This is a genomic window from Solidesulfovibrio aerotolerans, assembly GCF_009856865.1.
Classification (GTDB): domain Bacteria; phylum Desulfobacterota; class Desulfovibrionia; order Desulfovibrionales; family Desulfovibrionaceae; genus Solidesulfovibrio; species Solidesulfovibrio aerotolerans.
This window is the reverse complement of record NZ_WVUD01000034.1, coordinates 1-42520: the sequence shown is the minus strand read 5'-3', so window position 1 is coordinate 42520 and position 42520 is coordinate 1. Positions and strand designations below refer to the sequence as shown.

The window sequence follows — 42520 nt, the reverse complement described above, 5'->3', positions numbered from 1 at the left end:
CTGGAGGCTCAAGCACAGAAGCCAATGAGGCGCCCCCCCCCCCCGATTAGATGGAGGGCGGACATCAACATCGAGGGGGTCAATTTTGGACGCTGATTGGGGGTCACTTTTCGGTGCTGTTTGACAGTATACCGAGCAACAGGGATATGAAGACTCCAGCATATCAGGAACTTACGAAGTTCTTTGTTTCCGAATTTGCACTGATCAGATAGCCGTCATGTTTCTCGATGTTACAACTCGCAAACTGGGAGAGATCGAACTTGAAAACGCAAAAAAAAGAGCGGAGTCTGCTAATAAGTCAAAATCTGAATTTCTAGCAAACATGAGTCATGAAATCCGGACACCACTAAACGGTATCATGGGTATGCTTCAATTGCTCGAATCAACGAAGACGGACCATGAACAAAGAGAATATATTGACATTGCTTTGAGTTCCGGCAGAAATTTAACAAAATTGATTTCTGATATTTTAGATTTATCTAGAATAGAACAAGGTGATATTACCTTAGAAAACCATGGATTTAACATTAGCCACCTTATCGAAGACGTTATTAACACTTTCATCACCGAGTTAACTTCAAAAAAAATAGAATTACATACGCACGTTGAAAATAATATCCCAGAGATTGTCTATGGCGACTCAGGTCGGCTCAGGCAAATTATTTTCAATATCTTCGGAAATTCGATCAAGTTTACGCCACAGGGGCGCGTATCTATCTCGATTGATTCACTCACGGCAGGAAAAATAATACACGTCTTCATAGAAATATCTGATACAGGCATTGGAATTCCTGAAGATAAGCTCGATGAAATTTTTGTTCCTTTCACACAGGTCGATGGTTCATTGACCCGTAAATATGGAGGAGTCGGACTTGGACTCTCCATCGTTAAAAAACTACTGCTGATCATGGGAGGCAGCATTACGGTCGACAACATTGATGGAGGAGGAACTACCACTTGCATTGCAATACCGTTAACAACGGCAGAACCCTCTATGGTAGAAGACATGACTCAATTCCTCAACACTGAACCCCAAATAATCACAAGCCTAAAGTTACTTATTGCTGAAGACGACAAAGTCAACCAATTAACGATATCTAGTTTCGTCAAAAAAATTGGTCACAATTCAAAATTCGTAAATGATGGAACTGAAGCTATAAAGCAGCTTAAAGCTGAAAATTTCGATTTAATTCTGATGGATATACAAATGCCCAACTTGGATGGTGTAGAAACAACTCTCGCTATAAGGAATTCGAACGAAAAATTCTCAAAAATACCTATCATAGCTCTGACAGCTCACGCCATGGCTGGAGACAAAGAAAACTTTCTGGCTCATGGCATGAATGGCTACCTATCCAAGCCAATCGTTCTTGAAGACTTAAAGAATGAAATAGAACAAATATTTCAACAGAAAAAAAGTTTTTAATATTTCACAATAACCACAAGCAATCTAAACAAGCCCACGTCCACCACTTAAAAGGGCAAACGTGGGCTTTCAATTTTCTCTACCGAAGCAAACTACTTCTGTTCCAGCACAATCTTCCTGTCTTCAAGACTCGATACTTTGAATTCGTCTCCAAACTCAAATCCGTAATTTCCCATAAGGGTTGGAGACAACCGCAATCCATTCTTTGAGAACTTTACATTTCCTGAAGCTGCTCTATCTTCCATCCCTTCGATTCGATAGAACTTTTCATCCATCTGCATTAACTTCAGGAGATGAGCTTTCAGGTTTGTTTTTTTTATCCCGAAAGCATCCATGATTTGCTGCGCGGTCTTCCCTTCGGTGATCATGGTACGAAGTTTCACTGCTTCGAATTTCGATTCTTTTCCAGGCATGGGGTACAACTCCTTAAATAGCCAATTTGATTTCCAGAAAGTAGCTTAAAACGTCAAGATGTCAACTCTGTCAAGGATTAACGGCGCAATGAGTCCTTCCGAGATAAATACTTTCTTCGGGTATAATCATGACTTGCGGTTTGGGCATCACCTGCGTCGTCAGGAACGGGTCATTTAATCCCACCTGGACAATCCAGGTGGGGTTAAATACCTCCGGCACGGTTTCTCCCAGGGTGGTCAAATACTTCCGGCCCCGACCAAAGGTCGGCTTTACTATTAAAACTTCAAATTTCGTCCAGTCAAAAACGAAGGAAATTTCGTATTTGAAAAAAGTGTGCCATTACTGGGCATTAATGCCACGACTCACCCGACCTAATGCTCAAGGACCAAGAAAAGGCCATTTTCAGTGTCGTTGGTCGTTACCAGGGCCTGAAAATGGCAGAATTATGCCATCGGAAACCATCGCTTTTGGTTCGAAATGACAAACAGACCCAATTAGAGAACTTTCTACCCATCAGCTGAAAATCTAAAGTTCCAGTAAACTGGACTTTTCAAAAGTCGGCGATGTCACAGTTTTTCTCTGAGCAAACAGCTGAAGCCCTTCCCCGGGGATAAATTTGGGCTTGCGTTTCCCTTGGACACCCATCTCCTGCTCTCTACCGGCCCATTCCTGGGCCTTTTCCAATGGCCGGGGACTTGGGGGTTCCCTCCGGGCCAAAATCCCAGGAAATCGCATCCTACACGCAACTTCCGATTTCCATAGGGCTTTGTCCAACGCCACGCCAGTTCGTTCTAATCGAAATCTAGATTAGCCAACTATAATTACATTTTCGATCAGAGTAAAATTTATCCAAGTAAACCTTGGCACAACGGGCTCAGTCGTGTAAAGAGAAAAGCCAATCCCAAGGAGGTCCCTTTGATGAAAGACCATTTCGACCCCCTGAAACATCTCCGAGAACAATGTAACTGCCAAGTATACCTAGATAACTTTCAAAATGTTTGTCTTCGGTTTGGACCAGGGAACGGTTTGGAAAGCATCATGACAGCGCAATCAGTAGCCAAGCAATACAATACGCAACTACAACTGAGGCTTAAAAATCAATGCATCATAAGCTATGCAAATTTTTCAAACCCAAACTCGCAACACCATGCAACCCATCTCGCCAACAAGACAAAGAGAAACTTTGCAGCCTAACAGACGATCTTCACTGGAATACAGCAAACACACAGTTCTACTTTCGAAAATTGAATGCACAGCAAAGATTTTACGAAATATTTTCAGCTGGTTCGAATACAGCAACATCATTTTTCCCAGCCACTTTAACTTTATACATAGCCCTGTCAGCAACATCAACCAGATCATCAGAAGTCATTCCCTGAATATATTCACCAACACCAATGGAGACCGTAAACTTAACGCCACTCCCCTGAACTTTCCCATCTTTTCTCGGATAAAAATCATAATTTTGCACAGCGATTCTAATTGCATCTGCATGGAGTAGAACCTCATCTGCTGACGATTTACAAACGATGACAAGCTCATCTCCCCCGTAACGAGCCGCATACCATCCATACATTGAAGCATGACTATGAACTATCTTTGCCAAAGCCCTAAGGATATCGTCGCCGACCTGATGACCATATCCGTCATTAATTTCTTTAAAATCATCAATGTCCATCATCAATACAGATAGTTTACAGCCAGTTGACTGACAATTTGAAATTTCAGTGCGTAAATGATTTTCAAGGGCTCCTCGATTATGTAACGGAGCAAGTAACGAATCTACGTTGACCATCTGCTCTAAACTTTTTGCTTTCTGTTGCCACTCTTCAGCTTCGTGCCTGTACGCAGTCAGCATTTCTGTAACCACGACTTTCATTTTCTTTACAATCAATGCTGGGTCTTCATCTTTGTTTAGCACTTCAAGTGACTCGTTGCCATATTTTGCAACTAGATTACTCCGAAAAGACTCTGAAAAAAACAACTCCCGCAAAAAATCATCAATAGCACCTGTCATGGCACCCATGATTTCATTCTGACGAACATATTGGTTCTTTAAATCCTTTGACTTCTTGTTGTCTCCAAAAAACTGTTCCAGTCGCTGTATCACTACACCCAAATGTTCCTCTGAGTTATCTTTCTTTTTTAATTCATAAAATACCCAGCTTTTCAAAAGAGTCTTCTGGGATTCCGTAAAACAGGAAAATTTTGCCAATAGATTTCTTACGATTAAGACAATCGCCAGCCAGGAAGGATCATCCCCATATCCAATTTTATGGATTTCGGAACAGACATTCTGTATTTTGCACTTAACAACAGGGCAAGATTCTGCCATCAGAACCATCCTTTTCAATTTTAATCCTACTTTTTCACTACACTGACTCAATCTTCGTGACTCCGCCAAAATCTTTAATCATTTTCATAATGACTTGTTTTATGGCTGGTTTTGTCAGATAAAACGTTGCGTCACCAGACTGGTAAGCTTCGACTACACTCTTTGGATCATCGAGAACTGTAAGCATTACAACGGCAGTCTCTTTCAGCTTGTCGATATTGTTTTCTTTTTCTATGCTGCGAATATTTTTAAGCGCTTCTTGTCCATCCATTCCAGGCATTATGATATCCAAAAAAATCAGATCATAGGGTCTTTTGTCCTTTAACGATTGAATGAAGAACTGAACTGCTTCTGAACCACCAGACGCTACATCTACGTGGCAATAACTATTCAAAATGCTCTTCATAATAATTTGGCTTGCGACATCATCATCGACCACCAACACCTTCACTTGCGCCTCCTCCTGGGCCAAGAAAACAGTGGACCGCAGTATCATTACAATATCCCATTTTCATAGGACGTTGTCCAGATTCACTGGAACTGCGACTGCTAAAAACGAAAGAAATTTCGTTTTTATAAAAATGTGCCATTACTGATGCTTAACAGTACTTTTAGCCCTACCCAACGCTCCTGGACCAAGGACAGGGCCGTTTCAATGATTGTAGCACCATCACGGGACTTAAAATTCGCAGGATCCTGCGATCCGACACCAGCGTTTTTGGTCCAAATTCTCATCCACCGACGTTGTCGCCGATCCAGCTCGAAATAGACCGATTTCACTGCCCAATCAGCTGAAAATCTAAAAAGCAGCTTCCTGCACTGATCAACCACCTAAAATAGCGAAACTTTCTTCAGGGAACTAGTCGAAGCGTCCCTTTGGGAAAATTTGGGGGTTGGTCTTTTCCCCGTACACCCCTCCCCTGCCCTCTACCGGCCCCGTTCCTTGGCCTTTTCCAATGGCCGGGGCCTTGGGGTTCCCCCCGGGCCAAAATCCCAGGAAATCGCATCCTACAACCAACGTCCGATTTCCATAGGGCTTTCTCCAGTCCAATTGCCAACCTATCCCAAACTCCCGTGACCGCCCCACTGGTCCAGGCTATCCTTCTGCTTAAAAAGCAAAGGAGCCCATATGGTCCAGAAAGATCATGATCTTCTTCAAACTAAGGACGAAATATTCAATGCGTTTCGTCCGATTGAACAGCTTTTCAAAATAATGGATACCAGTTCTGTTGAAATATACGGTCAACTAACGCGCTCATACGCCGATGTTGGAATTACACTGTGTCAAAGTTTCCGTCAAAAACTCGATGCTATTTTAACTGCCGAAACTGGAGATACCGAAAATGACCACCGATAAAGACTGGAACGTCATCTACAGCTACACTAGGGCACAAGCTATCGAAGATGGCGTCCTCATTGACATCTCCACCGATGCCCAAGCCCACGGGTTCAAAGTCCACACCGTCGTTACCGATAACCTCTACCACCAATATGTTGAAGTTCCTACCGGATTGGACGGGAGTTATGGGCAATCCCGGGCTGGCCGACTCCATGATCTGCTGACACTGGCGATGTTCGCCGCCCGGTCCAGCAAAGGGACAGATAGGGTGTACTTCAAAGTCTCGTTCCTGATGGGGCCAGGACGATCTGAAACCGTTGATATCATCGCCCACATCGGCCCTGGTGACAACGCTGAGCCAGTGCTGACGATTATGCTGCCCGAGGATGACTGAACAAAGTTACCAAACTTACCATTTCGTCTTATCGAAGACACCACGCTTTGAAAGTTCTCGCTCTTTGTATTGGTCAAAGCTGGATAAATCAAGGACAGAGCGTTTCTTATGGTCTTTCTTTTTGCCAAGAAACAGCCCGAGTACGACGATTATGCCCATGACCGGAGCTGATCCTATGAACCATTCCATGCCGTCGTTTTACCAGAACGGGGCATCACCTGCCATGTGAAAAAATCTACTGTAAAAACATGATGTTAGACAATAGTTATTCGATTTGAATCGCACGAATTCCATACGGTTTCCAGATGAAATAGCTGCGTGTCATTTAAAACCAAAGTGGCGATGGAATGGCACATAAGAGCTAGGAATTGACCGATGGTGGTAAATGAAAAAGTCTCAACCCACGTTTGGGAGCACTGGATACTCAAAAAAGGGGCTTGAGTGGGAAACCTCGGCCGCCGCATGAAAAAGCGTCACCCGACCCCGGACATCGACGGCGATCACCGCGTCGCCAATGCTGCCCAGGGTGACGGCCTGCAATTCCGGCTGTCGCGCAGCGTTGCTTCCGCCTTGTAGAGGGCCTGGCAATGGTACTGCGTCCGTACTGACGCAGCAGAAGGGCAACCACCACGCCTTAGCTGGCCAGCACAAGGAGCAACAGGAGCAGCAGTCCGGCTGTAGTTATTTAGTTGGAAAACAATTCGCGCCGCAGCGATAGATCAGCTGGGTTTTCCATTTTTTTTCCGATGGGGCGGATGGCTCGCAGCTCTTTTCCCGGCAATACAACTCCGGTCCGCAACAGTCGCGTCCTTGGTCTTCCCTGCATCAGCATCAAAAAATCTTTTTAAGCAATCGAAGTTTGTCAGGCAATACAAGCGAATAATACAGCTATGTGGGAATTAGACTGCAATATAAATGCTGTCCCGTTTCGCCTCCCGGGCTCGCCCATAACGCTTGCCGCCATCCCATTTATGATTTTGTTATCATTGCTTCTTTATGAGCAAAGATCAAGCCTGCCGCTTGTGGGCCATGCCCTGCGCAGCGCGGTTGTGGCGTTCCTCTGCCGAACCTGTTTTCCGATACAATCGAGCTGCCCGGCTGCCAGCTTTTTCTCCTATAACAGTCAAACCTGCCGTTTAAGGGCCATGACGCGCGCTACGACGTTATTGAGTTCTGCGGCGTCAACTGGTTTTGCAATATAATCATCCAGGCCGGCGGCCAGAAATTTTTCCCTGTCGCCGGCCATGGCATACGAGGTCATGGCGATAATCGGGATACCGGCCTTGTCGTCGAACGTCCCGGACCCCCGGATCGCCCTGACAGCGGCCACGCCGTCCAGGACCGGCATCTGGATGTCCATAAGAATCAGATCAAAATCCTGTTTTTCAAGGATGTTGAGTGCATCCTGCCCGTCAACGGCCGTGGTCACGGCGTGGCCGCGCTTTTCAAGCATACGCCGGCCGGCGACACGACTTGTATCGTCATCCTCGGCGATCAGGATGCGCAACGGCATAGTGTCCCGGGGCGGACCCGATGACGCCGCATCGGCCGAAAGGTCCGCCGCGGCACGCGGCAGCCCGAAGGGCAGGACCAAATAGATCGTCGTTCCTTCCCCCGGGGTGTTGTCGACGGCAAGTGCGCCGTGCATGAGCCGCACCAGCTTGCGCACAATGGAAAGGCCAAGGCCGGCTCCCTGGAAAGGACGGGTATAGGAGTCTTCGGCCTGGACGAACGGATCGAAGATGCTGGAAAGCTCCGCGTCGGAGATGCCGATGCCGGTATCGCGCACCCTGAAAAGAATCCGCGCATCGGCGCGGCCTGTGCCGGACAGGGGCGTCGCCGTGACCGTGACGCTCCCCTGATCCGTGAACTTGAGCGCATTGCCCACCAAATTAAATAAAATCTGGCGCACCCTGGCCTCGTCGCCAAGCAGACGTGGCGCAATACCCGGATCAATGGTGAAATCCAAGGCCAGACCCTTTTCCCGGGCCGCAGGCCAAAACAGTTCCAGGATGGATTCCCTGAGGCTGTCCATGGTCCACGGCACCTGGTCGATCCGCATCTTCCCGGCCTCGATACGCGAAAGGTCGAGGATATCGGCCAGCAGGCGGGTCAGGCGTTTGGCCGATTTGACGGCACCGAGCAGGTATTCCTGCTGCTCCGCCGTGGGCTCGGTTAACTGCAGCAGTTGGAGCATCCCCAGCACGCCGTTGAGGGGTGTGCGGATCTCGTGGCTCATGTTGGCCAGGAACTCGGATTTCGACTTGCTGGCTGCTTCGGCACGCTCCTTCATCGCCAGGAGCTTTGTCTCGGCCAATTTTCGCTCGGAAATGTTTCGAACGATGCCCATGACCAGCGGGCCGGCCTTCGTATCCAACCGCACGCCCTTGATTTCGACGGGAAAGACGTCTCCCCCCTTTTGGCGATGCTGCGCCTCAAAGGCCCAGGAGTTGTGCGTGGCCAACTCCCGGGTAAAGGTGGCAAAACTCTGCGCCGTCTCATTGGCGTCGACGTCGTACACTGCCATGCGCGTCAATTCCTCGCGGGAAAAGCCCGTCTGGCGGGACGCCTCCTCGTTGACGTCGACCAGCCGGCCGTCGGCATCGGAGAGATAGATGGCGTCCCCGGCATTGGCAAACAGCAGCCGGTAACGTTCTTCGCTTTGGGCCAGGGCCGCCTCGGCCCATTTGCGTCTGGTGATGTCGCGGTTGCACCCCCGGCGTCCCCGGTATGTCCCGTCGGCGTCAAAAATGGGTTTGCAGGTATGGCTGATCCAGACGACCTCGCCGGCGGCCGTTACGATGCGCAGATCAAGCTCCCGGTGTTCCGGGTGCCGGCTGTCCACCTCCAGCAGATGACGCTCCCAGATGGGTTTATCTTCGGGGTGAACCATGTGGAGGATTTTTTGGGCAGATTCGCCGGTGAATTGCTGCGCCGTATACCCGGTCATGGTCTGGCAGGAGGGCGACACCCAGAGGTAGCCTCCGTCCGGCGCCCGCCAGTATTCCCAATCATAGATGCTGTCGGCAATGATGCGCAGCTCGGCTTCGACCCGTTTGCGCTCTTCGATTTCCTGGCGCAGACTCAATGTCTTGCGCCGCACCTCCCGCCGCAAATACCACAGGCCGGCCAGGGACAGAAGCAAAAGGCACGGGACCAGCGTGAAGGCGAGGGCGCGCGCCAGGGCCGTGGGATCGACAGCCCGGGCAGGCAGAATCGGCCCGAACCACTTGGCGTACAAGGCGTCGTAGGTCCCGTTGGCAATGACCGTGGCCAACCCTTCATTGAGCAGGGCCAGCAGTTCGGAGTCCCCCTTCCTGACGGCAATGCAGAATTTTTGCTCGAAATCCGCCAGCGGCTTGCCGAACGGCCTGAGGCTTTGGTCATGGAGGACGCTGACATCGACCAGATTGGACAGGCCAAGCTGCCTGACAAGCTGCCAGCCGACGATCTGCTGCGCAATGACGGCGTCATGCCTACCGCTGGCAAGCAGACGGAACGCCTCGGCAAAATCCTTTGTCAGCACCAAATGGTTCGACAAATTTCGACGCAAAGCATACTCGTGGGAGACATCGCCTTGCATGACGACAACTTCTTTGTCCTTTAAATCATTCTCGCCACGGATGCGTTTGTCCCCTTTGCGGACAAAAATTGTGCCATGCATCTTAACATACGGTATGGTGAAATCGAAATACTGCGCCCGCTCTTTCGTGTCAGAAACAAACGGCAGAACATCGATTTTTCCGTCAATCAGTTCCTGCTTGATGCGCTGCCAGGGTCCGGTGTGAAAATTAACGTCCATGTCAACGGACTGTACCACGGCCTTGAGCAACTCAACGGAAAACCCTTCAGCCTCGCCGGTCGGCGTAACCAGGGCAAACGGGGGATAGTCCAACTCGCTGCCAGATTGCAGCAGTCGGTGCGCAAAAGCGTCCACACCTGCAACAAGCAGAAAGAAAAGCAGCAGAAGAAAACCCGGCAGGCATGGCACCAATCGCTTCATGGTGAACTTCATAACTACCACTTATATCACAAAAACCACCAAGAAGAAATACCCGCACGAGCCTGGCAGTTCCAAACCTGCGGCGACGCCATCACCGGGCTGGTTCACTGCCAAGCGGTGCGTCCGGTCGGGGCCGACCCAAGAAGGAATGCGCGCCACACCCGGCGAGTGTAGCGCTGCCGCAACGCATCCTGACGGAAAAGGAACTGCACGAACGGGACAACAGCCACCATGCAGACGGCGCTGCGTCAGACGAACGGGAGGCTCTCCGGCCAACGCGACGCGGCCGGGCGGCTTGGCCGCATTTGCCCAACGCGGCTCTTACGGCTAAAAAAACTGGCCTCGATCTGCCCCGCTTCCAGCCCAGGGAGCAGCAATTATTCCGCGAAAAGCCTGCTTTACGAGCTGTCGGCAGACCAGAGCGCCGGCACGAATTGCTCAGAGCAAACCAAGCAGGCGCACCACCAGCGGCGCAAAGCCGGCCGTAAAAATGCCGGCCAAAATCATGGCCAGCCCGGCCATGGCCCCTTGCTGTTCGCCTTCCATGAGTGCTGTGGCCGTGCCCTGGGCATGGGACACCGTCCCCAGGGCCAACCCCCGGGCCACGGGGTGGCCGATGCCGACGCGGCTCAATAACCAACCGCCCAAAAGCGACCCCAACGTGCCGGTTGCCACCACAAAGGCGGCGCTCAGCGCCGGTATCCCCTCATAAATCCGCGAGATTTCCACGGCAAAGGGAATGGAGACGCCCTTGGGCAGGATGGAGACCACCACCTCCCGGGGCAGTCCCCCCAGGCTGGCGATCAACCCGGCCGACAGCATGGCCAGAAAGGCCCCGAGCCCCACGCTGGCCAGGATGGCCAGCCCGTGGCTGCGCAGGAGCGCACGGTGGCGATAGAGCGGCACGGCCAGGCCAACCGTCGCCGGACCGAGCAGCGTGGTCATGACATCGCGGGCCGGGGCGTAAACGGTGTAGGGCAGATCGCAGGCGGCCAACACCGCAATGATGATGCCGGCGCTTAAGGCCACGACATTGAGCAAGGGGTGGTTGACCGTCAGATAAAGCCGCCGGCAGGCCAGATACGTGGCCACGGTCAGGGCAATAAAGCTTGCCAGCAGGAGCGGGTTGTCCATCTCAGGCTCCCCTGCGGTGCAAAAACAAGGTCAAAAATCCCACCGCAAAAAACGGCAGCACCGAACTGACCACCACGGCAGCCAGCAATACCAGCCCATACTGGTAAAAGACCCCGCCCCAGTCCATGAGGCCCACGGCAATGGGAATGAAGAAAAAAACCAGATGGCGCAGCAGGAAATCCGCTGTTTCGGCCACAGAGGCAAGCTTGACCAGGCCCAGACACAGCAGGGTGAACAGCAACACCACGCCGACGACATTGGCCGGCACAGGCAGGGCCAGAGCCTCGGTGAGCCACCGGCCGGCAAGATACACGCCCCACAGGATGCCCAGCTGGCCCAGATACTTCAGAATACGCATGGTTCCCGCCTTGCTTCGCCGCCCGGGGTGCAAAGGCGCCCGGCGCACGGCTCCATACGCCGGCCGCCTCTTGGAGACAAGTCCTGTGCGGGCTGGCGGCACAATGTCAGCGCTGCGGCCCAAGGCCGCAGCATTGCCGGCCGCCGGTTGCTGGAGCAAACAGCGCCGCCGGCCGGGGAACAGCTCGCCAGCAGCAGAGGGCTGGGCGCTGCCGGGGCCACGCCGCTCTCGAAAAAAGAGTCTCTTGGGCAATCATTCCCCTTCCAACGCTTCCTCGATGTAGGGGGCGATGGGCACGCCGGCTTTTTTGAGATTGTCCCGGGCAAAGCGCACCCGGCTAAAGGCGATGCCGCGCTCGCGCCAGTAGGCGGCCGGATCGTCCACAAAGGCGGCCATGACGGCGTAGCCCTCCTCATAGGTGCGCACCTCGTGGCAGCAGTTGACCACCCAGCGCGGCCCAAGCGGCCCAAGGACATGCCCGCCGCCGGCCAGATCGCTGCTCAGGGTCGCAAACTGCTCCAGGGTCTGGCGCCAGAACGGCTCGCCATTGGGACCAAAGCCCACCGGATCGATGAAAATGTAGGGCGCGGGCAGGCACTGGCCGATCTTTAAAAAGGTGAGCGCCATGTTCACCTCGTAGCTGGTGCCGAAACCACCGAGATTAAAGATTTTAAAGAGCGAGCGGCGGTCCAGGATGTCTTGGCGGGTGTTCATGGCCAGATTGGTGAACTGGGCCACGGCCTCGGGCTCGAAATTGGGGATCTGGCCGATCTCCTCGGCGTCAATGCCGACCCCCAGACGGAAGATGCCGAGCGCCGCTGCCGCGTCGTCCACGATGCGCATGACCCCCGGCCCCGAGCCGTGGGCCACGGCAAACCCCTCGCCCAGACGCGGATGGTCGCGCATTTTTTGCAAAAAGGCCGCGATGGGTTCCTCGAGCACCGGTCCCAGCACGTCGCAGGCCGAGCCGAACATGGCCATGGTGGTATGGATGCGCGGCAAATGCTCCTTGCCCTCGCGCGTCACCCACAGCCCCCGGAAAAACTCCCGCACCTGGGCATGGCCGTTGTATTCGAGCAGCAGATAAAACCGCATGCCCTCGCCTTCCAGTCGCACCAACTCTTCGTAAAGGGTCTGGTCCATGCGGAAAAACGGCGGCCGGCAGGCCTTGCCCGGATGACAGCCCATGCCCCGGGCCGCGACAACGCCGATGCCGTTGCGCTTGAGCACGCGAAGCGTGTCGGCCGGCGGCAAGGCGTCGGCCACAAAGACCTTGGACAGTTTCTGCTCGCCGCCGACGTACTTCAGATCGTCAAGAAACGGCCGCATCCGTTTGGGAATCTCCTCGCCCTCCAGCACCCCTTCGGGCACGTTGCCCCGGGCGTATTCATAGATAAGCCGCCACTGGAATTCCTGCAGCCACACACCCTCTTCCTGTTCCCAGGGAATGGTGATCATCTTGCCGGGCATGAGCACCCGGCCGTAGATGCCGCCATCGGACGGGTCGGCGGCGACTTCGTCGAAAAGCGCCCGGCTGCCGGTTGGGGAAAAAATGTCGGTCAGATCGGCGAAATCGACCCCGGCCGCCAGCACCTCCCGGCTGCGTCCCGGGAGGAGCACCCGTTCGGCCAGCCGGGCCACCTGCCCATCCGGCGGATAGAGCTTTAAGCGCACGGCCAAGCCGTCGGTGGGGGCCGGGGCGTCACCGCTGTTGTACAGCTCCACCTGGCGCGGCGTGCTGATACCGGAGGTGCGGATGCCGTCGAGCAGGCGCGAGGCCAGATGAAAGACCCCGTCGCGGTTGGTCGGCCGGTTGAGAAAGGCGGTAAACGGCCCAAGGGCGATGTGCACCGCCCCGACCATGAAATCCTTGGCCGGCAGCCGGGCCGGCAGGCCTGTGGGGGCCAGACTCTGGAAGATGCCCAGGCCGTGCTTGCCCTTGACCACCATCTCGGCGAAATTGCGCCCAACGCCCAGAAGCCGCGCGGAAAGTACATAGCGCAGATTCTCCAGCACGATCTCAACCACCCCGTCCTCGGCCACGCTGTGGCGGCTGGGCAGCAAAAGCCACCCTCGCTCTATGGCCTCGGCGATTTCGGCCCGCCCCACAGCCGGCCCGCGCGGGATAAAAAGTCGCCCGAAATCCACGCCGCCGTCGCCGCACAGACTGCGCAGATCGGCTAAGGACTCGGCCAAAACGGCGTTTAAGGCCGTAACCGCCACCGGCAGTTCCACGGTGCGGGTCGCGTCCGAGACCATAGGCGCCTCGCCGGTCAGATGGATGTCCAGGCCGATGCGCGAATGGCCGCTGCGTCCGCTAATGTCCATGAAATCGGTCAGCGGCCGGGCTTCCCGGGCGGCGCGGTCGCGTAGATCGCGCACCAGCCCCCGCAGCGCATCGCTGGTATGGGCAAAGCGCATGACGCCGTAGGTCTGGGGCGCGGCCAGCTCGTCGTTGTAATGGACGTCGCCGATATCGACGAGTTGTCCATCGCCGGTAATCAGGGGTGATGCGCTCATAATGCCTCCGCGCGGCCAGCGGTTTCGTCCCCGCCGTGAACCGGACGGCCTTTATACGGCAAGCGCCCGCGGGGGGGAACCCCTGGCGTGGCAGGGCGCGACACAGGGCGCGGCTGGGGCCTTGCCGGACCGGCACGGCGCTGCTAAATTCCGAAACCAAGCTGGCTTACCCGGGATCGGCCCGAAACCCATCTTCCGCCGCCGGAGGCCAACCCGGCAAAGTGACGGCCTATGCCAACGATCCCCTTTTCCCAGATCCGGGCGGGCATGGTGCTCGCCGCCGAAATAGAAAGCCCCGACGGCCGCTATCGGTTGCCGGCCGGCACAGTGCTGGCCGAGAGCCACCTGAAATGGCTGCGCGGCTGGCACATCCGCGAAATCGAGGCCACCCCGGAATCCACCGCCCAGCCCCAGGATGTGGCCGCGTCCGAGCCGGCGGCCACCCCCGAGGAAACCATACGGCAACGCTTTGCCCCCCTGGCACCCGAAGAACCCATCGTAATCACCCTGACCGAACTGGCCCTGGCCCGCGCCGAGACCCTTGCCGCCGTGCGCCCGGCCCGCCCCCCGGCCGCCGGCCGGCAGAAACTGGCCGACGTGCCGACCCCGGAAGCCATCCTGGCCAGCGATCCGGTCCTGGTGTCGCTGCCCGAAGTCTTCATGCGCATCCGCGAGGTTTTAAGCGACCCCAATTCCACCGTGGAAGAAGCCTCGGCCGTCATCGGCAAAGACCCAAGCCTCACGGCCAAGCTGCTAAAACTCGTCAACAGCGCGTTTTACGCCCGCACCCTGCGCGTTTCCGGCGGCCTGCCTCCCGGCCCGGTGGACACGCTGTCCCGGGCGGTCATGCTGCTTGGCCTCAATCAGCTCTCCACCCTGGCCATGGGCGTGTCCGTGCTGCCGCTTTTCAAGGACATCCCGGCCGGATGCATCGATCTGCGCCAGTTCTGGCGGCATTCGATAGGGGTTGGCCTCATCGCCAAACTCATGGCCGTGCGCATGCACGACCCAAGCCCGGAGCGGTTTTTCGTGGCCGGGCTTTTGCACGACATCGGCCGGCTGGTGCTCTACAAACAGGTTCCGGCCGCCGCCGGGGCCTCCATGGCCGAAGCAGCCGCCACAGGGCGGCATCTGGTCGAGGTGGAGCAAGAGTTGTTCGGCTTTAACCACGCCGAACTCGGCGGCATGCTGCTGCACAAGTGGCGGTTCCCCGAAAGCCTGGAGCAGGCCGTGTGGCGGCACCATGCCCCAACCACCGGGGAAGTGCCGCTTGAACCGGCAATCATCTGCGTGGCCGACATGATCGCCGGAGCGGTGCTGCCCGGTTCCAGCGGCGAGCGGCTGGTCCCCCGCCACGACCCAGCAGCCTGGAACGCCGTGGGAATGGCCCCGGCCGATCTGCCGGAACTGGTGGAAACGGCCGAAGCCCATTTCGAGGTCATCTGCGCCATGTTTGCCTAGAGGAAGGCAGAAGAGTGCCTCCGGCGGCCGGGGGGGATAATCCCCCCCGAACCCCCTTGATGGGAAAAGGTTTAAAGGGGAGCCTGTGTTGTAGCGCCAGGCGTTGTTCCCCATAAACCCCTTGCCTTCCAGGTGGGATTCCAAAGGACTCAGCCCTTTGGCCGCCGGAGGCATTCTGAGCTAACTAGCGCTGGTGATGACGTCAGCGGTTTTTTGCAGTAGGCCGCTCACCCCCAGGCCGAACTGGGTGACGGCGGCGGCTATGACGCAGGCGATAAGGCCGGCCATGATGGCGTATTCAACGGAGGTGGCCCCGTCGTCGCGGCGCAGGAATTGTAAAAGCAGCTCAAGCATGGCGCACCTCGCTTAGTGGATTGCGCGCGGGGCCTGTTGGCGCATTTCGCCAACACCAAAGGCCGGGCGACAGGTCGTCGCTCGGCGAAGGGGTATTGGGAAGGTAGTCCGGTTCCCGCGTGCTGTAAAGGCCCGGGGCCGGGTTGCTCTCAATTAATTGTCGCGACCCTGGCTACGCCGATAGGCGGCGGCCTTCTCCAGGCTCGCCTGACGGCGATGCTCTTCGGCCACAGCCAGCCGGCGGCAGACCTCGGCGGCCGCGTCGGCAGCGTCCGCGCCCTCTGACGGAGCGCAGGCGGCCAGATCCTCGGCCATCTGCTTTTCCATGCGGGCCGATTCCAGAAACATGACATAGGCCAGAGCCAGGGCGGCCTCGTTTTCGGCGCTGCCGTCGCACAGTTCCGCAATCTGGATATGGGGCACGGTTTCCAGCAGCCGGGCAACGAACAGCCCCACCCACTTCTCGGTGAGTTGCGGGAGCAAGCGCGGGGCTGTCTCGGCCACAATGGCGGCGGCGTCCGGGCCAAGGTCCGGCCGCGACAGGCCCACGAAGGCGGTTAAGGCCTCGGCCCGGCCGGCGTCGTCGGTGCGGGCGATGCGGGCCAAAAGGATGGTGCGGGCTTTGTGGCCCAAATCGGCTACCGGATCGGTCATGACGCGTCCTTGTCGGCGTCGGACTCCCCGGGCGGCAGGACATCAATGATGCGCCCGGGCAGCACATTGCCGTGTTCGCCGATGGTGCGGCCATCGGCGGCGATATGCTTGTGATTGTCTACGATGACGATACCCGTGCGCTCCAGGACTTCGCGGCGAAAGGCGAATTCCTCATGCATGCGCCGGGTCTTGTACAAAAACCACATGCGCACGAGGTAGCTTAAGCACCAGGCCGCCACCAGCCCGGCCATGACCCAGGGCGCGATGACTTCCACATGATCGCCGATGCGAAGGATCGCCTGGATGACGGCGTCGATGTAGTACAGCGCCCCCCCGACCAGCACCATGCCGCCCAGCAAAATGATCGACGGCAGGCCCCGGGACAGGGCGATGAGCCGCCGCAGGCGCTCGGGCATATAGCGCATCTGCTCTTCGTCCATGGCCGGCTCGCCTTTGAAAAAGCGGCCAAAGCCCATGCCGATGATGTTGACCACCAGCATGATGGCCACCGGGGCCAGGATCAGGGCCACGGAGTAGGGAATCCAGGGGAACTGGAACTCGATGGTGCCGTCGGGGAGCTTTTGGGATTTGATGATGCCGTAACACACGGCAGCAACCGTGACGGCAAATTCCACCAGGATGATCCCGATGGAAAGAAACGTCATGAGATTCTTTTTTTCCCTGTCGGAAAGCGACAGGCCCAGACTGCCAAGGGAGCCGCTCCCTTTTTTGGCGTCGGTGGTCGTATTGTCCTGCGGGTTATCCATAAAAGGTCTGTGCCGCCTTGTGTCGCGTCGTCCGAAGCGCCGAACGTCCTGCGCCCAGACCGGCGTCTGGATCGCGGACGAAGAAAGGCACGACGGAGACGGGGTTGCGGGGGATGACGGGGTGGGCAAGTTGTGGACCCAAACAAGGGAACGCCCCGGGGCGCAGTGCCAGCCGGGACGTAAGAAGTGACGTCGTCCTGCGACGCCTGTGCCTGGCGCATTTTCCCATTCGTTTTTTCGACAACCCGACCACGTCATCAGGTAAGGCCAAATCGGCCAGAAGGCAAGCCCCAACCCAGAACAGCCTGCCCCCTCAGGTCATTGCCGGGCCGCCGCCGTCAGCAGGCCGGCCCCGATCATCACGCTCCCCCCTGCCCCTTTTAATTTGCGCATGAAGCGCGGATCTTGAATGCGGCTGCCGGCCGTGCCGGAGAGGAAGCTGAAGGTGGCGGCGTTTAAGGCGGAGAGGATGACGAAGGTGACGCCGAGCAGCAGCAGTTGCGGTGCGGCCGGGGCGTCGTGGCTGATGAACTGGGGCAGGAAGGCGACGAAAAAGAGGATGCACTTGGGATTGACGGCGGTGACGGCAAAGGCGTGGGCGAATTTCTTGCGCGGGCTTGCGGCGCTCAGTTTGGGCGCGGCGGCAGCACCGGAGCGGATCATACCGATGCCGAGATAAACGAGGTAGACGGCCCCGATATATTTAAGGATCGTAAAGGCCGAGGCCGAGGCGGCCAGGACCGCGCCAAGGCCGGCCACGGAGCAGATCAGCGCCACGGCGTCGCCCAGGGCCACGCCGATGACCAGCGGCCAATTGTTCCTGCGGCCTTCGGCCAGCCCGTAGCCCACCACCATAAGCACGGTGGGGCCGGGAATGAGCAGGAGAAAGACAGCGGCGGCGATAAAGGCGAGATAAAGCGGCAAGGTCATGGCGGACTCCTTTGCCGGGTGTTCTACGCCCCTTGGCTGGCCTCGTAAATACCACAACGTTTGCACATGGCGCAGCCGGCCGGCGGGCATTTGGCTGTGCCGATCCCGGTCTGGTAACGCTCCCATTCCTGCCAGAGATAGTCGCGAGCAATGCCGTTATCGATTATGTCCCAGGGCAGATGTTCGTCTTTGGGGCGCTGCCGGTCGAGGTAGTCAGCCGGGTCGCCGTCCCAGGTTTTAAGGGCCCGGCGGAAACTGCCGGCCGTGACGGCAGCGCCAATCAGCGGAAACAGGCGTTCGTCGCCCCGGGCGAGCAGGCCTTGCAGGCGGGCCATGGAGGCGGTTTCGGTTTCGACGCGAAAGCCTTTGAGTCCCTTGGCGGCCTGCTTGATGCGGGCGTAGCCGGCTTCGATGGCGGCCTCGGAGGCCATGGGTGCCCACTGCATGGGGGTAAAGGGCTTGGGCACCAGCGGGTTGACGGACAGGGTGGCGTGGGCCACGCCGCGCTTGCCAACGCCGATGGACGCGGCTGTGGCGATCTGTTCCAGCAAGGGGCGCAACTCGTCGTAGTCTTCGGGCGTCTCGCCGGGCCAGCCGATGATCAAATAGAATTTCAGATGGTTGACCCCATGTTCGCCGGCCAGGGTGACCGCGCGCAGGAGCGCTTCCACGGACAGGTGCTTGTTGGCGGCGGTGCGCAGGCGATGGCTGGGTGCTTCCAGGGCCAGGGTCAGGGTGCGAAGGCCAGCGGTGCGCAGGATTGTCAGCAGCTCCGGGGTGATGCCGTCGGCGCGCACCGAGGACAGGGAAAATTTGGTGCCGCGCTCACGCAGCCAGTGCAGAAACGGGAGCAGATCGGGCCAATCGGTCAGCGCCGTGCCGACGAGTCCGATTTTGCGCGGCGAGAAGCGTTCAATCAGCGCCTGCACATCAGCCAGCCGCGACTGGCGCGGCGGCCGGTAGACATAGCCGGCGGCGCAGAAACGGCAGCCATACGGGCAGCCCCGGTTGATCTCGACCAGAAACATATCGCGAAATTCGGCGTGCCCCGAAACAAAGCAGGAATGGGCCGGCACGGCCAGCAGCGTGGAGGAACCGTCGGCCAGGGCCGTGGCCCGGACCACGGGGCCGGTGGTGCGGCCGGGCAGAAGGACACCGGGCAGATGCGTCACAGCGTCAAGGCAGGCGGCCTTGTCGCCGCCGGCCAGGGCCACGCGGCCGATGGCGGCCACGACTGCGGCCAGCCCGGCTTCGGCCTCGCCGACAAAGAGCAGATCCAGCGCCGGCAGGAAGGGGGCGGGATTTAAAAAGGCCAGCGGCCCCCCGGCCATGACGATGGGAAAATCCGGCCGGTCGGCGCGAGCCAGGGGAATACCGGCGGCCAGCAGTGCGGCCGCGGCGTCGCGGTATTCTTCCTCGTAGCACAGCGAGAAGGCAATAAGCGGAAATGCGGCCAGCAGATGGCCGGAATCCTCGGCCGCAGGCGGGTTGGCGCTGCGGGTGTAGACCCGCTCCACGGCCAGGGCGGGATCATCGGCCAAAAGCCGCCACACGGCCTGCCAGCCCAGGGCGGAAAGGGCCATGGCGGCGTCGCCGGGCACGGTCAACGCAACGGGCAAACGGCCGCCCCATTCGGGTGCAGCCGGTCTGTCCAGGCCAAAATAGACCGTGGTCCCAGGAGTCTGACTCAAATCATATCCCTGCCCCCGTTTGGGGGACCGGGGGGAGTTTTGCGCTCCCCCCGGCGGGGAGATCGGGGAAACAACAGCGGGTGCGGCGCAGCTAGTCCGCCTGCATGCGGATGAAGGAGGGAATTTCGAATTCCTCCTCATCGAAGATGAATTCTTCCTCGCCAACCGGCTGGGACTTTATTATCGGCTGGGAAAGCGCCGCTTCAGGTCCGCCTTTTTTGGTGCCTTTGCGCAGATAGGCCGGGATGTTGTAGTCGTTGCCCTGGCCGTTTAAGACGCGCACGCTGCGCGGGCTTTGCACGCCGCCGGTGCCGCCGCCCTGCTGGTGGTGGTGCTGCTGGGGCTGGTGCTGATGCTGCATCGGGGCAGACTGCATGGGCGCTTTCTGGCGCGGCAGCATGGAGGTGAGCACCTCGATGGGCTTTTGCTCTTCGCGCTTTTGCTGCACGGGCATACCGCGCTGCATGGCCGACTCAATGCCGGTGGCGATGACGGTGATGCGCATTTCGTCGGTGGCGTCGGGGTCGAAGACCGTGCCGAAAAAGACCTTGGCATCTTCGTGGACGGCCTCGGTGACGGTGGAGGCGGCCTCATCGACTTCCTCGATGGTCAGATCCGGGCCGCAGGTGATGTTCATGAGAACGCCCTTGGCTCCATCGATGGTGACGTCTTCCAGCAGCGGGCTGGTGATGGCCTTCAGGGCCGCTTCGCGGGCGCGGGATTCGCCGCGCGCCGTTCCAAAGCCCATCATGGCCAGTCCCATCTCGCTCATGACGGCCTTGACGTCGGCAAAGTCGAGGTTGATCAGGCCCGGGACCATGATGAGGTCGGAAATGCCTTTGACGGCGTAATACAGGACTTCATCGGCCTTTTTGAGCATCTCGATGAAGGTGGCCTTTTTCGAAGCCAGCGACAGGAGCCGGTCGTTGGGGATGGTGATGATGGAGTCCACCACGTCCCGCAAGGCCTGCACGCCCTTTTCCGCCGAAAGCAGGCGTTTTTTGCCCTCAAAATAGAAGGGCTTGGTCACCACGGCCACGGTGAGCGCGCCGGCTTCCTTGGCCACCTGGGCGATGACCGGGGCAGCACCGGTGCCGGTGCCGCCGCCCATGCCGGCGGTGACAAAGACCATGTCGCAATCGCCGATGGCGGCACGGATGGTGTCGATGCTCTCCAGGGCGGCGTCGCGGCCGACATCGGGATTGGCACCGGCACCCAGGCCCTTGGTCAGCTTGTCGCCAAGCTGGATGCGATATTCGGCCTGGGAACGCTGCAAGGCCTGAATATCGGTGTTGGCAGTAATAAAAGTGACGCCGGACATAGCCGATGTGATCATGTTCTCAACGGCGTTGCCGCCGCCGCCGCCGCAGCCGACGACTTTGATACGGGCGTTGGAGCCCTGATCCAGTTCCAAATAGTCCATCTGATCTCCCCCTAGCATAGACTCCCTGTTATCCCCCAAAAAAGCCTCTCGCGGACTATTTCACGTCCACGAACCATTTCCGCATCCTCCCCAGAATGCGGTTGAACACGTTCTCATCCCGGATGCGGAAGCGCTGTTCCACGCCTTCTTTTTCCGCACCGTACATGAGAAGCCCCACCGCTGTTGCGTACATGGGGCTGTTGACCACGTCTTTAAGCCCCCCGACCTTGTCGGGATAGCCGATGCGCGTGGGCAGGTTGAAAATCTGTTCGCCAAGTTCCTGAATGCCCTCAATAAGGGCGGTGCCTCCGGTGAGTACCACGCCTGCGCCGATCTGGTTTTTCATGCCGGAGCGGATGAGCTCCTGATCGACCAGGGCCAGCATCTCCTCCACGCGCGGTTCGCAGATTTCGGCCAGCACCTGGCGCGAAAGCCGGCGGGGCTCGCGTCCGCCCACGCTCATGACCTCAATGACGTCGTCTTTGGGCACCATCTCGGCCAGGGCGCAGCCATACTTGATCTTGATCTTTTCGGCCGAGGCCATGGGCGTGCGCAAGCCAAAGGCGATGTCGTTGGTCAGGTTGGTGCCGCCAAGGGCCAGCACTGCGGTGTGCTTGATGGAGTCGTTGGCGAAAATGGCGAGATCGGTGGTCCCTCCCCCGAGGTCCACCAGGGCCACGCCGATTTCGCGTTCCTCTCCGGTCAGCACGGCCTTGGACGAGGCCAGCGATTCCAGCACGATGTCGGAGACGTCCAGCCCGGCCCGGTGGCAGGAGCGGATGATGTTCTGGGCGCTGGTGACGGCTCCGGTGACGATGTGCACGCGCACTTCCAGGCGCACCCCGGCCATGCCGAGGGGATCGGCGATGCCGCGTTGGTCATCGACGATAAATTCCTGGGGCAGGATGTGGATGACCTCCCGGTCCAGCGGGATGGCCACGGCCTTGGCCGCGTCGATCACCCGCTCGATGTCCCGGGGGCCGACCTCGCCGCCTTTGACGGCGATGACCCCGTGGCTGTTAAAGCCTTTGATGTGGCTGCCGGCAATGCCGGCATAGACCGAGCGAATTTCGCAACCGGCCATGAGTTCGGCCTCTTCGAGGGCCTTCTTGATCGACTGGACGGTCTGCTCGATATTGACCACCACGCCCTTGCGCAGGCCCGTGGAGGGGCTGGTGCCAATGCCCACCACATCCACGCCTTCGGGCGAGATTTCGCCGACGACCACACAAATTTTGGTGGTGCCGATATCGAGTCCGACGATAAGTTCCGACCTGGCCATACAAATCCGCTCCCTGAACGTTTCCTCTCGTGGCATTGGCCGCGCCCACGCGCGGTTCTACGTTAAACCCGCGCGAATTTCATCGATAAAATGCCGAGTCCCCTGGGTTTTCGGCCTGCCGTCTGGAAACGGCCCCCGTTGCCCCGGACCCCGCGTCGCGGCCCGCAAATCCTTCCCTTTACAATAAAAAAGACAACGCTTTGAATTGTTTGTCTTTTTCAGACCATCACGCTAGCTTTGCGGCGCGTCCGCCGCGCCCCGCTTCTCCACCCAGACCTTGTCACCTTCGGCGGTGATGAGACCCACTTTGTCAAGCTCGCCGCGCCGACGCAAGTCCGACCAGACCAAGTTCATGCGCGACAGATTCCTATGCCAGTTTTGTGACCCCAGGCACAAGACAATACCGGGCTCCATGAGCCGAATTTCCAGCCCACGCCCCCAACTCAGGCGCAACCAGGCGATTTGACCGAAATCGAAGGGAACCTGATGCTCGGATACGGCCCGTCGCAGATCAGCCAGCAAGGGCAGGTGTTTTTCCATGCCCGCCTCGACCTCGATCTGGGGCAGGGAAACGAACTGCCCGGACTCGACTTTGTCGATGATGCGTCCAACCTCGTCGGCGTAATAAAGTGTTCCCTGGTACTGCACAAGATAAGAAGGCGCTTTTTCCTTCACTTCGATGTGGATGGTCCCGGGCAGCACCCGGCGCACCGACACCGATTCCACCCACGGCTCGCGGGACAGATCCGCCCGCATGCGGTCCATGGACAGCGACAGGACGTTGACCCCGGAGGTCAGCCCCGCCACTTCACGGATATGGTCCGAGCCCAGGCGCGAGCACCCCACAATTTCGGCGTTTTGCAGGGCAAAATAATTGACCGTGGTCAGCCAGCGGTACCCGGCCAAAAGGCCCACGCTGACCGCCAGCACCAAGGCCCCCATAAAGGCCATGGACACGGCCCGGGTAAATAATTTCCCCACGCCGCCGATGCTGACACTTGGCAAACCGATGCCCGATCCGCCGCCCCGGGCATTGCGGTTTTTATTGCCGCGCGATTTGACGATGCGGCTTTTGACCGTGATGCGAGGCCCGCTGTAGCCGTTATTTTTTTTTCTGGCCGCCATGGCTCCGAATCCCGACATTGTTCCTGCCCTGACATTCATGGCACGACCCTCACTTCCATTTCGAGTTCGCTTCCCAGTCGCTCCCGGACCGCCCCCTGCGCGAGCGCTATGAGCTCGAGCGCCTCCCCGCTTGTGCCGCCGCCCAGATTGACTAAAAAATTGGCGTGCAGCGCTGAAAAAGCCATGTTGCCCAGACGCTTGCCGGCAAACCCCACTTGCGCCAGCAATCGCCACGCCGCCCCCCCGGGCGGGTTTTTAAACACGCAGCCGGCCGTGGCTGCGGTGATGGGCTGGCTGGCCCGTTTCTTTTTCAAGTGGGCGATCATTGTCTGTCGAATGGCAATGGGTTCGCACACATCGCAGTCAAATTCCGCTTCCAGGATCAAAAACTGTCCGGGCTGCCCTTGGGGAGCAAAGTGCCGGTAACCAAAATCCAGTGCCTCGCGACCAAGCCAGACAAGACCGCCTCCCGGCGTCCAGAGGTGGACCCGGGCCAGCCTGGCTGCGGTCTCGTCGCCGTAGGAGCCGGCATTGCCGGCCACAGCCCCGCCCACGGTTCCGGGCACGCCGACCAGCCCGGCCAGGGCGGCAAGGCCCTGGGTGGCCAGCCAGGCCACAAAACGTTGCAGCTTGACCCCGGCCCCGACCCGCACCCGGATTTTCCCTTCCGGCCGCTCCCGCAGGATGACCGGCTCGCCGACGATGCGCGGGCGCACCAGCACCAGCGGCAGTTCGCCGTCGCGGGCCAGCAGATTGCTGCCTCCGCCCAGGACCAGCGGCGTTCCGCCCAAATTTTCAAGTATCCCGCCAAGCCCGGCCGCGTCCTGCGGCTCGGTCAGCACCACCTCGGCCAGGGCCGGCCCGCCGAGTTTGAGCGTGGTGCGCGAAGCCAGAAGCGGCCCCGGCAATACCTCAAGCGTCACGCCCTGCCTCCAGGTAGCGCGCGCCCACCTGCCAGATGCTGCCGGCCCCAAGGGTCATAAAGAGATCGCCGGGCTGCAAAATACCGGGCAGGGCCGCTTCCATGGCGGCGAAATCCGGGTAATAGGCCACCTTGGTCTTGCTGACCTGGCGAATCCCCTGGGCCAGACTCTCGCCGCTGACCCCGGGGATGGGCGCTTCCGAGGCCGGATAAATTTCCGTCAGCAGCAGTTGGTCGGCCGCCTCGAAACAGGTGCAGAAATCGCCAAAAAGGGCCTTGGTGCGCGAGAACCGGTGGGGCTGGAAAGCCACAACCAGCCGGCGGTCGGGATAAACGGCCCTGGCTGTTGCCAGGGTGGCCTTGATCTCGGCCGGATGGTGGCCGTAGTCGTCCACCACCACCACGTCGCCCGCCTCGCCCTTGCGCTCGAAACGCCGGCCCACGCCGCCGAATTTGGCCAGGGCCTCGGCAATGACGGACAGATCGATGCCGGCTTCCAGGGAAACGCCGATGGCCCCCAGGGCGTTGAGCACGTTGTGGCGGCCCGGATGGTTGAGCCGCATCTCACCCAGGCGCTTGCCATCGAGAAAGACCTCAAAGCAACTCATGGCCCCGGTCTCGATGATACGGCCGCGAAGCCGCGCCTTTTCGGAAAAGCCGTAAGTCAGAAACGGCCGGTTGATGCGCGGCAAAAGCCTCGCCACACCCGGATCATCCAGACATACCACGTTAATGCCGTAAAAGGGAATACCATTTAAAAAAGTGACAAAGGCTTCGTCGATGGCCTCAATGCCGGCGTAGTGGTCCAGATGGTCGGCATCGACGTTGGTGACCACCGAGGCAATGGGGGCCAGACACAAAAACGAGCCGTCGGATTCATCGGCCTCGGCGATGAGATACTCGCCCTGGCCCAGGCGCGCCCCGGCCCCGTAGGCGTTTAAGCGGCCGCCGATGATGACGGTCGGATCGTAGCCGGCTTCGGTAAAAATGGTGGCCAGAAGCGAGGTGGTGGTGGTCTTGCCGTGGGTGCCGGCCACGGCGATGCCGGTGCGCAGGCGCATGAGTTCCGCCAGCATCTCGGCCCGGGGGATGACCGGGATGCCGCGCTCCCGGGCCACGATGACCTCGGGGTTGTCGCTGGTCACGGCCGTGGACTTGACCACCACGTCGGCGTTGCCGAGATTTTCCCGGCCATGGCCAATGGCGATGGCCGCGCCCAGGCCGCCCAGGCGACGTACGGTCTGGCTCATGGCCAGATCGGAGCCGGAGACTTCGTAGCCGAGATTTAAGAGCACTTCGGCGATGCCGCTCATGCCCGACCCGCCAATGCCGATCATATGGATTTTGCGAACCTTGGTGCGCATGGCCACCGGTGCCCCGGTACCGACTGTCGGCGTCATCATGAGCGATCTCCCTTGGAACCGGCCTGCCCCAAAAGGGCGGCGGCAATGCGGTCAGCGGCGTCGGGCAGGGCCTGGGCAGTGGCTGCCCGGCCCATGGCGGCCAGACGTTCGGGGTCGCCCAAAAGCGCCGTCAGCGTCCCGGCCAGATCAAAACCCGGCAGATCCTTTTGGGCCACCACGGCGGCCGCGCCTGAGCGGGCCAAAAAGGCGGCGTTGACGGACTGGTGGTCGTGGGTGGCAAAGGGGAACGGAATGAGCATCGACGGTTTGCCCGCAGCCGTGACCTCGGCCAGGGTGGTGGCCCCGGCCCGGGCCAGGACCAGATCGGCCCAGGCATACGCTCCGGCCATGTCGTCGATGAAATTTTCAATGACCACGTCCGGCCCGTCACCGTCCCCGCCCCCGTCCCCGATAGGAGGGCGACCGGCCAGGATGTCGGCAGCAAGGGCCCCGATGCGGGCGAAGTCGGCCCGCCCGGCCTGCAAGCGCACCTTGACCCCGGCGTTTAAGAGCTCGGGCAGGATGGCCATGACCGCGTCGTTGATGGCTCGCGCTCCCTGGCTGCCGCCCAGGACCAGCAGATGTTTGGTGCCGGGATGGGGCTCGCCCAGGGCCGCGATACCAGCCCGGATGGGATTGCCCAGACGCACGGTGCGCTTGGACGGGAACGCCCCGCCATCGTCGGGATAGGTCACATACACGCGGTCCACGAACCGGCCGAGCACCTTGTTGGTGACGCCGGGAACGCTGTTTTGCTCGTGGATGGCCGTGGGCACGCCCATGAGCCGGGCCGCAGCCACAGGAATAAAGCCGGCGTAGCCGCCAAACCCGGCCACCACGTCCGGGGCAAATTCCCGGATGCGGGCAGCAGCCAGACCAAAGGCCCGGGCCATCCAGAACGGCGCGGCCAGGGCGCGAAGCCCCCGGCCGAAAACGCCCTTGGCCGGCAACCCCACAAAGGACAAACCGGCTTTGGTGGCCAGCTCGCCTTCGGGTCCGGCACCGCCGATAAACAGCAGTTGGACGGCAGGCTCCAGACGGCGCAAGGCCTCGGCCACGGCCAACGCCGGGAAAATATGGCCGCCCGTGCCGCCGGTGGTGAGGATGACGCGCGTCATGTCCGGGCACTCCGGGAAAGATTTAAGAGAATACCGACGCACAGGAAGCAGGACAGCAGATTGGAGCCGCCGTAGCTTAAAAACGGCATGGCCACGCCCTTGGGCGGCACGCAGCCCAGCACCACGGCCAGATTGAGGAGAAACCCCAGCCCCAGCACCAGCCCCATGCCATAAGCCGTAAACCGGTCGCGCAGATCGTCCTGGGCCAGGGCCACCCGAAAGGCCCGCCACAAGAGGATGCCGATGCACACAAAGACAATGGAGACGCCGATAAAGCCCAGCTCTTCACCCAGGACTGCCATGATAAAGTCGTTGTGGGCTTCGGGCAGATAAAAGAGCTTTTGCTTGCCGGCCCCGAATCCGGCCCCGGTCACGCCGCCGGAACCAAAGGCGTAAAAGGACTGGACCAACTGATAGCCCACGTTTTGCGGGTCTTTGAAGGGATCGAGAAAGGCAAACCAGCGTTTGAACCGATACGGCGAGGAGGCAATCAAAAGGCCCATGGCCCCGACGCCAAAGACCATGGACACGGCCAGATAGGTGAGCCGCGTGCCGCCGACCAGACTCATGAGGAAAAAGAGCATGCCCAAAAAGACCGCGCCGCCGAAATCGGGCTGCAACAAAAGGATCAGGCCCAAAAAGCCCGTGACCACCACCGGCGGCAGAAAACCCACGGAAAACGACCGGACAAGCTTTTGCTTCTGGCTGAAAAAGTAGGCCAGATACATGACCAGAACGACCTTGGCCAGTTCCATGGGCTGCAAGGATATGGGGCCAAGATGCATCCAGCGCCGCGCCCCGCCGGCCTTGACGGAAAAAGGCGGCACCATGGTGAGCACAAGCAGGCCAATAATGGCAAACAGCCACAAATAGACCGGACCATGCAGCACCTTGCGCGGCATCCAGGCGCAAATGGTCATGAGGGTGAGGCTGACCAGGGCAAAAATGCCTTGGCGATGGAAAAAATAGTAGCGGTTGCCGTTTAACCGCTCGGCCATGACACCGCTTGAGGAAAAGACCATCACCAGTCCCAACCCCGCCAGCACCAGGGCCGCGCCCAGGAGCCAGAGGTCAAAGGTGCCGGTTTTTTGGGACTCGGCGGTCTGTACGCTGATCCTGCTCATGCGCCCTGCCCTGCCTCGTCGGCGGTACGAGCCGGCAGCCCGGCGAAGATTTCCTGGAAATCCCGCCCCCGGGCCTTGTAGTTGGGATAGAGATCAAAGCTCGACGTGCCGGGCGAAAGCAGCACGGCGTCACCGGGCACGGCCTCGGCATACAGGCGCGTCATGGCAGCCTTGAGTGTCGGTTCGTAGAAAAGCGGCACTGCCCCGGCAAAGGCCGCCTCAAAGACTTCCCGGCTGGCTCCGAAAAGCCCCACGGCCGCGACTTTGTCCTTGAGCAGCGCAACAAGCGCGGTCAAATCGCCGCCCTTGTACACACCGCCGCACAACAGCCGCACCGGTCGGTCAAAGCTTTTAATCGCCGCTTCCATGGCCGTTATCGTCGTGGCCTTGGAGTCATCGACAAAGAGCACCCCGCCCTTCTCGCCAATGATTTGCAGGCGATGGGGAGCCGGGATGAAATCGGCAAAAGCCTCGCGGGCCAGTTCCTCGGTAACACCGTAGGGACGGCAGGCCAGATAGGCCGCCTCCATGTTGGACTGGTTGTGCACGCCGGCCAGACGCGGGCACAGGAAATTGGACGCCACGCCGTACCAGGTGACGGCAGCCCGGGTGAAGGGCCGGCCGGTGAGCAGCGGGCGCAGTTCCTCGGCCACGATGGCCGTGTCCTCGGGACGCTGGGCCGCGAAAATATTGAGCTTGGCGGAGAGGTACTCGTCCATGTCGGCATGCCAGTCCAGGTGGTTGGCGGCGAAATTGAGCAGCACGGCCACCCGGGGGCGAAAGCTTTTGACGAGTTGGAGCTGAAAACTGGAAACTTCCAGCACCACCACATCGGCCGGCTCGCCGGACAGGACGTGCTCGGAGAGCGGCGTGCCTATATTGCCACCGGTAAAGACCGAGCGGCCGGCCGCCTCCAGGAGGTGGCTTATGAGCATGACGGTGGTGGTTTTGCCGTTGGAGCCGGTCACTGCGATGATGGGCTCGGGGGTGAACCAGGAGGCCAATTCCAGTTCGGAAACCACCTGGACGCCGGGACAGCCGGCCAGGGCCGGGGCGAGGCTGGCGGCCCGGATACCCGGAGACAGGACCACCATGTCCGCGCCGGCGAAATCGGCCGGCCCGTGTTCGCCGGTGCGCAGGTCGTAGCCGGCAGCCTGGGCCTCGGCTCGAAAATCCTCGGCAATGGCGGCGGCGTTTTTCTCCAGAAAGCGCACCGATGCGCCAAGGCGCGCCAAAAGCCGGGCGGCCGAGCGCCCGGAACTGCCAGCGCCCACGACCACGGCCGTGTGGCCGCGCAGCTGATCGGTATGGAGCATATCGCGCATGGGGCAGCCTACCGCAGTTTGAGGGTGGAAAGCCCGACCAGGGCCAGTAAAATGGAGAGAATCCAGAACCGGATGATGATTTTGGATTCCGGCACGCCCATCAGTTCAAAATGATGGTGCAGCGGGGCCATGCGAAAGATGCGTTTGCCGCCGGACATCTTGAAATAGCCGACTTGCAGGATCACCGAGACGGTCTCGGCCACGTACAGGCCGCCGACCACGATAAGCAGCAGTTCCTGCTTGCAAAGAACAGCCAGAAAGCCCAGCACCCCGCCAAGGGACAGCGACCCGACGTCGCCCATAAAAATCTGGGCCGGATAGGCGTTAAACCACAGAAAGCCCAGCCCCGCCCCGACCAGCGCCCCGCAAAAGACCGTGACCTCGCCGACCCCGGAAACGGGCATGACTTGCAGATAGCGGGCCATCTGGGCATGGCCGGCCACGTAGACGAAAAGGCCGAACATGGCGGCATTGACGATCATGGGGCCAATGGCCAAGCCGTCAAGGCCGTCGGTCAGGTTGACGGCGTTGGAGGCCCCGATCATGACGATCATGGCAAAGGGCAGATACCACAGGCCCAAATCCGGGGTGATGTGCTTTAAAAACGGCACAGCCAGCCGGGTGGAATATTCGGGATCGGTCAATAAGACCGCCGCAGCCACGCCGGCCACAAGCACCTGCCCCAGCAGCTTCTGCTTGGCGGATAAGCCCTTGTTCTGCTTTTTAACCACCTTGGCGTAGTCATCGACAAAGCCCAACGCGCCAAAGCCCAGGAAAACAAAAATAGTCATCCAGACGTATTCGTTGGCCAGATCGCCCCATAAAAGGACGCTCACTATGATGCAAAAGCCAAGCAAGAGTCCGCCCATGGTGGGGGTTCCGGCCTTTTGCTGGTGGGCTTCCACATCCTTATTGATATATTGCCCGAACTTGAGCCGGGTCAGGGCCTGAATGAACTTGGGTCCAAAAACGATGGACAGGACCAAGGCAGTCAACAGTGCCGCAATAGACCGAAACGTAATGTAGCGGAAGACATTGGCGGCGCTGAAATGCGCCACAAGCGGCACCAGCAAGTAATAGATCATGCCTTGACGTCCTTTTGAATGCTTTGCGTCAGTGCCGCGAGATATTCCTCCATGTGCATGGAGCGGGAACCTTTGAAAAGGAAAACGCCACTGCTCAGGCCCGTTGTGGCCAGGGTTTCAAGAAAGGCATCCGGGGTGTCCACCACGGCAAACACACCGGCGTAGCCCTGGCGCGAAAGGCCCGCGGCGACGACATCGGCATGGGCACCATGGTAAAAGACCGCCTTGGCCCCGCTGGCTGCAGCTTCCCCGCCGAGCTTGGCGTGCTCGGCCTCGGCGTGGCTGCCCATCTCGCGCATTTCGCCCAAAACCAGCACCAGGGGCTTGCCCTGGGCGGATTCGGCGGCAGCGGCGATGGCCCGGCGCATGGACAGGGGATTGGCGTTATAGGTATCGTCAATAAGCGTATAATTGCCGTGGCGGCGACAGAAAAAGCGCTGTTCGGGCATAACGGCCGTGGCCAGCCCGGAGCTGATGTGCTCTTCAGTCGCGCCAAGGATTTGGGCGGCAGCAGCGGCAGCCAGGATGTTTTCAGCGAAGTGGCCGCCGGTAAGGGGCGTTGTGACTTCCATTTCCAGGTCGCGCAGCTTTAAGAAAAACCGGCCGCGTCCTTCGGAAATAGCCCCCAGATACTTGGCCCGGTACGGAGCCGACCCGCCCTTGGTGGACAGGCCCAGCACCCCGGGGCACACGGCCTTGGCCGCAGCCCACAGTTCGGGATAGTCCATGGAGGCCAGGGCCGTGCCACCGGGGCGCAGGGCCTTAAAGAGCTTGGTCTTTTCCACGGCAACGCCAGCCACATCCCCCAAAGCCTCCAGGTGGGCCGGCCCGACATTGTGGATAACGGCCACGTCGGGTTCGGCAATGGCGGCCAAGGGGTCCATCTCGCCCGGGGCCGAGATGCCAAGCTCCATGACCCAGGTCAGGTCAGCTTCGCCGGCTTCCAGCATGGACAGGGGCAGACCGATCTTATTATTGAAATTTTTATAGTTCTTCGCTGTCGGACCGACCTTGCCCAGGATGGAGGCGGTCAGTTCCTTGACCGTGGTCTTGCCGGCCGAACCGGACACGGCCACGAGTTTGGCTCCCACCCGTTCGCGCCAGGACCGGGCCAGTTTGCCAAGGGCCGCCACGGTGTCGCGCACCAAAAGAACCGGCGTGCCTGCGGGCAGGCCGGCCAGGGGCCGATCGGCCAGAATGGCGGCCGCGCCCTTGGCCATGGCCTCGGCAGCGAAATTATGGCCGTCCAGGCGCGTGCCCGGGATGCAGACGAACAGGCTCCCGGCCGCCACCGACCGGCTGTCGATACGCACGGACTCAATGACAGGATTGCCCCGCTCGCCCACATCGCCCACAGCGCCGGTGGCCACCAGGATTTCAGACAGGGTCATGCGCATCCGGTAAGCTCCCTGACCACGGCGGCGTCGGAAAACGGGTGCTTCACGTCGCCGATCTGCTGATAGGTTTCGTGTCCCTTGCCGGCGATAACCAGCACGTCCTCGGGTCGCATTTCCGACAACGCCAGTTCGATGGCCCGCCGCCGATCCGGTTCAAGGATGGTCCGGCGAGCCTTTTTCAGTCCCGGCTTGGCGTCGTCCATAATAGCCAGCGGGTCTTCGTGGCGGGGATTATCCGAAGTGAGGACCGCCACGTCGGCGTGCCGGGCCACAGCAGCCCCCATCAGCGGCCGTTTGGTGCGGTCGCGGTCGCCGCCGCAGCCAAAGACCACGAACAAGCGGCCGGCAGTGAATTCGCGGGCGGCCGACAGCACATTTTCCAGGGCGTCAGGGGTGTGGGCGTAGTCCACGAGCACGGTGCGGCCGGCCGGATTGGGAATGCGCTCCAGCCGCCCCGGCGCGCCGTGGCAATCGGCCAGGGCGGTCAGGGTGTGCGTCGGCAGACCGAGGACCAGCGCCGCCCCGAAGGCCGCCAGGATGTTTTGGGCGTTGTGGCGGCCAGGCATGGGCGAGGCGATGGCGTAGGAATCCTCACCAAAGGTTGCGCCAAGGGTCAGGCCGTCGCGGCCGGCGTGGTCGATGCCGCCGATGAGCAGACGGGCAAAGCCGGTGGGCGGCACGGTCAGGCCGTAGCCGATAGCTGTGGGAAATTCGTGCAAAAGGCGCAGGCCGAAGGGATCATCGAAATTGAGCACCGCGTGTTCGGGCCGGGACAGAGAGCGGCGAAACAGCTTGGCCTTGGCCTCAAAATACGAGGCCATGTCCTTGTGGTAGTCCAAATGGTCCTGGGTCAGGTTGGTAAAAACGGCAGCGGCAAAGGTCAGGCCGGCCAGTCGATCCTGGTCCAGGGCGTGGGATGAGGCTTCCATGACGGCCAGATCGCAGCCGGCAGCGGCCATGGCTCCCAGGCTCTCGTGGATGGTCAGGCAGTCGGGGGTGGTGAGCGTTGCATCGCGGGACACCCCGGGCCAGCGGTAGGCCACCGTGCCAAGCAGGCCAACCTTGCGCCCGGCAGCCGTGCCCAGACGCTCAATCAAATAGGCCACCGTGGTCTTGCCGTTGGTGCCGGTGACGGCGACCACGGGCATGGTCATGGACTCGGTGCCGTAGCGCGCCCCGGCCAATGCGCCCAAGGCGGCCTTGGCGTCGCCCGCCACGACCAGCCGGGCCGAACTCCCGGCCGGCAGCACCGTCCCGGGCTCGGCCACGACAAAGGCCGCGCCCCGGGTCAGGGCGTCGGCGACAAACCGGCTGCCATCGTCTTTGGAACCGGGCAAAGCCACAAACACGCCCCCCGGCGAAACCTTGCCGGAATGGGCGGCCACGTCCACGCCTCCCTGGCGCACGGTGGCAAGGAGGGCGGGCAAATCGGGTGCGGCGTTTGGTGTCATAGGCGTCATCTCGCCACTCAGGACGGCCTGGCCAGCCAGAGCACGAATTCAGATTGTTTCTCGCCGGGCCAGGGAGCGCCCGGTGCCGGACTTTGCTTGGAAACCACCAGCCCCTGCCCTTCCAGGCGCGGCACGATGCCCTTGCCGGCCAGTATTTCCACCACCCGGCGCAACGGCATGCCGGAAAAATCTGGAACGGAATGGACCTCGATGGCCCGGGTCGTGACCGACTTGGACGCGGCAATGGCCAAAATGTCTTTATCGGCCTTGGTCGGTCCCACCGAAGCCGCCGGCATCTCGGCGGCAGAAGCGGCCGGCGATTTGGCCAACTGCACCGTCTCGGGCATGCGCCCAAGGTAAGAGAGCATGCGCAGCGTCACATCGCGCACGGCCGGGGCCGCGACCACGCCGCCGTAGTGGCTTGGTTCGGGTTCGTCAACCATAACCATGACGATGTACTCCGGTCCGATGGCCGGCACGAAGGACACGTAGGAGCCGAGATATTTGTTGCCATAGCCGCCGCCGGCCCCGGCTTTCTGGGCTGTTCCGGTCTTGCCGCCGGTTTCCAGGCCCGGGATCTGGGCGACGCGTCCGGTGCCGTGCTCCTCGTGGACCACCTCGCGCATGATACGCTGGACCGTGCGGGCCACATCGGCGTCAAAAACCCGGAAGGGCTGGCGCGGCGGGGCTGGCCCGTCGGGATCGGCCACGAGCTTTAAGGGCTTGTACACACCGTCGTTGGCCAGGATCAAAAAGGCCTGGGCCATCTGGACCGGGGTCATGGCCACGCCCTGGCCAAAGGAGGCCGTGGCCAGATCCAGGACGGACCAGGCTTTGACGGGCCGCAACAGGCCCTTGCCTTCGCCGGAGATGGGCAGGCCCGTGGGCCGGCCAAAGCCAAGCTTCTCGAAATAGCCGTGCAGTCGGGCCGAACCGAGCTGCATACCGATCTTGGCCGCGCCGATGTTGCTGGAGACGCGAACGATCTGGTTGACCGGCAACACGCCGTAGGAATGGGTGTCCTTGATGACCTTCCCGGCCAGGCCGAACTTGCCGTTCTCACAGTTAAAGGTCGAATCCGGCCGGACCGTGCGTTCCTGGAGGGCAGCGGCCACCAGCAGGGGCTTCATGGTGGAGCCGGGCTCGAACACGTCCAGGGCGGCGTGGTTGCGGGCCACCCGGGGGCTGATCCCCCGACCCACGTTGGGATTGAAAAAGGGATAGTTGGCCATGGCCAGGATCTCGCCGGTCGGCACATGGACCACCAGGCAGGTGCCGGCTTTGGCGTTGTTGGTGGTAACGGCCTTTTCCAACTCCTCTTCGGCAAAAAACTGAATCTGGGCATCGATGGTCAGGCGCACGTCGTGGCCGTTGATGTCGGCCAGCTCCCGGCCCTGGGAATCGAAAAAGTAGCGCCGCCCCGAGGCATCGCGCTGGACCACGAACTTGGCCTGGCGTCCGGTTAAGCGGACATCAAAGGATTTTTCCAGCCCTTCCAGGCCCACATCGCCCACGCCCACAAAGCCCATAAGCTGGCTGGCCAGATGGCCGTTGGGATAAAACCGGCCGAATTCCTTGGTGAAATGAACCCCCGGCAAGGCCGCTTCCCGAATCTTGGCGGCCGTGCGGTCGCCCACCCGCCAGGAAAGGTAGACCATGTTCGACGAACTCTGCAGCTTCTGCTTGACCCGCTGCTCCTTCATATGGAGCACCTTGGCCAGGTAGGCGGCGGTCTTGTCGACATCGACGATTTCTTTGGGCCGCACAAAAAGGCCCTCAATCTCGACACTTTTGGCCAGCAACCGGCCGGTGCGGTCATAAATTTCGCCCCGCGACCCTTTGTCGATCTCGGAGGCGACATGCTGCCGCTCGGCCTGTATGGCCAATTGCGGCCCGGCCACAATCTGGAGATAGCCGGCCCGTGACCACAAGGCGACCCAGGCCAAGCCCAAAAAGATCCCGACGCAGGTGAGCTTGACCCGGCTCCAATCCCGCACGCTCTTTTGTTGGCTTTCTTTGGAAGGTTTACGCATGCCCGGCCCCGTAGCCAACTACGACCGCACCCCCGTGATCCGCCTGCGCGCATCGCCGGGAGTGACGTTCAGTGAATGAATAAAAGAATACAACGAGCACCAAGGGGTCATTGCTGCTCCGCCGCAGTGGTTTTAAGGGGTTTGGGCGTGGCGGCCCTGGCAATGGCGGCGTTGACGGCGTTGCTCTCGCCCCCCTTCACTTCCCCGGCGTCGGCGGCCACCTTGGCAGCGCCTTTCCCCGTGGCCCTGCCTGCGCTCTTGCCCGGATTTTTGGCCACGGCCGTGTCGCCCGCAACCTTGCCCGCACCCTTGCCCGGCTCGGCCGCCAGACTCACCAGCGGCGAAGCCTCAACCTCGCCGGTGGCGGCCACCCGGCGAATCTGCCCGGGTTTGGCCGAGCCCAGGCCGCAGTCCTTGGCCAGTTCGCGCAGCCGCGAGGGCGTGATCAAGGTGTTGCGTTCCACTTCGAGCTTGGCTGACAAGGTTTCCATCTCGTCGATCTGGCGCTGGATCTTATTGAGTTCATAGGCCATATCCACCCGCTCAATGTTGAGCCAGACCAGGCCCAGGCCAAAGACCAGCAACAAGGCGATGCTAAAGGCCATGGAAATAGCCCATTCTTTCGACAAGGTGCCCATAGCCTCTCCCTCAGCCTGCGCTATCGTCCCCGGCATCCGGCAACCGCTCGGCCACCCGCAGCTTGGCGCTGCGTGCCCGCGAGTTGTCGCGCACTTCCTCTTCTCCGGCCATGACGGGCTTTTTGGTCAGGATGCGAAACCTGGCCTTGTGCCCGCACACACACAGCATCTGTTCCCTGGGGCACAGGCAATCCGTGGCCTCGTGCCGAAAGGCCCGCTTGACCAGCCGGTCTTCCAGGGAATGAAACGAGATGACGGCCACCCGCCCCCCCGGGGCGAGATGCTCGGGGATGGCCTCCAAAAAGGCACTCAGTTCCGCCAACTCCTCGTTAACGGCCATGCGCAGGGCCTGGAAGGTCCTGGTGGCCGGATGCTGCCGGGCCGTGGCGCGCCATTTGGCGGGATAGGCCTGCCACACGATCTCGGCCAACCGGGCCGTGGTGGTGATGGGGGCCTGTTCCCTGGCGGCCACAATGGCCCGGGCAATGCGTCCGGCTTGCGGATCTTCGCCGTATTCCCGGATGATCTCGGCCAACCGGGCAAAAGGGGCCAGATTGATCAACCCCTCGGCGCTCTCCCCGCCGTCTTCGGCCCCCATGCGCATGTCCAGGGGGCCGTCGTTTAGAAACCCGAAGCCCCGCTCCGGGTCGTCGAGCTGCAACGAGGACATCCCTGCGTCCAAGAGTGCCGCATCGACCTTCTCCCACCCCGTCTCAGCCAGGATGGCCGGGAACCGGCTTAAGCGCGACCGTACCAGCCGCACCCGTTCACCGTAGGGGGCAAGTCGTCGCCCGGCTTCGGACAGGGCCTCCCTGTCCCTGTCCAAACCGAGCACCTGCCCCTCTCCCCCGGCCGCATCGAGCATCCCCCTAGAATGCCCGCCAAGCCCGACTGTGGCGTCCAAAATTTTCATCCCCGGCTTTATGCCAAGGTATTCGATCACTTCCCGCAACAGGACCGGTATGTGGATCTGCTGTTCCTCGTCCATGCCCGTCCCCTAGAACCGCAGCGCAACGCCGGAAGCGGCCATGGCTTCCATGTGCGCGTTAAAGTTGGCAGCGGTCAGGCGCAGGCGCTCCTCGAAACGGCTCTGGTCCCAGATTTCAAACTTCGTCCCCACCCCGGCCAAAACCAGATCCTTATCCAGGGCGGCGTAGGTGCGCAGATACGGCGGAATGAGGATGCGCCCCTGCTTGTCCAGGGTCACTTCCATGGCTCCGGCGATAAAAAAACGCTCAATGTCCCGAAAGCCCGGAACCAGCGTGTTGCCGGACCGAAAGCTGGCCTCCACCTCTTCCCACTCGGGCATGGGGTAGCCGCTTATGGCCCCGTCGAAATTGTTGGTGAGCATGATCCTGCCGTCCGGGACGAGCCGAAAAATCTCCTCCCGAAACTCGGGAGGGAGCATCAAACGACCCTTGGGATCGAGGCTGCGATTGGAATGTCCTCGGAACACGGCCCCTCACGCTGATGGCTCACCACTTCTTACCACCATTTCCCACATTCTCTCCACCAACTCCCTCTTGGTGTCAAGGGCAATCCACCGCTTGACAAGGAAATGCCACACCCGGCCCCGGGTTTGGGGGGCCAAGTGGGAAAAAACCCAGGATATCAGCGTGTTTCAGCTAACCGGGTGGTATCTCGAAGTATTATACCAAGGGTGCGATAACCGCCTGAAAAGAAGCGGCAAAAAGGAGGAAACAGGATACAGAACACGCAAGCCTTGCCAGAATGTCCTGGAAACCGTTAAGGAACGCAGGCGATGGTGAACAATCGTCCCCTTCCGAACCCGGGTGGGGAAAGACGCGACGGCAAACGACCCACGGAAGGGCAGCATGCGCGAGAGGGCGATAGTGGAAATTCCGGCCGGGCTTGAAGAAGAATATTACCAGATCAACCCGGAGATTCTCCAGAGTTTCAACAAACTCCGGCCGCCGCTTAACATCTACCGTTTTCTGGAACCGGTTTCGCGTATTGCGTCCTATTATAAGGTTGGCGACCGGCTTTCCAAGGAACAGTCCCAGGAATTGGCCGAGCTGGTGTCCCAGGGCGTCATTTTCGTGTCCCGGGCCGATCATTCGGTCTATGTCAAGCACATCAGCTACCAGCTTGATCTGGTGCTGCTGGACAAGCACCTGACCGAATCAGAGATCGCCGACATCTTTCAGATCGCGCTGACCCGGCGTATGGAGTCATTTTTCGATCAGCCGGTGCGGCTGGTGTTCGACAAAGTGCGCGAAGACGTGCTGGTGCTGACCGAATACGTCTGGGACGATTTCAACCGGGCCAAAGCGCTGGCCAAGCGGCTGCACGCCACCCACAGTCTGGCCAACCACGCCGTCAACTGCGGTCTTTTTGGCCTGCACCTGTTTCTGGCCTGCCAGTCCGAGACGTTTCGCGATACCAAAAACGCCCGCAATATTTTGGATCGTTCCCTGCTCGGCCTGTTTCTGCACGACCTCGGCATGACCCGGGTGCCATCCATGATCCGCGACAAGACCAAGGCCCTGCTCCCCGATGAAATGCAAAAGATCCGCAACCACACCATGGCCGGTTACGAGATGCTTTCGCGCATCGACATCAAATTCACGGAGATGGAACGCTGCGTGTCGGAGCACCACGAGCGCATCGACGGGTCCGGCTATCCGCAGAAGCTGACCGTGGGCGGCATTTCGGAATTGGGACTGATCACCGGCGTTGTGGATTCGTTTTGCGCCATGATCACCAAACGGACCTACGCCCCGGCCATGGACCCGCTGGCCGCCGCCAAAAAGCTCTTCGACGACAGCCGGCGCTACCCCGCCGACATCGTCAAGCGCCTCATCGCCTTGCTGGCCAACCAAAAATAGGGACGGCTTCCCACTTTCGCACAGACCGCAGCCCCGGGTTCCTCAGGGCGGGCGGTGCCCAGGATGCGTTTGGGCCGACCACCCGCCTCCTGGGCCGTACAGGCAGGGGGTGCAACCGGAGCGCCTGTTCCGAGATCATCACCTGTCTGCCACCAGCCCGCGTCCTGGGCCGACAAGCAGGCTGCGGCTATCCCTGCCCCACAGACCACCCTGTCCAAGACCGCCGCAACCGGTTGCGTGCAACGTGGTCAGGCCCGGGCTAGCGCCCGCCGCACCCCCGCCGTATCTCGCGGAATATTTCGCCCAAGGGCACCAGCCCCAGCAGCCGGTCGCCTTCCAGCACCACGGCAAAGCGGCTGTCCACTTTGATCATGGCATCAAGCACAAGGTGCAGCGAATCGGACGCGGCAACTTTGGGGACATCGCGCCGGGCGGCATCAGACGCCTTGCGGGCCATGCAGTGCTGGCAGGCGGTGCGGTAGGTTTCTTCAAAATCGTCGTCGCCAAGACTGGTGCGCAGGCTGGCGTCGAGGGCGCAATCGTTTAAATCGCCAAGCAGGGTGCGAAGGCTCACAACGCCTAAGAACCGGCCCTGGCGCATGACCACAACGGCGTCAAGATCCGGGCTTTTCTCCAGATGTTTCTGGAGCTTGGCGGCGACAGTATCCAGGGATTCCCCGGCATCGACGACAAGCACGTCGGTGCGCAAGGCGTCAAAGGCGCGTTTGCGAAGCATGTATTTTCTCCGAGAGCGTGGTGCACCGGCAGTATAACGCTGTTTGCCCGGCCTTGGGAAGGGCCGGTTCAGTCGAAATCCGCCAGAAGCGCCCCGACATGGACCTTGCCAAAGAGCACCACCGGCGAATAGCGGGTGCGCAGACGCCACACAGCCTGTTGCAACTGATCCGAGGTGATGCCGTTGCGAAGAGCCGTATAGGCCTCAATAAACGCCGCCAACGAATCGCAGACCTTGAGAAGCTGCCCGTCCTTGGGATCAAAGCTGTCCAGATTGCAGCGGCTGGCCAGATCCTCAGGCGTCACCCGCAAGGCTGTGCCATGCTCGTCCCGGATGGATTCGTAAAATTCCGACCCCACCTCGATGCCGAGAAAATAAGCCAGCCGGTCGGCCAGCTCGCCATAGCCGCCGCCAGTTAAGACCGAAAAAATCCGGCGCTCCAATTCCTTGTTTTCATATTCCTTGATCATGTCCCCAATGGGCGCGACCGACTGCTTGACCGGCGAAATGATGTCGCGGGTCAGCAGTTCCGGCACGTCGTGGACCAGGCCGGAAAAAAAATTATTGAGCCGCCGGGCCGGGCAGGCGTCCACGGCCAGACTGAAAAAATAACCGTAGGCGGCCACCAGAAACATATGCCCCAGCACCGAGGTTTCGGGAATGCGCGGGGTCTGGGACCAGCGGGTCTGAAAACGCAACTGGCCCAGCAACCGGGCAAAATGCCCCAGGGCGTTTTTCTTGCCGGCAAACAACCCGTCAGCCAGATCGGTCACCCCGCGCAGATCGGCAAACCGGGCCAGCCCGCCGGTAAACGAGGATTCGATCTCAAGCAGTTCATCATCCCAGGGGTTGTCGCGTTTTATAAGCGAATATTCCCAGCCACTGGCGTAGAGATGGGCCGCGTCGAGAATGCGCCGGGCCGGCGCGTCGCTTTCCGGCACGGCCAGATAGGCCCGCAGCCGGTCCCAAAAGCCTTGGCCCAGTTCGCGCACCCGGGGTTCGAGTTGGGCAAACACCCAGTCGGTCAACTGGCAGTAGTGGGCCGGATTGGCTTTGATCTTGTAAAAAACCGGGGGCTTGATATCTGTTATGACCAGCCGGTAAAGATATTCAAACAACCCGCCCTCGACGATTTCAAGGCCAAGGGCCAGACGCTCAGGCTCCGGCAGATGGCGGGAGTTGAGTTCGTAGAGCATCCAGGCCACCATCATTTTATGGGCCTGCTTGTCCACTTCCACCAAATCCATGCTGCGGTGCTTGTCGTTCCAACGTTTCATGAAGGAACCGGCAAACAGGAATTGCAAAAGGCTTTTGCGCACACTGACCATGCGTTCTCCTTGCATTTTTACCGACTCCGGCATACCTAGCTTCCCCGGCCGCAAAGGGCAACCGCCGACCGTAGTCGAGCGGGTCTTAAAAAATTTGGTATTGACAACCTGGCCCTGCGGGAATACAGGATTCGTCTTTCGAGCAACTCAGAGGAGCCGCCATGAAAACGTTTAGCCCGACGCCCAAAGATATTTCCCACAACTGGTTCGTGGTCGACGCCTCGGACAAGATCCTCGGCCGCCTGGCCACTGCCGTGGCCGTTCGCCTGCGCGGCAAGCACAAGGTCGAATTCGCCCCCCACATGGACACCGGCGACTTCATCATCGTGGTCAACGCCGCCAAGGTGCACACCACCGGTCGCAAGCTGGACCAGAAAAAATACTATCGCCACTCCGGGTGGATCGGTGGCCTCAAAGAAACTTCCCTGCGCGACATGCTGGCCAAAAAGCCGGAAGAAGTCATCCGCAAGGCCGTTCGGGGCATGCTGCCGAAAAATCGCCTTGGCCGGGCCATGCTGAAGAAACTGAAAATCTACGCCGGCGAAGCCCATCCCCACGAGGCTCAAAAGCCCGAAACCCTGGACGTCTAACCCGGCCTGCGGAGAATCCACATGAGCGACGAATTTTACTACGCCACCGGCCGACGCAAACGCGCCACGGCCCGCACCCGCCTGTACAAAGGCAATGGCCGCATCCTTATCAATGATCGGCCCTACGAAGAATACTTCCCCCGTCCCACCCTGCTGGCCATTGTCCGGCAGGCCCTGGCCCTGACCAAGCTGGAAGGCCGGGTGGACGTGAAAGTCAATGTCGCCGGCGGCGGCATGACCGGCCAGGCCGAGGCCGTGCGCCACGGCATTTCCCGCGCCCTGCTTTCGCTCGATCCCGAGCTGCGCGGCGTGCTGAAGAAAGCCGGCCTGCTCACCCGCGACTCCCGCGAGAAAGAGCGCAAAAAGTACGGCCAGCGCGGCGCCCGCGCCCGGTTCCAGTACTCGAAGCGTTAATCAAATCAAGCCCATTTACAACAAAAGACAGGACCATTACGGCCCTGTCTTTTGTTGTTTGCAAAATACAGCAAAGATCCATTAACCGACTCATGTGACTCCCTTGGGCCGCATGATGTAGGATTATTTTATCTTGACATCTGGCTTCGGTACCGGGGAACGTATAACATCTGGACCAGGGCCCGGAGGAGGTCTATCGATCTCCCCAATAGACCGCAGAAATTTTTCCATAACGGCCTCATCTATCTGCCCAGACTATTTACAAAAAAAGAAACACCAGAAAAAGACAAACCGACGACCACAGCGATAACCATCCTATATATATAACCTCCTTTTATTTTGTTGTTTTTCGCGTTTTTAGTATTGCAGAGTCATTACTGTCCGGCTAAGAAAAGGCTTGACGCCTGAAAGCGACAACTGGTGCAAGCTCATGATGCCTTTCCACTTAGGCGATCAATTTTGAAAAAATGGCATAAATTGCCATGACATCAAGTTCA

The 42520-nt window shown here is 59.9% G+C and carries 36 protein-coding genes; 7 read left to right on the top strand and 29 right to left on the bottom strand.

The genetic code is table 11. The features are described 5' to 3' along the window. The first annotated feature begins 217 nt into the window (after positions 1-217). Entirely contained in the window at positions 218-1426 is a 1209-nt protein-coding gene (locus GTA51_RS15520; RefSeq protein ID WP_160962649.1) for an ATP-binding protein, read from the top strand. A gap of 92 nt (positions 1427-1518) precedes the next feature. On the opposite strand, the gene GTA51_RS15515 is transcribed toward GTA51_RS15520, so the two are convergent. From GTA51_RS15515 to GTA51_RS15505, 3 genes are all read right to left on the bottom strand, one after another. Continuing rightward, positions 1519-1839 carry an ArsR family transcriptional regulator gene (locus GTA51_RS15515; protein ID WP_160962647.1) on the bottom strand — a complete coding sequence of 107 codons (321 nt, stop codon included), beginning with the start codon at positions 1837-1839 and terminating at the stop codon, positions 1519-1521. Positions 1840-3104: 1265 nt separating this feature from the next. Continuing rightward, the gene (locus GTA51_RS15510) at positions 3105-4175 is read right to left on the bottom strand and encodes a GGDEF domain-containing protein (RefSeq protein ID WP_160962645.1); all 1071 of its coding nucleotides are present in this window, start codon (positions 4173-4175) and stop codon (positions 3105-3107) included. A gap of 37 nt (positions 4176-4212) precedes the next feature. Then, the gene (locus GTA51_RS15505) at positions 4213-4626 is read right to left on the bottom strand and encodes a response regulator (protein WP_160962643.1); all 414 of its coding nucleotides are present in this window, start codon (positions 4624-4626) and stop codon (positions 4213-4215) included. A gap of 678 nt (positions 4627-5304) precedes the next feature. On the opposite strand from GTA51_RS15505, the gene GTA51_RS15500 reads away from it, so the two are divergent. Together GTA51_RS15500 and GTA51_RS15495 are read left to right on the top strand one after the other, a co-directional pair. Continuing rightward, a complete protein-coding gene (locus GTA51_RS15500) occupies positions 5305-5532 on the top strand; it encodes a hypothetical protein (RefSeq protein WP_160962641.1) in 228 nt (75 codons plus the stop codon). After that, entirely contained in the window at positions 5519-5908 is a 390-nt protein-coding gene (locus GTA51_RS15495; RefSeq protein ID WP_160962639.1) for a DUF6573 family protein, read from the top strand. The genes GTA51_RS15500 and GTA51_RS15495 overlap by 14 nt, the downstream gene beginning before the upstream one ends. Before the next feature lie 1123 nt (positions 5909-7031). Here GTA51_RS15495 and GTA51_RS15490 read toward each other — a convergent pair. The 4 genes from GTA51_RS15490 to GTA51_RS15475 form a co-directional block, all read right to left on the bottom strand. Then, positions 7032-9911 carry a transporter substrate-binding domain-containing protein gene (locus GTA51_RS15490; RefSeq protein ID WP_160962637.1) on the bottom strand — a complete coding sequence of 960 codons (2880 nt, stop codon included), beginning with the start codon at positions 9909-9911 and terminating at the stop codon, positions 7032-7034. A 438-nt stretch (positions 9912-10349) separates the two neighbouring features. Then, a complete protein-coding gene (locus tag GTA51_RS15485) occupies positions 10350-11045 on the bottom strand; it encodes an LrgB family protein (RefSeq protein ID WP_211922607.1) in 696 nt (231 codons plus the stop codon). Between the two features lies 1 nt (position 11046). Further along, positions 11047-11403, bottom strand: a complete 357-nt coding sequence (locus GTA51_RS15480) for a CidA/LrgA family protein (RefSeq protein WP_160962635.1) — start codon at positions 11401-11403, stop codon at positions 11047-11049. Positions 11404-11655: 252 nt separating this feature from the next. Then, the gene (locus tag GTA51_RS15475; RefSeq protein ID WP_160962633.1) at positions 11656-13923 is read right to left on the bottom strand and encodes a Rossmann fold nucleotide-binding protein; all 2268 of its coding nucleotides are present in this window, start codon (positions 13921-13923) and stop codon (positions 11656-11658) included. Positions 13924-14154: 231 nt separating this feature from the next. Between GTA51_RS15475 and GTA51_RS15470 the strand changes: the two genes are divergently transcribed. Beyond that, positions 14155-15384: an HDOD domain-containing protein gene (locus GTA51_RS15470; RefSeq protein WP_246198175.1), complete on the top strand. Its 1230-nt coding sequence runs from the start codon at positions 14155-14157 to the stop codon at positions 15382-15384. A gap of 180 nt (positions 15385-15564) precedes the next feature. On the opposite strand, the gene GTA51_RS15465 is transcribed toward GTA51_RS15470, so the two are convergent. The 20 genes from GTA51_RS15465 to mraZ all read right to left on the bottom strand — a co-directional run bounded on the left by GTA51_RS15465 (position 15565) and on the right by mraZ (position 37562). Continuing rightward, entirely contained in the window at positions 15565-15738 is a 174-nt protein-coding gene (locus GTA51_RS15465; RefSeq protein WP_160962631.1) for a Flp family type IVb pilin, read from the bottom strand. Between the two features lie 153 nt (positions 15739-15891). After that, positions 15892-16392, bottom strand: a complete 501-nt coding sequence (locus tag GTA51_RS15460) for a hypothetical protein (protein ID WP_160962629.1) — start codon at positions 16390-16392, stop codon at positions 15892-15894. Beyond that, positions 16389-17159, bottom strand: a complete 771-nt coding sequence (locus GTA51_RS15455) for a hypothetical protein (protein WP_160962627.1) — start codon at positions 17157-17159, stop codon at positions 16389-16391. Before GTA51_RS15455 ends, GTA51_RS15460 begins: the two co-directional genes overlap by 4 nt. A gap of 318 nt (positions 17160-17477) precedes the next feature. Then, positions 17478-18089 (bottom strand): LysE family translocator, encoded by a 612-nt coding sequence (locus tag GTA51_RS15450; RefSeq protein WP_160962625.1) that lies wholly within the window; start codon positions 18087-18089, stop codon positions 17478-17480. Between the two features lie 23 nt (positions 18090-18112). After that, entirely contained in the window at positions 18113-19780 is a 1668-nt protein-coding gene (locus tag GTA51_RS15445) for a radical SAM protein (protein WP_439333332.1), read from the bottom strand. 91 nt (positions 19781-19871) lie between these two features. Then, positions 19872-21203, bottom strand: a complete 1332-nt coding sequence (gene ftsZ, locus GTA51_RS15440) for a cell division protein FtsZ (RefSeq protein ID WP_160962621.1) — start codon at positions 21201-21203, stop codon at positions 19872-19874. Positions 21204-21258: 55 nt separating this feature from the next. After that, the gene (ftsA, locus tag GTA51_RS15435; RefSeq protein ID WP_160962619.1) at positions 21259-22485 is read right to left on the bottom strand and encodes a cell division protein FtsA; all 1227 of its coding nucleotides are present in this window, start codon (positions 22483-22485) and stop codon (positions 21259-21261) included. Between the two features lie 231 nt (positions 22486-22716). After that, positions 22717-23610, bottom strand: a complete 894-nt coding sequence (locus tag GTA51_RS15430; RefSeq protein WP_246198174.1) for a cell division protein FtsQ/DivIB — start codon at positions 23608-23610, stop codon at positions 22717-22719. A 35-nt stretch (positions 23611-23645) separates the two neighbouring features. Further along, complete coding sequence (murB, locus tag GTA51_RS15425) at positions 23646-24533, bottom strand: UDP-N-acetylmuramate dehydrogenase (protein ID WP_160962615.1); 888 nt, start codon at positions 24531-24533, stop codon at positions 23646-23648. Beyond that, positions 24523-25896 carry a UDP-N-acetylmuramate--L-alanine ligase gene (gene murC / locus GTA51_RS15420; RefSeq protein WP_160962651.1) on the bottom strand — a complete coding sequence of 458 codons (1374 nt, stop codon included), beginning with the start codon at positions 25894-25896 and terminating at the stop codon, positions 24523-24525. The genes murB and murC overlap by 11 nt, the downstream gene beginning before the upstream one ends. A 35-nt stretch (positions 25897-25931) precedes the next feature. Beyond that, positions 25932-27053 (bottom strand): UDP-N-acetylglucosamine--N-acetylmuramyl-(pentapeptide) pyrophosphoryl-undecaprenol N-acetylglucosamine transferase, encoded by a 1122-nt coding sequence (locus GTA51_RS15415; RefSeq protein WP_160962613.1) that lies wholly within the window; start codon positions 27051-27053, stop codon positions 25932-25934. Further along, the gene (gene ftsW / locus GTA51_RS15410) at positions 27050-28177 is read right to left on the bottom strand and encodes a putative lipid II flippase FtsW (RefSeq protein ID WP_160962611.1); all 1128 of its coding nucleotides are present in this window, start codon (positions 28175-28177) and stop codon (positions 27050-27052) included. Before ftsW ends, GTA51_RS15415 begins: the two co-directional genes overlap by 4 nt. After that, positions 28174-29502, bottom strand: a complete 1329-nt coding sequence (gene murD / locus GTA51_RS15405; RefSeq protein WP_160962609.1) for a UDP-N-acetylmuramoyl-L-alanine--D-glutamate ligase — start codon at positions 29500-29502, stop codon at positions 28174-28176. Before murD ends, ftsW begins: the two co-directional genes overlap by 4 nt. A gap of 8 nt (positions 29503-29510) precedes the next feature. Further along, on the bottom strand, positions 29511-30587 hold the full coding sequence (gene mraY / locus GTA51_RS15400) for a phospho-N-acetylmuramoyl-pentapeptide-transferase (RefSeq protein WP_160962607.1): 1077 nt from the start codon (positions 30585-30587) through the stop codon (positions 29511-29513). Beyond that, positions 30584-31984: a UDP-N-acetylmuramoyl-tripeptide--D-alanyl-D-alanine ligase gene (locus tag GTA51_RS15395; RefSeq protein WP_160962605.1), complete on the bottom strand. Its 1401-nt coding sequence runs from the start codon at positions 31982-31984 to the stop codon at positions 30584-30586. Before GTA51_RS15395 ends, mraY begins: the two co-directional genes overlap by 4 nt. Continuing rightward, positions 31975-33435, bottom strand: a complete 1461-nt coding sequence (locus GTA51_RS15390) for a UDP-N-acetylmuramoyl-L-alanyl-D-glutamate--2,6-diaminopimelate ligase (protein ID WP_439333333.1) — start codon at positions 33433-33435, stop codon at positions 31975-31977. Before GTA51_RS15390 ends, GTA51_RS15395 begins: the two co-directional genes overlap by 10 nt. 17 nt (positions 33436-33452) lie before the next feature. Further along, positions 33453-35468, bottom strand: coding sequence for a penicillin-binding transpeptidase domain-containing protein (locus tag GTA51_RS15385; protein WP_160962601.1), 2016 nt, complete (start codon positions 35466-35468; stop codon positions 33453-33455). A 107-nt stretch (positions 35469-35575) separates the two neighbouring features. Further along, positions 35576-36106: an FtsB/FtsL family cell division protein gene (locus tag GTA51_RS21005; RefSeq protein ID WP_246198172.1), complete on the bottom strand. Its 531-nt coding sequence runs from the start codon at positions 36104-36106 to the stop codon at positions 35576-35578. Positions 36107-36116: 10 nt separating this feature from the next. Continuing rightward, entirely contained in the window at positions 36117-37094 is a 978-nt protein-coding gene (gene rsmH / locus GTA51_RS15375; RefSeq protein WP_160962599.1) for a 16S rRNA (cytosine(1402)-N(4))-methyltransferase RsmH, read from the bottom strand. 9 nt (positions 37095-37103) lie between these two features. After that, a complete protein-coding gene (mraZ, locus tag GTA51_RS15370; RefSeq protein WP_160962597.1) occupies positions 37104-37562 on the bottom strand; it encodes a division/cell wall cluster transcriptional repressor MraZ in 459 nt (152 codons plus the stop codon). Positions 37563-37941: 379 nt separating this feature from the next. Between mraZ and GTA51_RS15365 the strand changes: the two genes are divergently transcribed. Continuing rightward, a complete protein-coding gene (locus GTA51_RS15365) occupies positions 37942-38955 on the top strand; it encodes an HD-GYP domain-containing protein (protein WP_160962595.1) in 1014 nt (337 codons plus the stop codon). 259 nt (positions 38956-39214) lie between these two features. Here the strand turns inward: GTA51_RS15365 and GTA51_RS15360 are convergent, their stop codons facing one another. Next, a complete protein-coding gene (locus GTA51_RS15360) occupies positions 39215-39691 on the bottom strand; it encodes a CBS domain-containing protein (RefSeq protein WP_160962593.1) in 477 nt (158 codons plus the stop codon). A 68-nt stretch (positions 39692-39759) separates the two neighbouring features. Continuing rightward, positions 39760-41019 (bottom strand): HD domain-containing protein, encoded by a 1260-nt coding sequence (locus tag GTA51_RS15355; protein ID WP_160962591.1) that lies wholly within the window; start codon positions 41017-41019, stop codon positions 39760-39762. A 161-nt stretch (positions 41020-41180) separates the two neighbouring features. Here GTA51_RS15355 and rplM point away from each other — a divergent pair, with 161 nt between their 5' ends. Together rplM and rpsI are read left to right on the top strand one after the other, a co-directional pair. Beyond that, the gene (gene rplM, locus GTA51_RS15350) at positions 41181-41609 is read left to right on the top strand and encodes a 50S ribosomal protein L13 (protein ID WP_160962589.1); all 429 of its coding nucleotides are present in this window, start codon (positions 41181-41183) and stop codon (positions 41607-41609) included. Between the two features lie 21 nt (positions 41610-41630). Then, positions 41631-42023, top strand: a complete 393-nt coding sequence (rpsI, locus tag GTA51_RS15345; protein WP_024825838.1) for a 30S ribosomal protein S9 — start codon at positions 41631-41633, stop codon at positions 42021-42023. Positions 42024-42520: the final 497 nt, after the last annotated feature.

Excerpts from the sequence above, each read along its gene's own strand:
- GTA51_RS15480 (WP_160962635.1), bottom strand. The coding sequence starts at position 11,403 with ATGCGTATTCTGAAGTATCTGGGCCAGCTGGGCATCCTGTGGGGCGTG.
- GTA51_RS15360 (WP_160962593.1), bottom strand. The coding sequence starts at position 39,691 with ATGCTTCGCAAACGCGCCTTTGACGCCTTGCGCACCGACGTGCTTGTC.
- ftsA (WP_160962619.1), bottom strand. The coding sequence starts at position 22,485 with ATGGCCAGGTCGGAACTTATCGTCGGACTCGATATCGGCACCACCAAA.
- GTA51_RS15515 (WP_160962647.1), bottom strand. The coding sequence starts at position 1,839 with ATGCCTGGAAAAGAATCGAAATTCGAAGCAGTGAAACTTCGTACCATG.
- GTA51_RS15430 (WP_246198174.1), bottom strand. The coding sequence starts at position 23,610 with ATGGCGGCCAGAAAAAAAAATAACGGCTACAGCGGGCCTCGCATCACG.
- ftsW (WP_160962611.1), bottom strand. The coding sequence starts at position 28,177 with ATGAGCAGGATCAGCGTACAGACCGCCGAGTCCCAAAAAACCGGCACC.
- GTA51_RS15365 (WP_160962595.1), top strand. The coding sequence starts at position 37,942 with ATGCGCGAGAGGGCGATAGTGGAAATTCCGGCCGGGCTTGAAGAAGAA.
- GTA51_RS15460 (WP_160962629.1), bottom strand. The coding sequence starts at position 16,392 with ATGACCGATCCGGTAGCCGATTTGGGCCACAAAGCCCGCACCATCCTT.
- GTA51_RS15495 (WP_160962639.1), top strand. The coding sequence starts at position 5,519 with ATGACCACCGATAAAGACTGGAACGTCATCTACAGCTACACTAGGGCA.
- GTA51_RS15415 (WP_160962613.1), bottom strand. The coding sequence starts at position 27,053 with ATGACGCGCGTCATCCTCACCACCGGCGGCACGGGCGGCCATATTTTC.
- GTA51_RS15510 (WP_160962645.1), bottom strand. The coding sequence starts at position 4,175 with ATGGCAGAATCTTGCCCTGTTGTTAAGTGCAAAATACAGAATGTCTGT.
- GTA51_RS15470 (WP_246198175.1), top strand. The coding sequence starts at position 14,155 with ATGCCAACGATCCCCTTTTCCCAGATCCGGGCGGGCATGGTGCTCGCC.
- GTA51_RS15385 (WP_160962601.1), bottom strand. The coding sequence starts at position 35,468 with ATGCGTAAACCTTCCAAAGAAAGCCAACAAAAGAGCGTGCGGGATTGG.
- GTA51_RS15465 (WP_160962631.1), bottom strand. The coding sequence starts at position 15,738 with ATGCTTGAGCTGCTTTTACAATTCCTGCGCCGCGACGACGGGGCCACC.
- GTA51_RS15450 (WP_160962625.1), bottom strand. The coding sequence starts at position 18,089 with ATGACCTTGCCGCTTTATCTCGCCTTTATCGCCGCCGCTGTCTTTCTC.
- rpsI (WP_024825838.1), top strand. The coding sequence starts at position 41,631 with ATGAGCGACGAATTTTACTACGCCACCGGCCGACGCAAACGCGCCACG.
- GTA51_RS15475 (WP_160962633.1), bottom strand. The coding sequence starts at position 13,923 with ATGAGCGCATCACCCCTGATTACCGGCGATGGACAACTCGTCGATATC.
- GTA51_RS15500 (WP_160962641.1), top strand. The coding sequence starts at position 5,305 with ATGGTCCAGAAAGATCATGATCTTCTTCAAACTAAGGACGAAATATTC.
- murC (WP_160962651.1), bottom strand. The coding sequence starts at position 25,896 with ATGCGCACCAAGGTTCGCAAAATCCATATGATCGGCATTGGCGGGTCG.
- GTA51_RS15520 (WP_160962649.1), top strand. The coding sequence starts at position 218 with ATGTTTCTCGATGTTACAACTCGCAAACTGGGAGAGATCGAACTTGAA.
- GTA51_RS15390 (WP_439333333.1), bottom strand. The coding sequence starts at position 33,435 with ATGACACCAAACGCCGCACCCGATTTGCCCGCCCTCCTTGCCACCGTG.
- GTA51_RS15455 (WP_160962627.1), bottom strand. The coding sequence starts at position 17,159 with ATGGATAACCCGCAGGACAATACGACCACCGACGCCAAAAAAGGGAGC.
- murD (WP_160962609.1), bottom strand. The coding sequence starts at position 29,502 with ATGCGCGATATGCTCCATACCGATCAGCTGCGCGGCCACACGGCCGTG.
- GTA51_RS21005 (WP_246198172.1), bottom strand. The coding sequence starts at position 36,106 with ATGGGCACCTTGTCGAAAGAATGGGCTATTTCCATGGCCTTTAGCATC.
- rplM (WP_160962589.1), top strand. The coding sequence starts at position 41,181 with ATGAAAACGTTTAGCCCGACGCCCAAAGATATTTCCCACAACTGGTTC.
- GTA51_RS15485 (WP_211922607.1), bottom strand. The coding sequence starts at position 11,045 with ATGGACAACCCGCTCCTGCTGGCAAGCTTTATTGCCCTGACCGTGGCC.
- rsmH (WP_160962599.1), bottom strand. The coding sequence starts at position 37,094 with ATGGACGAGGAACAGCAGATCCACATACCGGTCCTGTTGCGGGAAGTG.
- mraY (WP_160962607.1), bottom strand. The coding sequence starts at position 30,587 with ATGATCTATTACTTGCTGGTGCCGCTTGTGGCGCATTTCAGCGCCGCC.
- GTA51_RS15395 (WP_160962605.1), bottom strand. The coding sequence starts at position 31,984 with ATGCGCATGACCCTGTCTGAAATCCTGGTGGCCACCGGCGCTGTGGGC.
- GTA51_RS15355 (WP_160962591.1), bottom strand. The coding sequence starts at position 41,019 with ATGGTCAGTGTGCGCAAAAGCCTTTTGCAATTCCTGTTTGCCGGTTCC.
- GTA51_RS15490 (WP_160962637.1), bottom strand. The coding sequence starts at position 9,911 with ATGAAGCGATTGGTGCCATGCCTGCCGGGTTTTCTTCTGCTGCTTTTC.
- ftsZ (WP_160962621.1), bottom strand. The coding sequence starts at position 21,203 with ATGGACTATTTGGAACTGGATCAGGGCTCCAACGCCCGTATCAAAGTC.